Origin of the sequence: Nonomuraea sp. B10E15, from assembly GCF_039871615.1 — a bacterium.
In the GTDB taxonomy this organism is placed as follows: Bacteria; Actinomycetota; Actinomycetes; order Streptosporangiales; family Streptosporangiaceae; genus Nonomuraea.
In genome coordinates, this window is sequence record NZ_JBDPMB010000009.1 from 56854 (window position 1) to 113224 (window position 56371).

General features: G+C 70.5%; 55 protein-coding genes, 1 tRNA gene and 1 pseudogene (2 of these 57 running past the window's edge). 32 read left to right on the forward strand and 25 right to left on the reverse strand.

What is annotated here, in order from left to right; translation table 11 throughout:
• The 5 genes in view from ABGB14_RS24850 to ABGB14_RS24870 are tightly spaced (at most 32 nt apart) and all read right to left on the reverse strand, a layout consistent with a single transcriptional unit that may run on beyond the window.
• Nucleotides 1-364: the beginning of a polysaccharide biosynthesis C-terminal domain-containing protein gene (locus tag ABGB14_RS24850; RefSeq protein ID WP_347646227.1), read on the reverse strand. 899 nt of this gene lie to the left of the window's left edge; only the first 364 of its 1263 coding nucleotides appear in the window; its start codon is at nt 362-364; its stop codon lies off the left edge, out of view.
• 32 nt (nt 365-396) lie between these two features.
• Entirely contained in the window at nt 397-1221 is an 825-nt protein-coding gene (locus ABGB14_RS24855) for a sulfotransferase domain-containing protein (RefSeq protein WP_347646457.1), read from the reverse strand.
• 26 nt (nt 1222-1247) lie between these two features.
• The gene (locus ABGB14_RS24860; RefSeq protein ID WP_347646228.1) at nt 1248-2144 is read right to left on the reverse strand and encodes a hypothetical protein; all 897 of its coding nucleotides are present in this window, start codon (nt 2142-2144) and stop codon (nt 1248-1250) included.
• Nucleotides 2141-3454 carry a hypothetical protein gene (locus tag ABGB14_RS24865; protein WP_347646229.1) on the reverse strand — a complete coding sequence of 438 codons (1314 nt, stop codon included), beginning with the start codon at nt 3452-3454 and terminating at the stop codon, nt 2141-2143. The genes ABGB14_RS24860 and ABGB14_RS24865 overlap by 4 nt, the downstream gene beginning before the upstream one ends.
• On the reverse strand, nt 3451-4770 hold the full coding sequence (locus tag ABGB14_RS24870) for a Wzz/FepE/Etk N-terminal domain-containing protein (RefSeq protein ID WP_347646230.1): 1320 nt from the start codon (nt 4768-4770) through the stop codon (nt 3451-3453). The genes ABGB14_RS24865 and ABGB14_RS24870 overlap by 4 nt, the downstream gene beginning before the upstream one ends.
• A 353-nt stretch (nt 4771-5123) precedes the next feature.
• Between ABGB14_RS24870 and ABGB14_RS24875 the strand changes: the two genes are divergently transcribed.
• Nucleotides 5124-6155, forward strand: coding sequence for a hypothetical protein (locus ABGB14_RS24875; RefSeq protein WP_347646231.1), 1032 nt, complete (start codon nt 5124-5126; stop codon nt 6153-6155).
• On the opposite strand, the gene ABGB14_RS24880 is transcribed toward ABGB14_RS24875, so the two are convergent.
• From ABGB14_RS24880 to ABGB14_RS24890, 3 genes are all read right to left on the reverse strand, one after another.
• The gene (locus tag ABGB14_RS24880) at nt 6152-7030 is read right to left on the reverse strand and encodes a sulfite exporter TauE/SafE family protein (protein WP_347646232.1); all 879 of its coding nucleotides are present in this window, start codon (nt 7028-7030) and stop codon (nt 6152-6154) included. The genes ABGB14_RS24875 and ABGB14_RS24880 overlap by 4 nt on opposite strands.
• Nucleotides 7031-7063: 33 nt before the next feature.
• Entirely contained in the window at nt 7064-8278 is a 1215-nt protein-coding gene (cysC, locus tag ABGB14_RS24885; RefSeq protein ID WP_347646233.1) for an adenylyl-sulfate kinase, read from the reverse strand.
• Nucleotides 8279-8348: 70 nt separating this feature from the next.
• Nucleotides 8349-9068, reverse strand: coding sequence for a class I SAM-dependent methyltransferase (locus ABGB14_RS24890; protein WP_347646234.1), 720 nt, complete (start codon nt 9066-9068; stop codon nt 8349-8351).
• A 62-nt stretch (nt 9069-9130) separates the two neighbouring features.
• Between ABGB14_RS24890 and ABGB14_RS24895 the strand changes: the two genes are divergently transcribed.
• The 19 genes from ABGB14_RS24895 (at nt 9131) to ABGB14_RS24985 (ending at nt 26307) form a co-directional block, all read left to right on the forward strand.
• Nucleotides 9131-9508, forward strand: coding sequence for a signal peptidase I (locus ABGB14_RS24895; RefSeq protein WP_347646235.1), 378 nt, complete (start codon nt 9131-9133; stop codon nt 9506-9508).
• Nucleotides 9509-9601: 93 nt separating this feature from the next.
• Nucleotides 9602-13099 (forward strand): transcription-repair coupling factor, encoded by a 3498-nt coding sequence (gene mfd / locus ABGB14_RS24900; RefSeq protein WP_347646236.1) that lies wholly within the window; start codon nt 9602-9604, stop codon nt 13097-13099.
• A 29-nt stretch (nt 13100-13128) separates the two neighbouring features.
• A complete protein-coding gene (locus ABGB14_RS24905; RefSeq protein WP_347646237.1) occupies nt 13129-13752 on the forward strand; it encodes a hypothetical protein in 624 nt (207 codons plus the stop codon).
• Nucleotides 13753-13755: 3 nt separating this feature from the next.
• A complete protein-coding gene (locus ABGB14_RS24910) occupies nt 13756-14685 on the forward strand; it encodes a MazG family protein (RefSeq protein WP_347646238.1) in 930 nt (309 codons plus the stop codon).
• Nucleotides 14686-14742: 57 nt separating this feature from the next.
• On the forward strand, nt 14743-16020 hold the full coding sequence (eno, locus tag ABGB14_RS24915) for a phosphopyruvate hydratase (protein WP_347646239.1): 1278 nt from the start codon (nt 14743-14745) through the stop codon (nt 16018-16020).
• Between the two features lie 93 nt (nt 16021-16113).
• On the forward strand, nt 16114-16530 hold the full coding sequence (locus ABGB14_RS24920) for a septum formation initiator family protein (RefSeq protein ID WP_347624118.1): 417 nt from the start codon (nt 16114-16116) through the stop codon (nt 16528-16530).
• Complete coding sequence (locus ABGB14_RS24925; protein WP_347646240.1) at nt 16520-17008, forward strand: DUF501 domain-containing protein; 489 nt, start codon at nt 16520-16522, stop codon at nt 17006-17008. The genes ABGB14_RS24920 and ABGB14_RS24925 overlap by 11 nt, the downstream gene beginning before the upstream one ends.
• The gene (locus ABGB14_RS24930) at nt 16999-17943 is read left to right on the forward strand and encodes a Ppx/GppA phosphatase family protein (protein ID WP_347646241.1); all 945 of its coding nucleotides are present in this window, start codon (nt 16999-17001) and stop codon (nt 17941-17943) included. The genes ABGB14_RS24925 and ABGB14_RS24930 overlap by 10 nt, the downstream gene beginning before the upstream one ends.
• Before the next feature lie 174 nt (nt 17944-18117).
• The gene (locus ABGB14_RS24935) at nt 18118-19314 is read left to right on the forward strand and encodes a hypothetical protein (RefSeq protein WP_347646242.1); all 1197 of its coding nucleotides are present in this window, start codon (nt 18118-18120) and stop codon (nt 19312-19314) included.
• Between the two features lie 88 nt (nt 19315-19402).
• A complete protein-coding gene (locus tag ABGB14_RS24940; protein ID WP_347624114.1) occupies nt 19403-19729 on the forward strand; it encodes a PadR family transcriptional regulator in 327 nt (108 codons plus the stop codon).
• The gene (locus ABGB14_RS24945) at nt 19726-20637 is read left to right on the forward strand and encodes a hypothetical protein (RefSeq protein ID WP_347646243.1); all 912 of its coding nucleotides are present in this window, start codon (nt 19726-19728) and stop codon (nt 20635-20637) included. Before ABGB14_RS24940 ends, ABGB14_RS24945 begins: the two co-directional genes overlap by 4 nt.
• Before the next feature lie 18 nt (nt 20638-20655).
• A complete protein-coding gene (locus ABGB14_RS24950; RefSeq protein ID WP_347646244.1) occupies nt 20656-21450 on the forward strand; it encodes a uracil-DNA glycosylase in 795 nt (264 codons plus the stop codon).
• A 94-nt stretch (nt 21451-21544) separates the two neighbouring features.
• The gene (locus ABGB14_RS24955; RefSeq protein WP_347646245.1) at nt 21545-22861 is read left to right on the forward strand and encodes an NAD(P)/FAD-dependent oxidoreductase; all 1317 of its coding nucleotides are present in this window, start codon (nt 21545-21547) and stop codon (nt 22859-22861) included.
• 80 nt (nt 22862-22941) lie between these two features.
• Nucleotides 22942-23454 (forward strand): ACT domain-containing protein, encoded by a 513-nt coding sequence (locus ABGB14_RS24960; RefSeq protein ID WP_132597469.1) that lies wholly within the window; start codon nt 22942-22944, stop codon nt 23452-23454.
• Nucleotides 23455-23483: 29 nt separating this feature from the next.
• Nucleotides 23484-23978, forward strand: coding sequence for a peptide deformylase (locus ABGB14_RS24965; protein ID WP_347646246.1), 495 nt, complete (start codon nt 23484-23486; stop codon nt 23976-23978).
• Between the two features lie 49 nt (nt 23979-24027).
• A tRNA-Leu gene (locus ABGB14_RS24970) sits at nt 24028-24100 on the forward strand.
• Nucleotides 24101-24644: 544 nt separating this feature from the next.
• A complete protein-coding gene (locus ABGB14_RS24975; protein WP_347646247.1) occupies nt 24645-25436 on the forward strand; it encodes a Bax inhibitor-1/YccA family protein in 792 nt (263 codons plus the stop codon).
• Nucleotides 25437-25612: 176 nt separating this feature from the next.
• Nucleotides 25613-25846: a DUF4287 domain-containing protein gene (locus tag ABGB14_RS24980; RefSeq protein ID WP_347624108.1), complete on the forward strand. Its 234-nt coding sequence runs from the start codon at nt 25613-25615 to the stop codon at nt 25844-25846.
• A 53-nt stretch (nt 25847-25899) separates the two neighbouring features.
• Complete coding sequence (locus tag ABGB14_RS24985; protein WP_347646248.1) at nt 25900-26307, forward strand: PPOX class F420-dependent oxidoreductase; 408 nt, start codon at nt 25900-25902, stop codon at nt 26305-26307.
• Between the two features lie 167 nt (nt 26308-26474).
• Here the strand turns inward: ABGB14_RS24985 and ABGB14_RS24990 are convergent, their stop codons facing one another.
• The 3 genes from ABGB14_RS24990 to ABGB14_RS25000 form a co-directional block, all read right to left on the reverse strand.
• On the reverse strand, nt 26475-27692 hold the full coding sequence (locus tag ABGB14_RS24990) for an acetyl-CoA C-acetyltransferase (RefSeq protein ID WP_347646249.1): 1218 nt from the start codon (nt 27690-27692) through the stop codon (nt 26475-26477).
• A gap of 71 nt (nt 27693-27763) precedes the next feature.
• On the reverse strand, nt 27764-29095 hold the full coding sequence (locus tag ABGB14_RS24995) for a PQQ-binding-like beta-propeller repeat protein (RefSeq protein WP_347646250.1): 1332 nt from the start codon (nt 29093-29095) through the stop codon (nt 27764-27766).
• Nucleotides 29096-29166: 71 nt separating this feature from the next.
• Nucleotides 29167-30150 carry an SGNH/GDSL hydrolase family protein gene (locus ABGB14_RS25000; RefSeq protein ID WP_347646251.1) on the reverse strand — a complete coding sequence of 328 codons (984 nt, stop codon included), beginning with the start codon at nt 30148-30150 and terminating at the stop codon, nt 29167-29169.
• Nucleotides 30151-30278: 128 nt separating this feature from the next.
• Between ABGB14_RS25000 and ABGB14_RS25005 the strand changes: the two genes are divergently transcribed.
• Nucleotides 30279-31649, forward strand: a complete 1371-nt coding sequence (locus ABGB14_RS25005; protein WP_347646252.1) for a cystathionine beta-synthase — start codon at nt 30279-30281, stop codon at nt 31647-31649.
• 155 nt (nt 31650-31804) lie between these two features.
• On the opposite strand, the gene ABGB14_RS25010 is transcribed toward ABGB14_RS25005, so the two are convergent.
• Nucleotides 31805-32947, reverse strand: coding sequence for a histidine kinase (locus tag ABGB14_RS25010; protein ID WP_347646253.1), 1143 nt, complete (start codon nt 32945-32947; stop codon nt 31805-31807).
• Between the two features lie 135 nt (nt 32948-33082).
• On the opposite strand from ABGB14_RS25010, the gene ABGB14_RS25015 reads away from it, so the two are divergent.
• Both ABGB14_RS25015 and ABGB14_RS25020 read left to right on the forward strand, forming a co-directional pair.
• Nucleotides 33083-33277, forward strand: a complete 195-nt coding sequence (locus ABGB14_RS25015) for a hypothetical protein (RefSeq protein ID WP_347624100.1) — start codon at nt 33083-33085, stop codon at nt 33275-33277.
• Between the two features lie 127 nt (nt 33278-33404).
• The gene (locus ABGB14_RS25020) at nt 33405-34544 is read left to right on the forward strand and encodes a cystathionine gamma-synthase (protein WP_347646254.1); all 1140 of its coding nucleotides are present in this window, start codon (nt 33405-33407) and stop codon (nt 34542-34544) included.
• Between the two features lie 81 nt (nt 34545-34625).
• Here the strand turns inward: ABGB14_RS25020 and ABGB14_RS25025 are convergent, their stop codons facing one another.
• Complete coding sequence (locus ABGB14_RS25025) at nt 34626-35414, reverse strand: oxidoreductase (RefSeq protein WP_347646255.1); 789 nt, start codon at nt 35412-35414, stop codon at nt 34626-34628.
• 110 nt (nt 35415-35524) lie between these two features.
• Here ABGB14_RS25025 and ABGB14_RS25030 point away from each other — a divergent pair, with 110 nt between their 5' ends.
• A complete protein-coding gene (locus tag ABGB14_RS25030; protein ID WP_347646256.1) occupies nt 35525-36124 on the forward strand; it encodes a helix-turn-helix domain-containing protein in 600 nt (199 codons plus the stop codon).
• Nucleotides 36125-36290: 166 nt separating this feature from the next.
• Here ABGB14_RS25030 and ABGB14_RS25035 read toward each other — a convergent pair whose 3' ends face one another.
• Nucleotides 36291-36722 (reverse strand): hypothetical protein, encoded by a 432-nt coding sequence (locus ABGB14_RS25035; protein ID WP_347646257.1) that lies wholly within the window; start codon nt 36720-36722, stop codon nt 36291-36293.
• A gap of 10 nt (nt 36723-36732) precedes the next feature.
• On the reverse strand, nt 36733-36855 hold the full coding sequence (locus ABGB14_RS25040; protein ID WP_347646258.1) for a hypothetical protein: 123 nt from the start codon (nt 36853-36855) through the stop codon (nt 36733-36735).
• Nucleotides 36856-36994: 139 nt separating this feature from the next.
• Between ABGB14_RS25040 and ABGB14_RS25045 the strand changes: the two genes are divergently transcribed.
• On the forward strand, nt 36995-37417 hold the full coding sequence (locus ABGB14_RS25045) for a DUF6292 family protein (RefSeq protein ID WP_347646259.1): 423 nt from the start codon (nt 36995-36997) through the stop codon (nt 37415-37417).
• 68 nt (nt 37418-37485) lie between these two features.
• Here ABGB14_RS25045 and ABGB14_RS25050 read toward each other — a convergent pair whose 3' ends face one another.
• The 4 genes from ABGB14_RS25050 to ABGB14_RS25065 form a co-directional block, all read right to left on the reverse strand.
• The gene (locus ABGB14_RS25050; RefSeq protein WP_347646260.1) at nt 37486-37956 is read right to left on the reverse strand and encodes a GNAT family protein; all 471 of its coding nucleotides are present in this window, start codon (nt 37954-37956) and stop codon (nt 37486-37488) included.
• A 32-nt stretch (nt 37957-37988) separates the two neighbouring features.
• Entirely contained in the window at nt 37989-39983 is a 1995-nt protein-coding gene (locus ABGB14_RS25055; protein WP_347646261.1) for a hypothetical protein, read from the reverse strand.
• A 30-nt stretch (nt 39984-40013) separates the two neighbouring features.
• Nucleotides 40014-40760, reverse strand: coding sequence for a hypothetical protein (locus tag ABGB14_RS25060; RefSeq protein ID WP_347646262.1), 747 nt, complete (start codon nt 40758-40760; stop codon nt 40014-40016).
• 62 nt (nt 40761-40822) lie between these two features.
• Nucleotides 40823-42214, reverse strand: coding sequence for a sigma 54-interacting transcriptional regulator (locus tag ABGB14_RS25065; RefSeq protein ID WP_347646263.1), 1392 nt, complete (start codon nt 42212-42214; stop codon nt 40823-40825).
• 172 nt (nt 42215-42386) lie between these two features.
• On the opposite strand from ABGB14_RS25065, the gene ABGB14_RS25070 reads away from it, so the two are divergent.
• Nucleotides 42387-43562, forward strand: a complete 1176-nt coding sequence (locus ABGB14_RS25070) for an FIST N-terminal domain-containing protein (protein WP_347646458.1) — start codon at nt 42387-42389, stop codon at nt 43560-43562.
• 19 nt (nt 43563-43581) lie between these two features.
• Complete coding sequence (locus tag ABGB14_RS25075; protein WP_347646264.1) at nt 43582-44589, forward strand: ROK family protein; 1008 nt, start codon at nt 43582-43584, stop codon at nt 44587-44589.
• Between the two features lie 95 nt (nt 44590-44684).
• On the opposite strand, the gene ABGB14_RS25080 is transcribed toward ABGB14_RS25075, so the two are convergent.
• From ABGB14_RS25080 to hppD, 5 genes are all read right to left on the reverse strand, one after another.
• Complete coding sequence (locus ABGB14_RS25080) at nt 44685-45332, reverse strand: twin-arginine translocation signal domain-containing protein (protein WP_347646265.1); 648 nt, start codon at nt 45330-45332, stop codon at nt 44685-44687.
• Nucleotides 45333-45400: 68 nt separating this feature from the next.
• On the reverse strand, nt 45401-45946 hold the full coding sequence (locus ABGB14_RS25085) for a sigma-70 family RNA polymerase sigma factor (RefSeq protein WP_347646266.1): 546 nt from the start codon (nt 45944-45946) through the stop codon (nt 45401-45403).
• Nucleotides 45947-46025: 79 nt separating this feature from the next.
• Nucleotides 46026-47417: a M1 family metallopeptidase gene (locus ABGB14_RS25090; RefSeq protein WP_347646267.1), complete on the reverse strand. Its 1392-nt coding sequence runs from the start codon at nt 47415-47417 to the stop codon at nt 46026-46028.
• Between the two features lie 46 nt (nt 47418-47463).
• Nucleotides 47464-47907, reverse strand: a complete 444-nt coding sequence (locus tag ABGB14_RS25095) for an RDD family protein (RefSeq protein ID WP_347646268.1) — start codon at nt 47905-47907, stop codon at nt 47464-47466.
• Between the two features lie 34 nt (nt 47908-47941).
• Nucleotides 47942-49051, reverse strand: a complete 1110-nt coding sequence (hppD, locus tag ABGB14_RS25100; RefSeq protein ID WP_347646269.1) for a 4-hydroxyphenylpyruvate dioxygenase — start codon at nt 49049-49051, stop codon at nt 47942-47944.
• 103 nt (nt 49052-49154) lie between these two features.
• Here hppD and ABGB14_RS25105 point away from each other — a divergent pair, with 103 nt between their 5' ends.
• From ABGB14_RS25105 to ABGB14_RS25125, 5 genes and pseudogenes are all read left to right on the forward strand, one after another.
• Nucleotides 49155-49634, forward strand: coding sequence for an Lrp/AsnC family transcriptional regulator (locus tag ABGB14_RS25105; protein ID WP_347646270.1), 480 nt, complete (start codon nt 49155-49157; stop codon nt 49632-49634).
• Between the two features lie 216 nt (nt 49635-49850).
• Nucleotides 49851-51929: a transglycosylase domain-containing protein gene (locus ABGB14_RS25110; RefSeq protein WP_347646271.1), complete on the forward strand. Its 2079-nt coding sequence runs from the start codon at nt 49851-49853 to the stop codon at nt 51927-51929.
• Nucleotides 51930-51989: 60 nt separating this feature from the next.
• A pseudogene (locus ABGB14_RS25115) lies at nt 51990-53546 on the forward strand (IS1182 family transposase).
• Between the two features lie 233 nt (nt 53547-53779).
• Nucleotides 53780-54301, forward strand: a complete 522-nt coding sequence (locus tag ABGB14_RS25120) for a SigE family RNA polymerase sigma factor (RefSeq protein WP_347646272.1) — start codon at nt 53780-53782, stop codon at nt 54299-54301.
• Nucleotides 54298-55443: a hypothetical protein gene (locus ABGB14_RS25125; RefSeq protein WP_347646273.1), complete on the forward strand. Its 1146-nt coding sequence runs from the start codon at nt 54298-54300 to the stop codon at nt 55441-55443. The genes ABGB14_RS25120 and ABGB14_RS25125 overlap by 4 nt, the downstream gene beginning before the upstream one ends.
• 201 nt (nt 55444-55644) lie before the next feature.
• Here the strand turns inward: ABGB14_RS25125 and ABGB14_RS25130 are convergent, their stop codons facing one another.
• Nucleotides 55645-56371, reverse strand: the 3' portion of a protein-coding gene (locus tag ABGB14_RS25130) for a thioredoxin domain-containing protein (protein WP_347646274.1). It continues 1262 nt past the right edge of the window; 727 of the gene's 1989 nt are visible here — the last part of the coding sequence; its start codon lies beyond the right edge, outside the window; it ends in the stop codon at nt 55645-55647.

Below are 56371 nucleotides of genomic sequence, written 5' to 3' on the forward strand. Positions count from 1 at the left end.
CCGCCACGATGAGCGGGATCGCCGCGGCGAGCAACCCGAGATGCGGATACAGCAGCGCGCCCGCGGCGCAGGCCGCCACCACGCTGGGGAGGAGCGCCGCCCGGATATATCCCGAAATACCGCGATACTCGAAGGTTCGAGCGCGGGCGATGAAGTAGATCAGCCCGTTCCCGGCGTCCAGCTTGGCGATCCCGGCCGCCATCAGGGCCAGCGCGGTCACCGTGAAGAACGCCCCCGCCTCCGCCGCCGTGAACGACCTCGTCACCACCACGACCAGGGCAAACTGCGTGAGCGCGCTGAAGACGGCCCCCGCGACCCCGGCGACCCCCCGCCGCCTCACCGAGCCGATTACCGGGCCGACCATTGGGCCGACCATTGGGCCGACCATTGGGCCGGTCACTGGCGCCACGACGGCTCACCGCCCAGCCACCGCGCCAGCCGGGCGTCGTGCGGGGCGAAGTGCTCCCGCAGCGCCCGCGCCAGATCGGGCGGCACCCGGCGCGGCAACGCCCGGCCGTTGTGCCGCTCGAACTCCGGACAGCCCAGCCGGGGCACCTCCAGGAAGTCCAGTACCCGGTCATAGACGGCCCTCGGCCGGGCGAAGAACAGGTGGCTGTCGAGCACCAGGATGCGCTCGCGCCCGAACAACGGCTCCAGCCGGTCGAGCTGGTCGGCGTAGCGGCCCCGGGCGAGGTAGGCCTGGTGGCGATGGGCGTGGTGGAGCGCGAAGGGTTCGTTCCGCAGCAGCTCCTCCGCTCCGGCCAGGCGCCGTTCCTCCAGCTCGACCGCGCGCTCGAAGTGCGACTCCGTCTCGAACCCCCTGGCCAGCTCGTGGGCGTGCGCGGAGCAGGCCCGCTCCACCGGGTCGCGCACCAGCACGATGAGCTTCACGCCGGGCAGGTCGGCCGCGATGCGCTCCCCGGCCAGCGGATGGAACAGGTAGTAGGGCGACGACTCGAACGCCAGCGCCCGCGCGCCGTACCGGCGGCCGAGCAGCGCCGCGCCGGCCCGCAGCGGGAAATGCCCCTGATACCAGGACATTCCCCGCTCATAGCCGACGTCGAAGTAGTGCACGCCCTTGTGCAACACCGGCTTGAGCAGCAGCGGGTGTTGTTCCAGGGCGCGGTACAGCGAGGTGGTGCCGCACCGCTGTGCCCCCGCGATCAGGAACGACGGCAACATCCGGGCGCCCGACGTGAACCTGCCCGTGTTCCTGGACATCGACAACACCGGCGCCTTGAAGGCCTTCACGTGAGCAGCTCCTCGTGGTCGACGACCGGGCAGAGCCAGGTCTCGGGAGGCCCGAGCGGGGCGTGGCCGTCGGCCGCGTGCCTGTCGGCCAGCGCGATCAGGTAACGCAGGGCGGTCTGCCTCGCCACCGACGCCGACACCCCCAGGGGCGCGAGCACGCGTACGGACTGTGCCAGGCAGGCCCGCGCCGCGACCGGCGGGCTCATCCTGCGCAGGGCCCGCTGGAAGAAGTGGTGCACGGCGTCCAGCCCGTAGGGCACGCCGACTTCGTAGCGCTCCCAGTCCCATACGAGCAGCCGCCCGTCGGGGGAGGGGCACATGTTCCAGGGCGCGAGGTCACCGTGCCAGGCCGGCGACGACCCTCCGGTGGCCGCGATCTCCTTGACCGCGGCGAGCCGCAGCGGCTCGCTCACCCGGCCGTGCCGGACCGGCAGCGGCGCGAGCGCCAGCACCGTGAGCCCCTTCCAGCCGCCGTGGTGCAGCACCCTGGGCGCGACCACCGTGTCCAGCGACATCCCGGCCAGCCGGTGCAGGGCGGCCGCCTCGGCGGCGACCAGTTCGCGGGCGCGCGGGCTGTCGCCGATCTTCACGAACGCCAGCCGCCGCGCTCCCGAGCGCACCTCGAGAACGGGCTTGCGGTTGGCCCGCCGCGCGGGACGTACGTGCAGGACCGTCTCGACCGGCCGGGCGAAGACCTCGCTCAGGTGCGCCGCGATGGAGCCCTCGACCGGCACCACGACCCGCGACCCCACATGCCACCAGCGGCGCGGCGCGAGCCGGCGCGGCAGGGCCGTGTGCGGCAGCACGGTGTAAGGGCGGGGGGAGCCCGGCCCGGGATACAGCAGCCGCACGGTCTCCGCGAGATAGCCGAGGCGGACGGCGGCGTCGGTCATCGGAAACCTCCATGGATACTCCGGCCCTCATGCCGGGGAGCGGGTGACGCGTTCCTCCACAGGATGGCGAACGAGATGAGGTACAGGCTGAGCGGCGTGAACAGGCCGTCGTAGACGAACATGTAGAGCAGCACGAGCCCCATGACGAGCACCCCGGCCAGCCCGGCGGGGCTGCGGTCACGCCAGTGCCGCCGGATGGCGCCCGCGAAGAACGCCACGTAGAGCGCCGCCCCGGTGAACCCCTGCGTCATGATCAGCAGCCAGAGCTGCCCGTCGCTGCCCAGCGGCGGGTGCCCGCAGCCCGTGCACCACTGGGTCTTGCCCGTGGTGATCGTGCGGTGGTTGCCGGTCGCGTTGCGCGTGTTGCCGTAGCCGATGACCGGCGAGTGGGAGGCGGCGGCGAGCGTCGCGCTCACGGTGAAGGCCCTGATGTCGTTGGAGTGCGGCTTGTCCAGCCGCTGCGCGAACAGCGGGGCGAGCGGGCTGAGCGCGAACGCCAGCGCCGCCACGGCCACGCCCCCGCAGAGCGCGACGCGCGTGCGCCCGCCCACCCGGACGATCAGGTAGAGCACGGCCAGGCCGAGACCGATCCACAGGCCGCGGTTGAGGGAGTACACGATGGGGACGGCGGCCAGAGCGATCAGCACCACGGCGAGAGCCCTGCGCCGCCGCCCGCCGTACACCCACCAGCCGACCACGAACCAGACGAGCAGCACCGACACGTTGCTGCCCCACGCATTGGCCCATTCGAAGGGCGCCTCGGGCCTGGGCATGGCGTAGCCGAGCACCTTCTGCGTCTGGCCGGCGGTGGGGTGGATGAGGTTCTGGACGAACGGGTTCTCGCCGATCCAGCCGGGCAGCAGCAGCTCCACCGGCGAGGTGAAGTGGAACGACGGGAACAGCACGCCGAGCAGCCCGCCCGCGACCGTGGTGACGAAGAGCGCGCCCATCATCCGCACCAGGCGCAGTTGCGGCAGCTCGCGCTCGGTCAGGTTGCCGAGGTAGAGCACCACGATGAGGATCGCCGTGTAGAGCGCCAGCCGCATGCCGTAGCCGATGATCCTGCCGGGCCCGAGCTCGCCGTAGGTGCCGGGCGGCATCTCCGCCAGCATCAGACCGCTCACCAGATAGCCGGCCAGCAGCAGCAGCCACAGCCCGAACCCGCGCGGCACCCTGATCGGCCTGCGCCGCCAGAGGATCACCACCATGGGCGCCGCCAGGACGATCACCGCCAGGCCGCCGAACCCGAGCGCCCACCAGATCGGATAGCCGACCAGCAGCGCGGCGATGGGCCACGCGGGGCCTTTCACGCTGGCTTGCCCCTCCGCCTGGTCCGGTGCAGCGCCTGCATGCGCGTGCCCTCAGCCGGCACGCTCACTTGGAGTTCGCCGGTGGCGACGAGTTTGCCGAGCGAGGTGTGCGGGCGCGCCTCGATGTAGGGGACGAACGACGGCACCGCGTCGGTGGCGGCGACCGCGCCGATGACGGGAACGTCGTGCCGGGCGAGGCGGCGTACGGTGGCCGCGACTTCGGTGGAGGTGACCCGGCGGAGCCCGACGAGCAGCAGGGCCGCGTCCGCCCTGGACAGGTCGCGCACGTCGGAGCCGTCGAGCACCGTCAGCGGCGCGCCGACCGCGAGCGGCTCGGCGGGCGAGGAGACGTAGAGGTGCGCGGGCAGCGCCTTGACCAGGAGCCGGTTGCCGGGGCATGCGGCGACCACGGCGCCGGCCAGGTCGTGGGGCAGCTCGTGCTCGCCCGGTCTCGACAGGTCGGCGAGAACGGGCAGGCCGGTCAGGCGCTCGATGTCGGCGGCCGTGCGCAGGCGCGTGTCGAGCCGGTCGCGGGCGTGGGCGGCGGCCGTGCCGGTGAGCAGCCCGGCCATGAGCCCGGTGCCGAGGTGGAGCGGCAGGACGGGGCCGCTGGGCTCGGTGGGCGGCTCGGCCTTGCTGATGATCGCGCCGGGGGTCACCGCGACGGTCCGCAGCTCGTCGTATTTCAGCGCGAGGTTGGCGGCCTGCCGGTTGAGGACGTTCTGGCGCTGGGCGGCGATCGCGTGCTCGGCGCTGCCGCGGGGCAGCGTGTGCAGCCGCTTGATCGTCAGCTCGATGGCGGAGTTGACGTGCTTGAGCTTGGCGAGGACGGTGCGCTGCTGCTCGGCCATCGCGGTCAGCGCGTTGTGGCGGCGGTGGGCGAGGTAGGCCTCGGCGTAGGCGTGGGACTGGGCCGCCGCGGCGGCGGGCTCGGCGGCGGTCACCGCGATCCACAACACCGCGGAGTTGGGCGGCACCGAGACCTCGACCTCCTCGAGCTCGGCGCCCCGCAGCGCCATGGCGGCCCGCGTGGCGACCACGGTGGACCGGGCGACCTGGGCCTCGGTGTCGAGGTTGAGCGCCTCGCGCTGGCGGTTGGTCACCTGGTTGCCCGGCTCCTGCGTGCCGACGGGCATGACGAGCACCTGCGTGGTCGCGGTGTAGGAGGCCGGCGTCAACCACAGCAGCGCGAGCCCCGCGGCGCCGCCGGCGACGACGCAGCCGACGAGGACGGCCCAGCGCCGGCGCAGCGGCGCGAGATGCTCACCCAGCTGGGCGCCGGTGCGGGGGACCTGAGGGTCCGGCGGCAGGCTCATGAGGGGTCTCCTGGATCATGTGCGCGTCGTCATCGATCAGCGACTCCGCGTCACCGGCCGGGTGTGCGCCCACTATAGGGCCGCCCGCCTTTACCTCGGCTGAATACACAAGATTTTCTCCGGTACGGCCACAAAGAAGCCCCTTCATATATCGAAATACATGGATAAGTCGGGCGAATTGTGGCTGCGGTGACGTGGGGAGACTTCCACACTGGCTGAAGTTCGCGGAATGTCATGGCAAGGTTCAGGTTTGACAGGCAGGGTCGTTCGACAAGGGGGGTTGGAAGGCTTTGCGGCAACGGGGCATTTCTCATAGCGCGACGAACACGGCATTCACCGGCATGATCCTGGCCGTGGCCACGACGATGGCCGCCTGCTCCACCGTGGCCGACTCCGACGCCGGGGCGCCGGTCGCGGTCGAGGAGCCGGCGCGTGACGTCGCGGGCCCGCCCGCGTGCACGGCGACCAGCAAGCTCATCCCGTCGTGCGGCGCCTGGTGGGGCATCGCGCCCGAGATCTTCACCGGCGCCCCGGTGGAGGAGGCGCTGCGCGGCGCGGAGTCGCGCATGGACGCCGGCGCAGACGTGCTGCACGTCTACCACCGGGGCAGCGAGTTGTTCCCGACCGACGCCGAGATCCGGCTGGCCCGCGACCCGGCCAGGCCGAGGCTGCTGCTGATCAACTGGAAGCCGTCGTTCGACCACACCTGGGCCGAGATCGCCGACGGGGCGCTCGACGCCAGGATCGACCGGCTGGCCGGCCACCTCCGGCGCACCTTCCCCGAGCGGTTCTTCCTCACCGTGCACCACGAGCCGGAGAACGACGTGGACGCCTCGTCGGGCTCGGGCATGCAGGCCACCGACTACGCGGCGATGTTCCGGCACATCGTGCTGCGGCTGCGGGAGCGGGGCGTGAAGAACGCCGTCATGGTGATGACGTACATGGGGGCGCCCAACTGGGCGGCCAAGCCCTGGTTCGAGGACCTCTATCCGGGTGACGACGTGGTCGACTGGGTGGCCATGGACCCCTATGCCGACCATCGGGTCGACGACTTCGAGGGCCTGGTCAACAAGACCCGCAAGGAATATCCCGACTGGCCGGGCTTCTACCGCTGGATGCAGGCCCGTTTCCCCGGCAAGCCGGTCATGGTGGCCGAGTGGGGGGCGTTCTCGCGGCCGCTCGACCGGTCGTTCAAGCGGGCCTTCTTCGAGTCCGTACGCCGCCAGATCAAGCGTTATCCCCAGATCAAGGCGCTGATCTACTTTGACTCCCCGCAGGCGCCGCGCGGTGACACCAGCTTCGACTCCGACGAGGCGGCCGACCGCGCGTTCACCGCGCTCGCCCGTGACCCCTACTTCCGTGCCACCCCGGTGCCGCGGCCCTAACGCGTGCCGACCTTCTCGCCCCGCGGCTGGGGAGTCTCGGCTCTGGCGCGCAGGCGCCAGCCCGCGACGGTTACCGCGGTGGCGGCGGCGAGGGCGCAGAGGGTGACGAGGTCGTCCACGTCGAGCAGCTTGAGCGCGGAGGCGAGCAGGACGATCGCCAGCATCGCCCGGATGAGGCCGCCGGGTGCGCGCGAGGAGATCCTGGCGCCGAGATAGACGCCCGGGATCGAGCCGATGAGCAGCGACAGCGTGAGGTCCGCCTGGAAGTCGCCGAACAGCAGGTGGCCGAGCGCCGCCGAGACGACCAGCGGCACGGCCTGGACGAGGTCCGTGCCGACGAGCTGGTTGGCCTTGAGCGCCGGATAGAGCACGAGCAGGGCCACGATGATCAGCGATCCCGAGCCGACGGACGAGACGCCGACGACCAGCCCGCCTATCATACCGACCAGTAGGGTCGGAAATGGGCGCACGACGATCTCATGCGCGCTCGACGATCCACCCCGCCCGCCGAGCCACGACTTGACCGCCATACCCGCCACGGCCAGCAACAGCGCCACGCCGAGCGCGTACTTGACCGCGTCGGTGACCGCGAACGCGCGGGCCAGGAACACCCCGCAGAACGCGGCAGGCACCGAGCCCGCGCACAACCAGGCCACCAGGCGCAGGTTGACCGTGCCGGTGCGCAGATGCACCACGCCGCCGACCGGCTTCATCACGGCCGAGGCGACCAGGTCGCTGGAGACGGCGGCCAGGGGAGGGACGTTGAAGAACAACATCATCATGGGCGTCATGAGGGCCCCGCCGCCCATGCCGGTCAGGCCCACCACGATCGCGACGAGGAACGACCCGCCGATCAGCGCCAGATCTGTGCTCATCGGTCGCTCACCAGCTCCTCGCTCATCGGTCGCTCACCGGACCCAGCCGCCGGACCTCAGCGTCTCCAGGACCTGGGAGACGGCCGCCTCGATCGTGATGTGCGTGGTGTCGATCGTCAGGTCGGCGTCGTCCGGCTCTTCGTACGGGTCGGAGATGCCGGTGAACTCGGGGATGAGCCCGGCGCGGGCCTTGGCGTACAGGCCCTTGCGGTCGCGGCGCTCGCACTCCTCCAGCGGCGTGGCGACGTGTACGAGCAGGAAGTCGGCCCCGACGGACTCGACCGTCTCGCGCACCTCCGCACGGGTCGCCGCGTAGGGGGCGATGGGCGCGCAGATGGCCAGACCGCCGTGCCGGGCGGCCTCGGCGGCGACGAAGCCGATGCGGCGGATATTGAGGTCGCGGTCGGCCTTCGAGAAGGTCAGGCCCTTGGACAGCAGGTGGCGCACCACGTCGCCGTCGAGGTAGGTCACGGTGCGGGTGCCGAGCTCCAGCAGCGCGTCGCGCAGGCCGCGGGCGATGGTGGACTTGCCGGAGCCGGACAGCCCGGTGAAGAAGACCACGAGGCCGCGCCGGTGCGGCGGGCCGGGGATGTGCACGGGGTCGGGGCCCGCCAGGTGCTCGGTCGCGCCGTAGGCGGCGGCGACGTGCTCGCGCAGCTCCAGGTCGATCTCCGGCTCGTCGCGTGGCGCCAGGGGGACGGAGACGACGAGCGTGCCCTCGGGTAGCTGGTCTCTCGCGCGCAGCGCGGCGCGTACGACGGCGGGGCCCGCCTCGCCGTACGCGAGGGGAAGCAGCAGGATCACCGCGTCGAGCTCTTTCGCGGTGGCGATGATCTCGGAGAGGTCGTCGAGCGGCCCGCGCATGGTGACGGCGAGCGCGGGCCGCCCGCCGAGCTCGGCCCGCACGTCGGCCGGCGTGCGCCGCAGGCGCGCGAACGGCCCGTGCTCGGGCGTGCCGAGGCCGTGGACGGGCCCGGAGGTCAGCCCGTCGGGCTCGTGGGCGCTCACCGTCAGCCTGGCCAGCGGCAGCCCTTCGGGATCGAGCAGGGTGACCTCGTCGCCGGGTGAGACGTCGGCGGGCAGATGGAGGGTGACGGGAGCGGGCCACGACGTGCCGTCGGCGAGCGTGCCGCGCTCATGCACGGCGTGCAGGTCGTCGTGGCCGAGGAACCCGGTCAGCGGCTCGAACGCGCCGGAGAGCAGCAGCTCGAGATCGGCCAGCTCGCGCGGGTCGGGGGTCCACTCCACGTATTCGTCATCCCAACTAATCCGATTGAATTGGTAGGAAACAATCCTAGCGGGTGGAAACAGTGTGGCACTAGATGAGCCGGGCGAAGTGGTGCTGGGGTTTCCTGATCACCATGGCGATCTCGTCGTGGGAGGCGGGATAGCGGTCGTTGGTCAGCCTGGAGACCGCCGTGATGGCCGCGGCGCCGATGCGGCGGGAGCGCGCGGGGCCGCTGATGGTGCGCACCTCGTCGGTGATCATGAGGCCGCGGCTGAGACAGAACGCGTGCAGGCCGTCGCTCGACGTCAGCGGCTCGTAGACGGTCGGCAGCGGCCCCGGCCATCCCGGCGGGACGAGCGGGCGCCACAGCAGGCCGCGCAGCCACGACGGCGTCATCCGGTCGAGCAGGCCATAGGCGGAGCCGCGGTCGCGCATGCGCAGCAGCACCAGGCCGCCGGGGCGCAGTGACTGCAGCAGGCGGTCGAAGACCAGCTCGGCGTGCCTGACCCGCTCCAGCAGGAACGACACCTGCACCACGTCGTAGGACCTGGGCGGCATGGGCACGCAGCGCAGGTCGCCCAGCGACCACGCGGCCAGGTCTCCCCGCTCCTCGAGGAGCCGCCTGATGACGGGGTGGTCCTCGTCGGCTCCCGTGGCCTTGGTCTCGATGTGCTCCAGCACCAGCGGCCCGTCATGCGCGCAGCCGGCGACCAGCACGTCGAGCCGCTTGTGCGGCTGCATCGCGCAGTGCTCGCGGACCCGCTGACCGAAGAGGTCGCCTCGCTGGGCGACGGTTCGCACCTCAGACATGTCACCTACAGTAATCAACCAATCGTTATGTGTGACGTATTTCCCTGCTAGCGTCCTGGCTCGTGAGCGATGAGGTGCCCGAGCCGGGGATCTACGTGGGCAACGCGGGCGTCGACGGTGCCGGTGACGCCGGCTGGCTCCTCGGCCATTTCAAGCCCCCGGGCGATCCGCGCCACAGCGACGAGGTCGAGATCAAGTGGGGCGTGCACCCGCCGGGCGACCGGCGGGCGGCGTGGGCCGTCGGCGAGACGCGCACCGCCCTGCTCGTCCTGATCAGCGGGCGTTTCGTGGTCGAGTTCCGCGGCCGCGACGTGGTGCTGGCCGAGCCGGGCGACTACGTCGTCTGGGGCAAGGGTGTCGACCATTCGTGGCGGGCCGAGGCGGCGTCGACCGTGCTCACCGTGCGCTGGCCCTCGGTGCCCGGTTACAAGCTCGGGTGAGCCGGCGCGGCGAGTACCCTGGGTGAGGAACCCCCGCGACCTGTCCCGGCCGGGGGTAGTCGTGTTGCCGCAAATGGGCTGTGGGCGTATCTGATGAGTCTTTCCGGACTGCTTGACCTTGTTCGCGCTGACCCGAAACTGACCGCCGCTCTCGAGGAGGGCGGCGACGTCGCGCTGGTCGCGCCGTCCGCGCTGCGCCCGTTCGGCGTGGCCGCGCTCGCGGGCCACGACCAGCGCACCGTGCTCGCGGTCACCGCGACCGGGCGTGAGGCCGAAGACCTGGCCGCGGCGCTGACCAGCCTGATCGATCCCGCGGAGCTCGGCTCGGTGGCGGTGTTCCCGGCATGGGAGACGCTGCCGCACGAGCGGCTCTCGCCGCGCAGCGACACCGTCGGTCAGCGGCTCGCGGTGCTCAGGCGGCTGGCCCACCCGATCAAGGACGACACCGCCGCCGGGCCCCTCAGCGTGATCGTCACCCCGATCAGGGCGCTGCTGCAGCCGATCGTGAAAGGGCTGGGCGACCTGGAGCCCATCAGGCTGCGCGCGGGCGACGACGCCGACCTCGACGACGTCGTCGGCAACCTCGTCAACAACGGCTACCACCGGGTCGACATGGTGGAGAAGCGGGGCGAGGTGGCCGTTCGCGGCGGGCTGCTCGACGTCTTCCCGCCCACCGAGGAACATCCGCTGCGGCTGGAGTTCTGGGGCGACACGGTCGAGGAGATCCGCTGGTTCAAGGTGGCCGACCAGCGCTCGCTGGAGGCGGCCGAGGACGGGTTGTTCGCGCCGCCGTGCCGCGAGCTGCTGCTGAGCGACGAGGTCAGGGCCAGGTCCCGCGCGCTGGCCGAGGAGCACCCGGCGCTGGCCGAGGTGCTCGACCAGCTCGCCGACGGCACGCCGGTGGAGGGCATGGAGGCGTTCGCGCCCGTGCTGGCCGGGGAGATGGACCTCCTGCTCGACCACCTGCCGGCCAGGTCGGCGGTGTTCGTGTGCGACCCCGAGCGCATCAGGAGCAGGGCGGAGGAGCTCGTACGCACCTCGCAGGAGTTCCTGGAAGCCTCGTGGATCAACGCGGCGGCCGGCGGCGAGGCGCCCATCGACCTGGGGGCGGCGGCGTTCCGCTCGCTGGAGGAGATCCGCACGCACGCCGACGTGCTGGGGCAGCCCTGGTGGACGATGGCGCCGTTCGGCGCCGGCGTCGAGCTCGACGCGCACGACTCCGAGGCCTACCGCGGCGACACGGCCAGGGCGCTGGCCGACATCAAGGGCTGGCTGGCCGACGGCAAGGCGGTCGTGCTGCTCAGCGAGGGCCACGGCCCCGCCGAGCGCATGGTGGAACTGCTCAAGGGCGTCGACGTGCCCGCGCGGCTGCGGGAGTTCATCGACCAGCCGCCCGAGCCCAAGGTCGTACACGTCACGACGGGCCTGATCGAGCACGGCTTCATCACGCCGGGCCTGGCCGTGCTCACCCATCTCGACCTGGTCGGGCAGAAGGCGTCCACCAAGGACATGCGGCGGCTGCCGTCGCGGCGCCGCAACATGGTCGACCCGCTGCAGCTCAAGGTCGGCGACCACGTGGTGCACGAGCAGCACGGCGTGGGCCGCTACGTCGAGATGGTGCAGCGCACGGTCCAGGGGGCCACCCGCGAATACCTGGTCATCGAATATGCCAAGGGCGACCGCCTCTACGTGCCCACCGACCAGCTCGACGAGGTCACCCGCTATGTCGGCGGCGAGGCTCCCACGCTCAACCGCATGGGCGGCGCCGACTGGGCCAAGGCCAAGTCGCGGGCGAAGAAGGCGGTCAAGGAGATCGCCGGCGAGCTGATCAGGCTCTATTCCGCCCGCATGGCCTCGCCAGGGTATGCCTTCGGGTCGGACACGCCGTGGCAGCGGGAGATGGAGGACGCCTTCCCCTACGCCGAGACCGGCGACCAGCTGGAGGCCATCGACGAGGTCAAGCGTGACATGGAGCGCGGCGTCCCGATGGACCGGCTGATCTGCGGCGACGTCGGCTACGGCAAGACCGAGATCGCGGTGCGGGCGGCGTTCAAGGCGGTGCAGGACGGCAAGCAGGTGGCGGTGCTGGTGCCGACGACGCTGCTGGTCCAGCAGCACATGTCGACGTTCGCCGAGCGGTTCTCCAGCTTCCCCGTCGCGATCAGGGCCGTCTCGCGCTTCCAGACCGACGGCGAGGTCAAGGGCACCCTCGAAGGGCTCAGGTCCGGCGCCGTCGACGTGGTGATCGGCACGCACCGGCTGCTCAGCCCCGAGGTCAGGTTCAAGGACCTCGGCCTCATCATCATTGACGAGGAGCAGCGGTTCGGCGTCGAGCACAAGGAGGCGATGAAACACCTCCGCACGCAGGTCGACGTGCTGGCCATGTCGGCCACGCCGATCCCGCGCACGCTGGAGATGGGGCTGACCGGCATCCGCGAGATGTCGACGATCCTCACGCCGCCGGAGGAGCGGCACCCGATCCTCACGTTCGTGGGGCCGTACGAAGAGAAGCAGATCGGGGCGGCGATCAGGCGCGAGCTGATGCGCGACGGCCAGATCTTCTTCGTGCACAACCGGGTCGCCTCGATCAACCGGGTCGCCGCGCGGCTGCGCGAGCTGGTGCCCGAGGCGCGCATCGCGGTGGCCCACGGGCAGATGAACGAGCACCAGCTCGAGAAGATCATGGTCGGCTTCTGGGAGCGCGAATACGACCTGCTGGTCTCCACCACGATCGTGGAGTCCGGGCTCGACGTGCCCAACGCCAACACGCTGATCGTCGACCGGGCCGACAACTACGGTCTGTCGCAGCTCCACCAGCTCAGAGGGCGGGTCGGGCGAGGCAGGGAGCGCGGCTACGCCTACTTCCTCTATCCGCCGGAGAAGCCGCTGACCGAGACCGCGCACGAGCGGCTCGCCACGATCTCGCAGCACACCGAGATGGGCGCGGGCATGTACGTCGCGATGAAGGACCTCGAGATCCGCGGCGCCGGCAACGTGCTCGGCGCCGAGCAGTCCGGGTTCATCGCGGGCGTCGGGTTCGACCTCTACGTACGTCTGATGGCCGAGGCCGTGCAGGAGCAGAAGGCCAAGCTGTCGGGCGCCGAGGCGCCGGAGGAGCAGCACGACGTCAAGGTCGAGCTGCCGATCAACGCCCACATCCCGCACGACTACGTCACCTCCGAGCGGCTGCGCCTGGAGGCGTACAAACGGATCGCGGCCATCGCCTCGCCCGCCAACATCGACGAGGTCCGCGACGAGCTCACCGACCGCTACGGCCGGCCGCCGACGGAGGTCGAGAACCTCCTGGAGGTGGCCAGGTTCCGCATCAGGGCGCGCTCGGCCGGGCTGACGGACGTCACGCTGCAGGGCCAGAACATCAAGTTCGGCCCGGTGCGGCTGCAGGAGTCGCAGCAGGTCCGGCTCGACCGGCTCTACAAGAAGGCGATATACAAGCAGGCGGCGGAGACTCTGCTCGTCCCGGTGCCCAAGACCAAGCCGCTGGGAGGGCAGCCGCTGCGCGATCTCGACCTGCTCAAATGGTGTGGCGATCTGGTCGAGGCGATGTTCCTCGAGCCCGCACGGGTAAGCTAGCGGCGATTTACGGTCGGAAAGGGACGTACGTGAAGTCGATACGAGTGGCTGTGGCCGCCGCGGCGGCGGGCATGGCGCTGACCGCCTGCTCCTCGCCCATGCAGGCCGGCGCCGCTGCCGTGGTGGGCAACGAGCGCATCTCCGCCAGCCAGTTGAACGAGGAGACGCGGGCCTACTCCGACGCCCTGCGTAGGGCCAAGCTGCCTGCGCAGCTGGAGGCCGCGCTCGGCGGCAGGAGCCTCGAAGAGGTCTTGGAGCAGGAGACCGGCGCGTCGACCAGCCGGCGCGTGTTGCAGCGCATGGTCGAGGTCAGCGCGTACAGCCAGCTCATGGCGCGCCACAACGTGCAGGTGAGCCAGGCGGAGATCGACAAGATCATCCAGAGTCCGCTCGGGCCCGACGGCACGCAATATCCGTCCGCCGAGCTCCAGCTCCTGATCGGCCAGGGCACCGTCGCGCCCGCGAACGCCCGCGACTACGGCCGGGCGCTGGCCGGCCTGATCAAGCTGCGGGAGAAGTTCGGCGGTCAGGGCGGGGAAGAACGGTTCAAGAAGGAACTGAACACGGTGAAGGTCACCTACAGCCCTCGCTTCGACACGCTCAACCCCAGGTTCGGCAAGGTCACCGAGCAGCAGCCGCAGCAGCAGGGCTAGCCCGTGCCGCTGATCGTCGTCACCACCTCGCCCAGGGTCGCTCCAGGCCTGCTGAGCCACCAGGCCTGGCAGGCGTTGCGCTCGGGTCCGGTGCTGACCGGCAACGCCGCGCATCCCCAGCTCCCCTACCTGGCCGAGGCCGGTGTCGAGGTCGAGGTCGTCGAGCCCGACGCGCGGGAGCTGGCCGCCAGGTCGGTCGCCGAGACGGTCGTGTGGCTGGCCGAGGACGACGAGGCCTTCATGCGGGCGGTGGGCAACGCCGCCATCGGGCTCGACGAGCCGCCGCTCATCGAGGTGGTGCCGGGGTCCTACGACCTGCCGGGGGCGCGGGTGCTCGACCTGGTCGCGGTGATGGACCGGCTGCGCACCGAGTGCCCGTGGGACCGCAAGCAGACGCACGAGTCGCTGGTGCCGTACCTCCTCGAAGAGGCCTACGAGGTGCTGGAGACGATCGAGCAGGGCGACTATCCCGCGCTCCGCGAGGAACTCGGTGACCTGCTGCTGCAGGTGGTCTTCCACGCGCGGGTGGCCGAGGGCTTCGACATGGACGACGTCGCCGAGGGCATCGTCGGCAAGCTCGTACGCCGCCACCCCCACGTGTTCGGCTCGGTGCGGGCGGAGAGCGCCGACGAGGTGAACGACAACTGGGAGACGATCAAGGCGGCGGAGCGGGCGGCCAAGGGCAGCGAGTCGGCGCTCGACGGCGTGCCCATGGGCCAGCCGGCGTTGTCGCTCGCCGCCCAGCTCCTGCGCAGGGCCGAGCGCGCGGGGGCGCCCGGGTCGCTGTCGGCCGCCGTCGGCCAGGGAGTGGCCAGGGAGCTGTTCGACCTCGTGCGCAGGGCCGCGGAGGCAGGGCTCGACGCCGAGGCCGAGCTGCGGGCGGCCGCCCGCACCTACCGAGACCGGGTGCGCACGTGGGAGTCGTCCAGCTGAGCGGGCGTACCGATAGGCTCTGATGGCATATTGCCTTTCGATTTAGGAGCGCATCCCGTGGCTACCATCGAGGTCGTATACGCCCGCGAGATCCTCGACTCCCGGGGCAACCCGACGGTCGAGGTCGAGGTCGTGCTCGACGACGGCAGCAGTGGCCGTGCGGCAGTGCCGAGCGGGGCGTCCACCGGCCAGTTCGAGGCGGTCGAGCTGCGTGACGGCGGCAAGCGTTACGGCGGCAAGGGCGTCGAGAAGGCCGTGCTCGCCGTGACCGACGAGATCTTCGAGGAGATCAACGGGGTCGAGGCCGAGGACCAGCGCATCATCGACCAGATCATGATCGACCTGGACCGCACGCCCAACAAGGCCAAGCTGGGCGCCAACGCCATCCTGGGCGTCTCGCTGGCCGCCGCCAAGGCCGCGGCCGACAGCGCCGACCTGCCGCTCTTCCGCTATGTCGGCGGCCCCAACGCCCACGTGCTGCCCGTCCCGATGATGAACATCCTCAACGGCGGAGCCCACGCCGACACCAACGTCGACATCCAGGAGTTCATGATCGCGCCGATCGGCGCCGGGACGTTCCGCGAGGCGGTGCGCGTGGGCACCGAGGTCTACCACGCGCTCAAGGGCGTGCTCAAGGAGAAGGGCTACGCCACGGGGCTGGGCGACGAGGGCGGTTTCGCGCCCAATCTGCCGTCCAACCGCGACGCGCTCGACCTGATCCTCGTCGCGATCGAGCGGGCCGGCTACGTGCCGGGCGAGGACGTCGCGCTGGCGCTCGACGTGGCCGCCTCCGAGTTCCACAAGGACGGCGTCTACACGATCGACGGCAAGGGCCTGTCGGCGCAGGAGCTCATCGAGTTCTACGCCGACCTGGTCGCCAACTACCCGCTCGTCTCGATCGAGGACCCGCTCGACGAGGAGGACTGGGCGGGCTGGAAGGCCATCACCGACGCGCTCGGCGACAAGGTGCAGCTCGTCGGCGACGACCTGTTCGTCACCAACCCGGAGCGGCTGGAGCGCGGCATCAAGGACGGCACGGCCAACGCCCTGCTGGTCAAGGTCAACCAGATCGGCACGTTGTCGGAGACGCTCGACGCGGTCGACCTGGCCCACCGCAGCGGCTACCGGTGCATGATGAGCCACCGTTCCGGCGAGACGGAGGACACGACGATCGCCGACCTCGCGGTGGCGGTCAACTGCGGCCAGATCAAGACCGGAGCCCCTGCCCGTTCCGACCGGGTCGCGAAATACAACCAGCTGCTGCGCATCGAGGAGCTTCTGGACGACGCCGCCCGTTACGCGGGTCGCGCGGCTTTCCCGCGTTTCCGGCGCTAGTTTCGAGCGAGGGAGCACCGAGGCCCGGGGCGGCGGCTCTCACGGCGACCGAGCCGCCTCCCGAGGTGAGGCGACGAGCAGGGGGTGCAGCACATGGCGAAGAGACCGCAGCTGACCGGGCGGGCGGCCATCCTGGCCGTCGTGGTGTGCGCGATCGCGATGAGCCTGGCCTACCCCGTCCGCGAATACATCAGCCTGCGCCGCAGCATCTCGGAGCTGCGCGAGGAGAAGGCCAGGGTCGAGGCGGAGAAGCAGGCCCTGCTGGCCCGCGACCGGCAGAGCAACGATCCCAACTGGATCAAGAAGACCGCCAAGGAGCGGCTGCACTACTGCGGTCCTGGCGAGAAGTGCTATGTCGTGATGGCGCCCCACCGGGGCAAGGAGCAGGCGGAAGTGAAGCAGCCCGCGGCGGTGCCGCCGTGGTACCAAACGCTCTGGGAGTCCGTCGAGGCCGCGGACAAGGGCACCGGGCGCCGGGCGGTCACCGGGAAGGAGAGTGTTGGACGGTAAAGACGCCGAGGTCGTGCACCGGCAGCTCGGGCGGCCGCCCAGAGGGCTGCGCGAGGTGGCGCACCGCTGCCCGTGCGGCAACCCCGACGTGGTCGAGACCGCGCCGCGGCTGCCTGACGGCTCGCCGTTCCCGACTCTCTACTACCTGACCTGCCCGAAGGCGGCCTCGGCCATCGGCACGCTGGAGGGCTCCGGCCTGATGCGCGAGATGCAGGCGAGGCTGGCCACCGAGCCCGAGCTGGCGCGGGCCTACCAGGCCGCGCACGACGACTACGTCGCCAGGCGCGACCAGGCCGCGCGTGAGCAGGGCCTGGAGCCGTTGCCGCGCGACATGCAGAGCACGGGCGGCATGCCGCTGCGGGTCAAGTGCCTGCACGCGCTCGTCGCACACGAGCTGGCGGTGCCCGGCGGCAACCCGATCGGCAGGGAGGCGCTCGACGCCCTCCCCGAATGGTGGAGTGACGGACCATGCGTGTAGCCGCCGTCGACTGCGGCACCAATTCCGTACGCCTGCTCATCGCCGACACCGGCGACGACGTGCTGGACGACGTCGAGCGGCGGATGGAGATCGTCCGCCTGGGTCAGGGCGTCGACCGCACCGGCAGGCTGGCCCCCGACGCGCTGGAGCGTACGTTCAAGGCGATGCGCGCCTACCGCGAGCTGATCGACAGGCACGGCGCGACCGCGACCCGTGTGGTGGCCACGAGCGCCACCAGAGACGCGGCCAACCGGCAGGAGTTCGTGGCCGGCGTGCGCGAGATCTTCGGGGTGGAGCCGGAGGTCGTGACGGGCGACGTGGAGGCCGAGCTGTCGTTCACGGGCGCGACCAGGGGCCTGGTCACATTGTCGCCCGAGACGGAGGTGCCGCAGGGGCCGCTGCCCCCCTACCTGGTGGTCGACATCGGCGGCGGGTCCACGGAGTTCGTGGTCGGCTCCGAGCACGCCGAGGCGGCGCTGTCGGTGGACATCGGCTGCGTACGCCTCACCGAGCGGCATCTGCGTGCCGGCGACCCGCCCTCGGCGCCCGCTCTGGAGGCCGTGGTGGCCGACATCGAGGCGGCGCTCGACCGGGTCGAGTCGGCGGTGCCGGTGCGGCGGGCGCACACGCTCGTGGGCCTGGCGGGCTCGGTGACGACGGTGGCCGGCATGGCACTCGACCTGCCCGCCTACGACCCTGACCGCATCCACCATGCGCGGATCTCCGCCGAGCAGGTGCACGACGTGACGCGGCGGTTGCTCGCGATGACGCATGGTGATCGTGCCGCCGTTCCGGTCATGCATCCGGGGCGCGTGGATGTCATTGGCGCGGGAGCGCTTATTCTCGACCGGATCGTACGCCGTTTCGCATTTTCGCAGGTCGTTGTTAGCGAGCACGACATCCTTGACGGTATTGCGTGGTCTATAGCCGGATAGCTGAAGAAATCCGGACATTTCCGGTCTATGCATCATGTTGAGGGCGCGATCAGTATTGTGCTTGAGTAAAGGTGCATACGGGGGCTTTGCCATATCGCTGCGCACGGAAGGTGCCGGCGTGGCGACCGTCCCCGAGCGCGCCTCTTCCCTCAAGGAATGGAGCACTCTCACATGATGTCTGTTGGGTTAGCACGTAAGGCGGCGGCGATCGGTGCGTCGACCGCGGTGCTGGCCGCCTTGGCTGCGGGCCTGGTGTCCAGTCCGGCGCAGGCGGCGACCGCGGCCACGGCCTCCGCTGCCAAGGCGAAGGCGGGTTCCAAGGTCACGGTGGCCCGGCCGAAGGCCTCCACCCGTAATTACGAAGGTTCCTGCCCGGCCAAGATCAAGTTCTCGGCCACGGTCAAGGTGCCTGTCAAGGGCAAGACGAAGCTGGCCTACCGGTGGCTGCACGGCGACGGGTCCAAGAGCAAGGTCAAGACGGTCACGCTCAAGGGCAAGGGGACCAAGACGGTCACCGTCCGGCAGTCCATCACCTTCAAGGACGACGTCAAGAAGGGCTGGGAGGCCGTCCAGGTCCTCGGCCCGAAGAAGGTCACCTCGAAGAAGGGCTACTTCTCCGTCTCCTGCGAGAAGGAGGAGAGGCTGAAGGAGGTGCGCACGCACCTCGACCGGACGGTGTCGGCGCGTGCCTGGGTCAACCCCAGCAGGTACGTCGGCTCCTGCGACGGTGACAGGATCGGCGTCGCCGGCGTCATCAAGACCGACCGCCCGACGTGGGTGCGTTACCGCTGGGTCCTCAACGGTGACGTCGTCCACTACGGCAAGGTCAAGGTCCGCGACGCGCGTAAGGTCGGCTTCAGCTTCGCTCCGCGCCACAGCCAGCGCGGCTGGGCGCAGCTGCAGGTGCTCCGTCCGGACGCCACCTCCTCCAACCGCGCCTACTACAAGGTCTGGTGCAAGGACAAGCCTCCGGTGCACGTGCCCGGCTCCCACGCCAAGGTGAGCGCGTCCAGCTCGGTCTCGACCACGGCCGCGTGCTCGCTGAGCGCCTCCGGCACCATCCGCTCGACCGGCGCCGCCCGGGTGAAGTGGAGCTGGACGCTCAACGGTGCGACCGTGTCCAGCGGTGTGGCCGAGTTCGGCCGTCACGGTGGTTCCGAGCGCGTCTCCTTCTCGAAGGGCAAGCTGACGGGCCGGCACGCCCACGGCGGCAACGTGACGCTGTCGGTCACGGGCCCGAACAACAGCGACTCCTCCACGAGTGGCTACGCGCCCTGCGGACCGGACGCTCCGGCTCCGGCCGCTTCGCCGACGTCGGTGCCTTCGCCCCCGGTGGCTTCGCCTCCGGCCAGGGACCTGCCGTCCAAGTGAGCGACTGAACGAAGAACCGGGTGGTGCCTCCTGGCGCCACCCGGTTTCTTGTTGCCGCTACTGCGCTATGCACAGTAGTGTTCATGGCGTGGATAGCAGCCAGCTGCTCAAAGGCGTGCTCGACCTGGCCGTGCTGGCCGTGCTCAAAGAGCGCGACGGCTACGGCTACGACATCGTGCGCAGGCTCAGGGAGGCGGGTCTCCACGAGGTGGGCGACGCCTCGGTCTACGGGACGCTGCGCCGCCTGTTCAAGGCCGGTGCGCTGACCTCATATGTGATGGCGTCCGACGAGGGCCCGCACCGCAAGTACTACGGGCTCAACGAGGTCGGCCTGAGCATGTACGCCGCCTCGGCGAAGACCTGGTCCTCCTTCGCGGAGACCATGGCATCCCTGCTCAAGGAGGGCCAAGAATGACTCCAGAAGAATACGCGCAGGCCGTACGCGATGCTCTGGCCGATCACCCGGAGCGGGAGGAGCTGCTCGACGACCTCGACGACCATCTGGCCGAGATCGCGGCGGAGTCCGGTCTGCCGCTGGAAGACCGGCTGGGGCCGCCCGCCGCCTACGCGGAGGAGCTGGCCGCCGCCTACGGGGAGCGCCCCGAGCGCCGGCGTGGGCGCCGTCGAGGCCCGCGGGAGCAGGCGCTGAGGGCGCATGCCTTCCTCATGGGCTACACGCCTTACAGGAGCCTTGTGGCCTTCCTGCCGGAGCTGCGTCCGGGGTGGTGGGTGCTGCGCGGCTACGTGCTGGCCATGATCCTGGTGTCGATGGCCGGCGACAGCAGGCTCGGTCCGGCGACCGCCGCCGACTGGGCCGTGGCGGTGGCCTGCGTCCTCGCCTCGGTGTGGTTCGGCAGGAGGCGCAGGGGCCGGCTGGTCGTGCTGCTCGCGGTGGCCGCCAACGCGGTGGCCGGGCTGGCGTTGTTCGCCGCGATCGTCGACGCGCCACGCTCGCCCGCTCCGGAGTCGGTCTACATGGCCGAGCCCGCGTGGGTGCGCAACGCGTCGTCCGACGGCGTCTACAACATCAAGCCGTACGCCAAGGACGGCACCCCGCTGACCGACGTCTACCTCTACGACCAGGACGGCAACCCGCTCACCACCGACCCCGAGCAGTACGGCTACACGGTCGACAGGTCGTGCGGCGAGCCGATCCTCAACCGCTACCCGCTGCCGCTGACCAGGCCGGACTACGTGAGCACCGGCTCGCCGTCGCCGTCGCCGTCGCCTTCCTGCGCGCAGCCGGCGCCGAGCGCCACCCCGTCGGCCGCCGATCAGGAGCCGACGCCCACGGCGACGCCGAGTCCCAAGGCGACGCGCTGATCGGGCACCATCGGTGTCATGAGCTTCGTACCTCCCGGCACCGGATGGCCAGGCGATCCGGCGACCCCTGACACTCCCGTCGCGCTCGACCCCGCGGACGTGCGCCGCCTGGCCGCCGCCAGCGACACCCTCGCGGAGCTCACGGCCAGGCAGTCCGTCTGCCGGGCCTGCCCCCGCCTGGTGGAGTGGCGCGAGGAGGTCGCCAGGGTGCGCCGGCGCGCGTTCGCGGACGAGACGTACTGGGGCCGTCCCGTCCCCGGCTGGGGTGACGAGCATCCGCGGATCCTGATCGCGGGGCTCGCGCCGGCCGCCCACGGCGGCAACAGGACCGGCCGGATCTTCACCGGCGACCGCAGCGGCGACTGGCTGTTCGCCTCGTTGTACCGCACCGGCCTGGCCGCGCAGGAGACGAGCACGCACGCGGGCGACGGGCAGCGGCTCATCGGCGCGCGGGTGGTGGCGCCGGTGCGCTGCGCGCCGCCGGCGAACAAGCCGACGCTGGCGGAGAAGAGCGCGTGCTTCCCGTGGATGGCGCGGGAGCTCGCGCTGGTCGCGCGCGACGTGCGGGTGGTGGTGGCGCTCGGCGGCTACGCCTGGCAGGCGGTGTGGCCGGCGCTCAAGGACGCGGGCTACGCGCTGCCGCGCAGCAGGCCGCCGTTCGGGCACGGCGCGGAGGTCGAGATCGCGTACGACGGCGCGCCCGTCACGCTGCTCGGCTGCTACCACCCGAGCCAGCAGAACACGTTCACCGGCCGCGTCACCGCCCAGATGCTGGACGAAGTCTTCGCCCGTGCCAGGTCACTGGCTGTGTGACGCGTCGCACCATGCCAGGAATGGCTTCATCGGACATCCTTGGCGTAGGCTTGTGAATGCTTTCACAAGCACTCCATGAGGGATGTGGCTCAGGATGAACCAGCACATTCTTATCGTCGGCGGAGGATACGTCGGCCTCTACACGGCGCTCCGGCTGCAGCGCAAACTCCACCGTGAGCTGCGCAGCGGCGAGGCGCGCATCACGATCATCGATCCGCAGTCCTACATGACCTACCAGCCGTTCCTGCCCGAGGCGGCGGCCGGCAACCTGTCCCCCCGGCACATGGTCGCGCCGCTGCGGCGCGTGCTGCCGAAGGTGCACATCCTCAACGGCACGGTCACCAAGGTCGACCACGCCGAGCGCACCGCCACCTTCCAGCCCGCCGAGGGCGAGCCGCGCCAGGTGGCCTACGACGTGATCGTCATGGCCGCCGGGTCGATCTCCCGCACGCTGCCCATCCCCGGGCTGACCGACATCGGCATCGGGTTCAAGACCGTGGGCGAGGCCATCGCGCTGCGCAACCGCGTGCTGCACCTGCTCGACGTGGCCGAGTCGGCCGACGACCCCGAGGTGCGGCGCAGGGCGCTCACGTTCGTCGTGGTCGGCGCGGGCTTCGCGGGCGTGGAGGCGCTGGCCGAGCTGGAGGACATGGCCAAGCACTCGACGCGCTACTACCGCAACATCAGGCCGTCGGACCTGCGCTGGGTGCTCGTCGAGGCCACCGACCGGGTGCTGCCCGAGGTCGGCCCCGAGATGGGCAGGTGGACCCTGGAGCAACTGCGCGAGCGCGGCATCGACGTCCGGCTCGAGACCCGCCTGGAGTCGTGCGAGGGCGGCCACGTGGTGCTCTCCGACGGCTCGGAGTTCGACGCCGAGACCCTCGTGTGGACGGCGGGCGTCAAGCCGAGCACGGTGGTCAACGACAGCGACCTGCCGCTCGACGAGCGCGGCCGGATCAAGGCCACGACCATGCTGACCGTCGCGGGCACGGAAGGCGCGTTCGCGGCCGGCGACGCGGCCGGGGTGCCCGACGTGACCAACCCCGGCCAGTACTGCGCGCCGAACGCCCAGCACGCCGTGCGCCAGGCCAAGGTGCTGGCCGACAACATCGTGCGGTACCTGCGCGGGCAGCACCTGGCGGAATATCGCCACAAGTACGTCGGATCGGTCGCGGGGCTGGGCCTGCACCAGGGCGTCGCGAACGTCTATGGCGTCAAGCTTCGCGGATTCCCTGCATGGTTCATGCACCGCACTTACCATCTGTCGCGGGTGCCGACGCTGAACCGCAAGGTCCGCGTCGTCGTCGACTGGACCCTGGCCCTGTTCTTCAAGCGGGAGACGATCTCGCTGGGTGAGATGGAGCACCCGCGAGACGGCTTCAGGGCCGCAGTGGCGACGACTCGCCGCTAGCCCGGGAACGGCAGCGCCCCGGTGAGCCTCGCCGGGGCGTGCGGCGCCCCTTGTCGCATGAGCGGAAGGGGGAACCACGGGTGGGGCTCTCAGCGGTGACCGTGCTCGGAGTGGACCGGCCCGGCGTGATCGCCGCGGTCACCGGTTCGCTCGCCGACTGCGGGGCGAACATCCAGGACTCGACCATGACGCTGCTCGGCGGCCACGTGGCGATGATGTTGCTCGTGTCGGGAGAGGTGGACGCGGCCGAGCTCAGCAAGCGCCTGTGCGCGCCCGACCTCGTGGTGACCGCCTCGGCGATCGAGGCGCGCCGCCACTTCTGCGACGACGGCGGCGGCCTCGGCTACGTGCTGACCGTCCACGGCCCCGACAGGCCCGGCATCATCTCCGCCATCAGCGCCGTGCTCGCGGCCGACGGAGGCAACATCACCGGCATGAGCACCCGGCTCACCGGGCGGCTCTACGTGCTGATCGCCGACGTCGAGCTGCCGAAGGAGGTGGACGTGGCGGCGCTCATGCGCAGGCTCGCCGCGGTCGGCGCCGGACTCGACTCCGAGATAACGTTTCGACCCGTCGAACCGGATCTGTTGTGACCCGGCCGGCGGACGGAAAGCACCGCGAGGTGATCGACGCCCCGCACCCGTTGCTGTCCACCCCCGCCGAGCCGGTGGACCCGACCGCCCCCGAGGTCGTGGCCGCCGCCGCCGATCTGCGGGCCACCCTGCGCCACGAGCCCTCCATGACCGGCCTGGCAGCCCCCCAGATCGGCCTGAGCTGGCGGCTGATCGCCTTTGACGCCGGGCGCCACCCCAGGAGCCGGTCGTGCGCCGGAGAGGTCGTCATGGCCAATCCACGGCTCGCGACGGCCGCCCGCTGGAACCACCTGCGCGAGGGGTGCGTGTCCGTCCCCGGGGTCACCGCCGACGTACGTCGTGCGACGCGCATCACCGTACATGGGCATTTGCCAGGCACGGGCGAGCCGGTCACCATCGAGGCGGATGCCGTGGAAGCCCGTTGCATTCAGCACCAACTGGACCATCTGGACGGTCTACTCTTCTTGGACAGAGTGGTGGGAGCACTATCACTTCACCGCAGTCATCACAGTTGTGACGCCTGATACGAAGTTGTGCTCCTCGGAAGCATGGTCCGTTTCGTATGATTGCGGCGCCCCCGTAGCCCAATGGCAGAGGCAAACCCCTTAAAAGGGTTGACGTGCGGGTTCGAATCCCGCCGGGGGCACCTGCCATCTTTCGCCGCCTTTAGGGCTCTGACCTGGAGGTTTGCTGCGATCGTCGAACGGACCCCTTCGACCGTTTCCCGGCTGATATCGACTTGTTATGGAGTTGTCGCGTTCTGGGTGCTTCATCGCTGGTGGAGGCCCTGTCCTGGGGTGGGTGGCCCCGTCCGCGGACCGGAGTCCGCGTTTGCCTCCCTGGAAAACTATCCGGGCCGCCGCGACCATATTGACAAACGGGCCGCCTTCTGCTTTCCCGGGCTGCCGGAGTTTCTTAGTGTGAATGGTTGACTACGGAATACAACCGCTCGCCCTTTTCCCGTTGGAAAAACTCATCACGCACCGGAAGGGCTCCGTCACGCACCCTCGCGGGAAGGCCCCCGCCGGCCGGGCCGGGATGATCTCGGCGGCTCGTGACCGACCTCGGGAACTTGGCGCCGGAGACGTTCGTTGTCAACGCTGCCGAAGTCCCGAACCAACATCGATCTGACGCGTCAGTTGACCAAGGTGCCGCCAGGCCCCGTAGGCTCGGCGTCACAGGAGGCAGCGATGGAGAGCAAGAACCCCGTATTCAGCAGGTCGCGGCAGCAGGCCGCGGGCTGGGGCGGACCGACCCCGTCCCCCGACCAGTTGCAGAACATGTACGACGCCCCGTCGTACGCACCGCCGGCCAGGCCCGCACACCGGACCATGACCCTCGATGACGTCGTGGTGCGCGGGTTCCTCACGCTCGGGGTGCTCGTCCTGGCCGCGGCCGCGGCCTGGGTCCTCAACGTCCCGCCCATGGTCGCCATCGGCGCGGCCGTCATCGCGCTGATCATCGGTCTGATCGCCTCGTTCACGATGAGCACCAACCCGGCGCTCATCCTGGCCTACGCGGTGTTCGAGGGCATCTTCCTCGGCAAGATCAGCGCCGTGTTCGAGGGCGCCATCAGCGGCATCGTGCTCCAAGCCGTGCTGGGCACGGCATTCGCTTTCGGCGCGGTGCTGACGGTCTATTCGTTGCGCATCGTCCGCGTCACGCCCAAGCTCGTGAAGTTCGGCATCGCCGCCGCCATCGCGGCCATCGGCCTGCTGCTCGTCAACCTGCTCGTCGGCCTGTTCAACGACGGCGGCCTTGGCCTGCGCACCGACAGCCCGATCGGCTGGGCCTTCAGCATCGTCATGATCCTGATCGGCTGCTTCTTCCTGCTCCTCGACTTCGACGCGATCGAGCAGGGCGTCAAGCAGGGCGCCCCGGAGAAGTTCGCCTGGCAGTGCGTGTTCGGGCTGACGCTCAGCCTGGTGTGGATCTACCTCGAGGTGCTGCGGTTCGTCAGCTACTTCAGCAGCAGCGACTGATCGTTCGTCCCCGCGTCATCCGGGAGGGCTCCGCCGTTCAGGCGGGGCCCTCTCTGCGTACCTGTGTGCGACCGAAAATCTACCCGCCGTCACAAAATGATGCCTGACTCAGGGCTTGCCATTCGCACGCTGGTGTTGCAGTGTCAACGAAAGGAACCTTATCCGCGGAGGTGCCCATGTCCTTGAACCACTCACCGGAGACGCAGACGAAGCTGATCGCAAGGGTCCCGACCATAACGGGACGCGAACTCCCAGAGTGGTTCCAAGCCATCGACAACGGCCCGAGCTTCCTCAGATGCGACGAGCGGGCCAACTGGCTCGCCGACGAGCACGGGCTGACCCACGGCTACGCCGCCGCGATCGTCCACGAGCACGAGCGGCACCGCCGTAACCGCATGGGCTTTGTCTAAGCCCTACCATCCTCGCGCCCGTGTGCTGCACACGGGCGCGTCATCATGAGGGGATGGACGTCGACAAGGCACTGGCCTTTCTCCGCACCCATCATCACGCCATCCTCCTCACCAGGCACCGCGACGGGCGCCCGCAGATGTCGCCGGTCGTGGCCGGCGTTCAGGACGGCCACGTCGTCATCAGCACCAGGGAGACGGCGGCCAAGGTGCACAACGCCCGCCGCGATCCCAGCGTCTCGCTGTGCGCCTTCACGGACCGTTTCTACGGCGAGTGGATCCAGGTGGACGGCACGGCCGAGATCATCTCGCTGCCCGAGGCCATGGACCACCTGGTCGCCTACTATCGCGACATCTCGGGCGAGCACCCCGACTGGGACGACTACCGCGCCGCCATGACCCGCGAACGCCGCGTCATCCTCCGCATCGCCCCCACCCACGCCGGCCCGGATCGCCACGGCTAGACCACGGCCCAGAGCCGGCCCAGAGTCGGCCCAGAGTCGGCCACGGCGACCGGGCGACGGGGGCTCGCGTCACGGCGGGCCACCGTCGCCCGGTCAGCGGCCGTTTCCCGGGAGGGGGCCGGCCACGTGCGGCGGTTGGAGAACCGCCGCCTGCCGTACTGGCTGGATCAGGACAGTCGCTCCAGGACCATCGCCATGCCCTGCCCGCCACCCACGCACATGGTCTCGAGCCCGATGCTCTTGTCGTGGTGCTGCAGGCTGTTGATCAGCGTGGACGTGATCCGGGCCCCCGTCATCCCGAACGGATGCCCCACGGCGATGGCCCCGCCGTTGACGTTGAGCCGGTCGAGGTCGATGCCGAGGTCGCGGTACGACGGGATCACCTGCGCGGCGAATGCCTCGTTGATCTCCACCAGGTCGATGTCGTCGATCGCCATCCCCGCCCTGGACAGCGCCTGCTTCGAGGCCTCCACCGGCCCGAGGCCCATGATCTCCGGCGACAGCCCGGTGACCCCGGTGGACACGATCCTGGCCAGCGGCGTGATGCCGAGCTCGGCCGCCTTGACGTCGCTCATCACGACGACGGCGGCGGCCCCGTCGTTGAGCGGGCAGCAGTTGCCCGCCGTGACGGTGCCGTCAGGACGGAACACCGGCGCCAGGGTCGAGACCTTCTCGTAGGTGGTGCCGGGTCGCGGGCCGTCGTCCTTGCCGACCACGGTGCCGTCCGGCAGGGTCACGGGCGTGATGTCCTTCTGCCAGAACCCGTCGGCCAGCGCCTTCTCGGCGAGGTTCTGCGAGCGTACGCCGAACTCGTCCTGGTCCTGACGGGTGACCCCCTTGAGCTGGGCGAGGTTCTCGGCCGTCTGCCCCATCGCGATGTAGATGTCGGGCACCTCGCCGTCCTCGCGCGGGTCGTGCCACTCGCGCCCGCCCTCGGCGAACGCTTTCGTACGGGCCAGCGCGTCGGTGAAGACCGGGCTCTGGGTGTCGGGCAGCGAGTCGGAGTTGCCCTTGGTGAAGCGCGAGACGGTCTCGACCCCGGCGGACACGAACACGTCGCCCTCGCCCGCCTTGATCGCGTGGAAGGCCATCCTGGTGGTCTGCAGGGAGGAGGAGCAGTAGCGCGTCACGGTGGTGCCGGGCACGTTGTCGAGCCCGAGCATCACCGCCACCACCCGGGCCATGTTGAACCCCTGCTCGCCGCCGGGCAGCCCGCACCCGAGCATGATGTCGTCGATGGACGCGGGCTCGAGCTGGGGCACCTTGGCCAGCGCCGCCTGGATCATCTGCACGGTCAGGTCGTCGGGCCGGATCTCCTTGAGCGAGCCCTTGAAGGCTCGTCCGATGGGCGAACGCGCGGTTGCGACGATGACTGCCTCGGGCATGGCTCCTCCTTTGTCGGCGCTAATAGTAGAACTATATTCCAGTTCTACGCGCAAGCCCCGAGTGGCCCCCGTTATCCGTACATTCCTGGAGCCGTGGCGGTGTGGTCGTTCACGGCGTGGATCGTCCCCTTCTCGTCGCGCCACAACCGCCACCCGTCCTGGCTGCCCGTGAACCAGGCCGGTGGCGCGGGCGCGGGCGAGACCCGCTTGCCGGTGCCGAGGTCGTACTGGCAGATGGCGGCCGTCGAGTAGAAGCCCGGCGCCTGCCCGCGCAAGGTCAGCGGCTTGGGGTCGGTGACGCAGAACGACCACCCCCGCTGCTCCTCCACGGGCACCTGCTTGCCGGTGACGAGGTCGAAGGCCGAGCCCTTGGCGTTGTGCTGGAGGAAGCCGAGTTTGTCCATCTCGTCGGGGAAGGCCAGCCACCAGCCGGAGCCGGGCACGTCGGCCGCCGTGATCTGGCCGACCACCCGCCCCGTCTCGGAGTCGAGCCGGGCGAAGCCGCCGTAGGCGCCCTGGCGGTCGACCGGCCGGACGACCGGGGCGTAGCCGGGGTTGCCGCTGGGATAGACGCGCACCACCGAGGGCCGCATCCAGTTGATCGTCCCGTCGCTGATCTCGATCGAGAACAGGCCGAACGTGGAGATCTTCTTGGTCTGCGGGTTGGTGTAGGGGGCGACGTAGCCGACGAGGTTGCCGCCGGTCGAGCCGAACGCCCACCCGCCCGACATGTCGATGCCGGGGCCGAGCGCCTGCTCGATCGGCTGCTGCCACTGGAGCTTGCCGGTCTTGAGCTCGTACGACTCGACCATGGGGTTGGCCGACAGCCTGAGCAGCAGGACCCGGCGCCCGTCCGACCACTCCACCTCGGCGATGCCGGGCAGCTTCCACAGCTGTTTGCCCGTGGCCGGGTCGAGCACCACCATGCGGGCCTTGGCCAGGGCGGTGTGCTCGGACAGGCAGATGTAGGGGCCGCAGCGCTGAGGCCCGAACGTCGAGTGCACCGGCCTGGTCCACTTGCGCACCCCGGAGAAGGCGTCGCGGGCGACGAGGGTCGCGTTCCAGCTGCCCTTCTTGGCGGGGTCGAGCGCGACGACCACGCTCTGGCCCTCGGAGGTCTCCACGACCGCGGGCGTGGAGACGCCCATGCCGGGCAGGCGGCCGGCCATCGTGGCCGGGTAGGCCCACAGGCGCTTGCCGTCGCGCAGGCCGATGGCGACGGTTTCGAGCGCGCCGTCGGACTTCAGCGACGTGGTCGCGACGACCCCGCCGCCCGCCGCCATCCGGCTGACGGCGTTGACGTCGGTGTTGTGCCAGGTCGGGAAGCTCGTCGTGGCCGCGTCGCTGCCGGAGCATGCGGTCGCGGCGAGGATTCCCGCGAGGGCGATAGACGATTTCCACAAGGGCCGGAGCACAGGCAATTCACTCCAAAATGGACGGAGAGTGACGGCTCTGGCTCGGAGGGTGACCGCGGTCAGGCGTCGTTGAGCGGCTCGCCGAGCCGCCGGCGGAACAACGTCACCCACTTGCCGTGCAGGCCCGTCGCCCGCCCGTCGACCCGGGTCGCGGTGACCTCGGTGCCGGGCTCCTCCGCGGCCGTAGCCGCCGCAAGGTAAATCGGTTGCAGTGCTTCGCCACGTGCGGGTGTGGGTTCAGGCCACAGTCCCAACGCAGCGCACACTGACGGTAGCACCGCGTAAGCGGCCTGTGCGTAACCTTGGTCAGATGGATGGAATCGATCCGGTCCGAACATTTCCGTCGGATTTGTCGCGAACTCCGGCCCCAGGACGTCGGCGAACGCCACCGTACGGCCGCCCGTGTCCACCACCGCCACCGTCTGCGCCGCCGCGAGCTGCCTGCTCCACCGTCGCGTCACCCAGCGCAGCGGCTGCGCGATCGGCCGCACCGTGCCGAGGTCGGGGCACGTGCCCACGACCACCTCCGCGCCCGCGTCCCGCAGCCGCCGCACGGCCTTGGTCAGATGGCGTACGGCCACCGCGGGCGGCGTCTGCGTGATGATGTCGTTCGCCCCCACGAAGATCACCGCCACGTCGGGGCCCATGGCCAGGGCGGCGTCGACCTGCTCGCCCAGCTCGGCCGACGGGGTGCCCGACTTGCCGGCCACGAGAAGGCGCACCGGCCGCTCCGCCACCGCGGCCAGGCCGTTCGCCAGCATGACGCCGGGGGTGTGGCTGGGCCCGCTCACCCCGAGCCCCACGGAGGTGGAGTCGCCGAGCATGGCCAGGTTGAGCGGCACGCCGGGGAAGTCGCCGTACGTGCCGTCGGAGACCGGGCCGTCCAGGCCGTGCGGCTGCCCGATGACCCTGCGGGCGAGCAACCCCTCGGCGATCAGCAGTCCGTATGCCGTGGCTCCCAGGGCGGTCAGCCCGCCACCTCCGAGAGCCGCCGCCGTCGCGATCTTCCGCGCCGCGCGCGCCACGCCAGCTGCCCACACCACGTACGTGACCTCCCTGGTCGAACTCGGCGGTAGCGTTTGCTTGAAAACTAGCTGAGGCCCCGCCACCCCCTTGGGACCTCGGCCCCAGGCAAGCTGATCAAGCTTCGGCAAAGAAGGTGAACACCTCGGTGCGCGTTTACGATTCCCTGGTCGACCTGATGGGGAACACTCCGCTCGTCCGGCTGCACAAAGTCACCGCGGGGTTGCCCGCCCAGGTGGTCGCGAAGGTCGAATACTTCAATCCCGGCGGTTCGGTCAAGGACCGCATCGCGGCACGCATGATCGAAGCCGCCGAAGCGTCCGGCGAGCTGCGTCCCGGAGGCGTCATCGTCGAGCCGACGTCCGGCAACACCGGCGTGGGCCTGGCCATCGTGGCGCAGCAGAAGGGTTACCGGTGCCTGTTCGTGGTGCCCGACAAGGTGGCCCAGGACAAGATCTCCGTGCTGCGCGCCTACGGGGCCGAGGTCGTCGTCTGCCCGACCGCCGTCTCGCCCGACCACCCCGACTCCTACTACTCGGTCTCCGACCGGCTGGCCCGCGAGGTGCCCAACGCCTGGAAGCCGAACCAGTACACCAACATCAACAACCCCGACTCCCACTACCACTCGACGGGCCCCGAGATCTGGGAGCAGACCGACGGCCGGGTCACCCACTTCGTGGCCGGCATCGGCACCGGGGGCACGATCAGCGGCACGGGCCGCTACCTCAAGGAGGTCTCCGGCGGCCGGGTGAAGATCATCGGAGCCGACCCCGAGGGGTCGGTCTACTCGGGCGGGTCCGGGCGCCCCTACCTCGTCGAGGGGGTCGGGGAGGACATCTGGCCGGCCACGTACGACACCAAGATCTGTGACGAGATCATCGCGGTCACCGACAAGGAGTCGTTCAACATGACCCGCAGGCTCGCCCGCGAGGAAGGGCTGCTGGTCGGCGGCTCCTGCGGGATGGCCGTGGTGGCGGCGCTGCGGGTGGCGGCCACCGCCGCGCCCGACGACGTGATCGTCGTGCTGCTGCCCGACGGCGGCCGCGGCTACCTGTCCAAGATCTTCAACGACGACTGGATGGCCGACTACGGCTTCCTGACCACCACGTCCGACGAAGGGCTGGTCGGCGACGTGCTGGCGCGTAAGGGGGCGGGGCTGCCTGAGTTCGTGCACGCGCACCCGTACGAGTCGGTCAGCACGGTCATCGCGATCATGCGCGAATACTCGGTGTCGCAGCTTCCCGTGATGAAGGAGGAGCCGCCGGTCATGGCGGCCGAAGTGGTGGGCTCCATCGTCGAACGCGATCTCCTCGAAGCCCTCTATCACGGCAGGATCTCCTCCGACGACACGATCGCCGATCACATGTCAGCGCCGCTACCCACGATCGGCAGCGGTGAACCTGTGGCGCGTGCGGTCGAAGCGCTGGAGAAGGCCGATGCGGCCGTTGTGCTGGAAGACGGCAAGCCCGCCGGCCTGATCACCAGGCACGACCTGCTCGCCTTCCTCGCCAACCACTGACCCCCTTTCCCCAGGCCGCCGCCGGACGGCGGCCTGGGGGAGGGCCGTCAGGGCTACCCGATCGACCCGGTCGCGGTGCTGAAGCCCTCGTCGCCGCGCCCCTCCGCGTCGGCCCGGTCGAACAACGCGCCCTGCGGCACGGCGCTTCGGACTGCTCAGGGCAGCGCGAACTCGGCGATCACTTCCCAGGCCCCCTCGGGCGACGGGCCCGCATAGAGCCTGCCGCCCAGAGCCTCGACCCGCTCGGCCATCCCGACCAGCCCGAACCCGCCGCCGAGGCGGGCGACCCGGGGATCCGAGGCCGCACCGAAGTTGCGCACCCGCAACGTCACGACCTTCGCGTGCCGCCGTAAGTCGGCCTCCACCCAGGCGGCGCGGGATGCGTGCTTGCGCACGTTCGTGAGTGCCTCCTGCAGCACCCGGTGCAGGGTGGTCATCACCTCGGGAGGCAGCGTACGATCGTCGATCCCCTGGCCGATCTCGAACGCCACCTTCGGCCCGTCGGAGGAGAACTTCTCCGTCAGCATGCGCAGGTCGGCCAGCGTGACGCCGGGCTTGCGGGACGGGTCGTCCTCCGCGCGCAGCACCGTCACCATGCGCCGCATCGAGGTCAGCGCCTCCGAACCGGCCGTGGCGATCGCGTCCAGCGCGGGCGTCACCGCCTCGGGGCTGGTCCGGGCGACCGTCCTGGCGGCCTGGGCCTGGACGACGATGCCCGTGATGTAGTGGGCGACCAGGTCGTGCAGCTCCCTGGCCAGCTCCAGGCGTTCGGCCCTGCGTACCGAGTGGACCGCCTCCACGCGGCGCTCCTGCTGGAAGCGGAGGTAGCCGCCGACGCCGGCGGCCATCGACCAGGCCGCGAACAGCAGGAACGAGAACACCAGCCCCGAGCTGTTGTAGTCGCGCCCGATGGACTCCGACATCAGGACGACCAACCCCGCGCACGCCAGGGCCGCGGCCCGCCGCACCGGCTCCACGTGTCGCAGCGCGCCGATGAGCAGGATGAGCAGCGACCCGGTCTCCGCCATGCCGGGCACGCCCGCGAGCCCGGTGCCGCCGATCGCCAGCGAGGCGCAGAACGACGTGGCCAGCATGACGCAGAAGCCGCGCAGGCGGTGGCGGCGCCGCAGCACCACGGCCGCCGTGCCCACCGCGCCGCAGACGGGCACCAGCCACTGGACTCCACCGATGGAGTAGGCGAGCGCCAGGTCGATCAGCCACATCATGCCGAGCCAGCCGAGCATCGCCAGCTCACTCAGCCGGCGGACCCAGTACACGACGCGCTTGGAATCCCCCACGCCCCGAGCCTAAGCCGCAAGTCGGACAGGTCGTATCAGCCGTTCGGCCGAGGAGCCGCGTACGAGACCAGCCCTTGAGCTGAGGCGGAAACCGGGCCCTTCGCCGATGCTGGAGAGGTCGGAAGGGGACAGGAAATGGTGGCCATCGGGTTCGCGCTGCTGGGTATCGGGCTGGTCGTCGGGGTGCTGCTCGCCCTGGCCGACCCCGTGCTGCTCTCCCGCATCAACGGGGAGCACGCGGAGGGCGGCAGCGGCCGCTTCATCAAGGCGGACGTGGTACGGCTCCCGCCCCGGTCAGGCGGGGACCGTCAGGAACCGAGGGCCGCCTGACCATCCGTGGCTCGCGCGGGCATGGTGCGCGAGCCTCGACGGGAGCCCCTGAGGGGCGGCGTCCCGTCGGCGGCCCGTGATCCGGAGGGGAACGGATCGCGGGCCGACTTCCGTTAACGTGGCCTGTATGAGCAACGGTTTTGAGACCCTGGCCATCCACGCAGGTCAGGAGCCCGACCCGCTGACCGGCGCGGTCGTGCCGCCGATCTACGCCACGTCCACCTACAAGCAGGACGGCGTGGGCGGCCTGCGTTCGGGATATGAGTACAGCCGCTCCGCCAACCCCACGAGGACCGCGCTCGAAGAGGCGCTGGCGGCGGTGGAAGGCGGGGCGCGCGGGCTCGCGTTCGCCTCGGGTCTGGCCGCCGAGGACACCCTGCTGCGCGCGGTCTGCAAGCCGCAGGACCATGTGATCATCCCCAACGACGCCTACGGCGGCACCTACCGGCTGTTCGCCAAGGTCAACGAGCGCTGGGACCTCCACTACGACCCGGTCCCGCTGCACGACCTCGACGCGGTGGCCGCCGCCATGACACAGAAGACGAAGATCGTCTGGGTCGAGACGCCCACCAACCCGCTGCTCGGCATCGCCGACATCGCCGCGCTGGCGCAGCTGGCCCATGACAACGGCTCGCTGCTGGTGGTCGACAACACCTTCGCCTCGCCCTACCTGCAGCAGCCGCTGTCGCTCGGCGCCGACGTCGTCGTGCACTCGACCACGAAATACGTCGGCGGCCACTCCGACGTGGTCGGCGGCGCGCTGATCGCGGCCGACAGAGGGCTCGGCGAGGAGCTCGCCTACCACCAGAACGCGATCGGCGCCGTGGCCGGGCCGTTCGACGCCTGGCTGACGCTGCGCGGGCTCAAGACCCTCGGCGTGCGCATGGACCGCCACTGCGACAACGCCGAACGCATCGTCCACCTGCTGCTCGCCCACCCGCGCGTCACCAGCGTGCTCTACCCGGGCCTGCCCGAGCACGCCGGGCACGAGGTGGCGGTGAAACAGATGAAGAGGTTCGGGGGCATGGTGTCGTTCCGCGTCGCCGGAGGCGAGGCGGAGGCCGTGGCGGTGTGCGACAGGGCCAAGCTGTTCACGCTGGGGGAGTCGCTCGGCGGCGTGGAGTCGCTCATCGAGCACCCCGGCAGGATGACCCACGCCTCGGCCGCCGGGTCGCCGCTCGAGGTGCCCGCCGACCTGGTGCGGCTCTCGGTCGGCATCGAGACCGTCGACGACCTGCTGGCCGACCTCACCCAGGCGCTCGGCTAGCCCCACTCACCTGAACCCAGGTGCCCGGCCGGCTCCTGCGCTACCGTCCCTGGGCGCGCGACGTCGAGCCGGCTGGGCGGTTCAGGCCGTCTTGACGACGCCGCCGTCGACGATGTAGTCGGTGCCGGTGACGCTGACGGCGTGGGGTGAGGCCAGCCAGGTGACGAGCGTGGCGATCTCTTCGGGTTCGATGAACCTGCCGGTCGTCACGCCGGTGGCGGCCGGCAGTGCGGCCAGGAACTGCTCCAGCTCCATGCCGTTCAAGCCGGCGAGCAACTCGCCGTACCCGCCCGGCGCCTCCCACATGGGGGTGCGGACGGCGCCGGGGGAGATGGTGTTGATCCGCACGCCCTGAGGGCCGACCTCCTCGGCCAGTGCCTTGCCGAACGCGGTGAGCGCCGCCTTGGCCGTCGAGTACGGCATCGGTCCGGCGCCCGGCATCCTGGCGGACACGGAGGAGATGTTGATCACGTTGCCGCGCCGCCGCAGCAGGCTGGGCAGAGCGGCGCGGGTGGCGCGTACGGCACTGAAGAGGTTCAGGTCGTACGAGTGCTGCCAGAGGTCGTCGCTCATGGCCACGAGCCCGCCGGCGATGTCGGGGGTCGCCTCGCCGCCGCCGACGTTGTTGACCAGCAGGTCGATCTCGCCCAGCTCGGCCAGCGCCTGCGCGATCACTTCGCCGGGCCCGTGAGCGGTGGACAGGTCGGCCGTCACGGCGGCCGCGCCGGTCTCCTTGAGCTCCGAGCTGATCGTGCGTGCCGCCGCGACGACCCGCATGCCCTCGCCCGTCAGCGCTCGCACGATCGCCAGGCCGAGGCCCTTGCTCGCCCCGGTCACGACGGCTGTCTTGCCGGTGAGTTGCATGTCCATGACATCTCCCCTTTACGAATCGCATCAATACTGATGCAAACGAGCCTATGACTTGCATCAGAATGTTGCAAGTATATGGATAACCAGGGCGATGTCGTATCCTTCGGGGCGTGAGTGAGAGGACCAGGGCGTTGCGCTCCGACGCCGAACGCACGGTGCGGACGATCCTGGAGGCCGCGGAGCGGGTGTTCGCCGAGGATCCGGCGGCGAGCATGGAGCAGATCGCCGAGGCCGCGGGCGTGGCGCGCACGACCGTGCACCGGCGCTTCGCCTCCCGTGAGGCGCTGCTGGAGGCGCTGGCCGCGGTGGCGGCCCGCGAGTTCGCCGCGGCCGTGGACGCCGCCCATCCCGAGACCACCCCGCCGCTGGTCGCGCTCTACCAGGTCACGGTCAACGTGCTGCGGGTCAAGCGGCAGTGGCCGTTCGCGCTCGACCTGACCGGACCGGAGGGCGGCGAGCCGGACTGCACGCATGCCGAAGTGGAGCAGAGGTGCGACCATCTCCTCCGAAGGGCCCAGGAAAGCGGGGTGCTGCGTGCCGACGCCGATCTCGCCTGGGCCAAATGGATCTTCTACGCGCTGATCGGGGTGGCGGCGCGGATCCGCGAGTGCGAGCCCGACGTCGCCGCCACCCGCGTGGTCGACACCCTGCTGTGCGGCGTCGGCACCGGCCAGGGCCTGATCAGGACAGGGTCACAGCCAGGCCAGTGACGCGGCGTAGCGGAGACCGGCAAGGCCGGCGATCCGGGCCATCCGGCCGCGCTGTGGCCCGCGGCCACCGCACGATCTTCTGTCGTTCTCACGAACCCCGAATGATCACGCGGTGGCCGTCGCCAGGTAACCCCAACGCCTCAAGATCGCAAAGGTCGCCGGAGTGCTAGCCGGGCACCACCATCAGGAAGAGGATGACCAGCCAGATCACCGACAGCAGCCCGCTGATGGCGGCGATCCGGCCGTTCTGCACCTTCGCGTCGTCTTCCGTGCCCTCACTGGAGAGCGCGCGGACGGCGGTGCGCAGGTCGCGGTCGATGATGACGAGCAGCACGGCGCCCACGATGAACAACGTCATCGACGCCGTCATGTACCACCGGCCGAGCACCCCGCCACCGAGAACGATGCCGAGGATCAGCCCGAACACGAAGACGCCCAGGCTGCCGAGGCTGTAAACCCTCGTCATGCGCTGGATGTTCTGCAACACGGGCACGTTCTTGTTGCGGATGACGCGCGGAGCGGCCATCGTCGCGGCGGTGATCGGGCCGATCGTGAAGATCGCGAAACCGATGTGCAGCCAGAGAAACAGGGACGACATGCGGGAGAGACTAGTCCCCGGCGATCTCCGCCGGGGACTCGACACTCTCTTCGCCGTCCTCCGCGCAGCGCATGATCAACTCGGTCATCACGATGGCGACGACCATGAGCACGATGAGGAGTCCCGCAATCATGGACGCTCCTCCTTCCCCGTCTGGACCGTAAATATCGTCCGTAATGACTAGACGAGCCTGCAACGGAATAAGTTCAGCGCGGGTATGGTTGGTCACCGTTCGCTTTTTCTTACCGTAAGGGCACAAGGGGGTGCCGTCCGTGGCCATCAGGCATGTCGAGCCGTACAGCGACGAGTGGCTGCAGCAGCCGATCAGCTACGTGCAGCGGGTCATCGACGTGCTGGGATCAGAGGTGGCCGGTTGGTGGGAGGGCCCGTGCGACCCGCGTGACGTCACACTGAAGCTGGCCGACGGAAGCGCGCTGGTCTGGGACGAAGAGAGCGGCTGGCGCCTGGGCACCTTCGTCTCCGGCGGGCCGGGCCTGCGCAGCGAGCTGGCCGGGGTGCGCTATCTGGGCCACGGGCTGCTGCCCAGGCCTGAGCGGGTGCCGTCGGCGCTCAGCGACGCCAGGGCAGGCGTGGGGGCCAGCTCGGCCTGGCGTCCGTGCTACCGCTCCCACCGCAACTGCCGCGACGGGTTCGACGTCGCCCTCGACTTCTACTGCCGTCTCGTCGACGCCTGACCTCGTCGGCCACCGTTCGCCCCGGACGACGGGGCGAACTCGTCGGTCGGGGAGGCGCAGGGTGGCCGTCAGAGCGGCGCCGGCGGGGTGTGGAGGACGAGCAGGATGTGCTCGTCGTCGCCGTGTCTGACCGTGCCCGCGCGCTGGAAACCGTGCTTCTCCAGCAGTCGGACCGAGCCGGTGTTGGCGTGGAAGGGGTCGGCGTGGAGCGGGCGGATGCGCTCCTGGCGCAGGAAGAGCTCCATGGCCCGGCTGCCGATGCCCCGGCCCCAGAACGCCCGGCCGAACCAGTAGCCGATGAAGCGCCTGTCATCCTCCCACCAGGCCACGAGGTTGCCCGCCAGGTCGCCGTCGACGGTGACCGCCTGGACGAAGACCTTCGGGTCGCCGAGGACCCGCGTGGTCCAGTGGCGCATGAACGCCTCCCGCTCCCTGGGCGCGAACCTGGACCGCCGCGCGGCCTCGGCATCGTGCTCGTGGGCCAGGAACACCTCAAGGTCGGCCGTCTCCACGTCGCGCAGGCACACGTCTTCGTTCATGGTCTGCGAGTGTGGCAGAGAGCACCGACAGTTCAGCGGGCCCGGCGCAGCCGGAGGAAGTCGCTGACCACGTATTCGCCCAGCCGCTCGGCGCTGGGGGAGAAGACGCGGCCGCCGTTCCTGCGGGCCACCTCGTCCACGAACTCCTTCAGCCGGTCGTCAGCCGCCAGCATGAAGACGTTGAGGGTGGCCCGCCGCCGGGTCATCTTGTCGACCTCGGAGAGCGTGAGCTCCAGGGTCTCGCTCGACGGCGGCCACTCGAAGGCGGACCTGCCGTTGCGCATCAGGTGCGCGGTGGGCTCACCGTCGGTGACCACCAGCACCACGGGCTCGAAGTCGGGGTGACGGTCGAGGTGGCGGCCGGCGATCAGGAGCGCGTGGTGCAGGTTGGTGCCCTGGACCATGTCCCAGTCGAGGCCCGCCAGCTCGTCGGGCTGCAGCACCCTGGCGTAGTTGGAGAAGCCGATGATCTGTACGGCGTCCTGCGGGAACTTGGAGGCCACCAGCGCCTGGAGGGCCAGCGCCGTCTGCTTGGCGGCGGCCCAGGTGCCGCGCAGGGCCATCGAGTAGGACAGGTCGACGAGCAGGCACACGGCCGCGGCGCTGCGCCGCTCGGTCTCGGCCACCTCGAAGTCGTCCACCGACAACCGCACGGCCGCCCGCCCACCGTCCCGTCCGGCCCGCGCGCTCTCCTGGCCGGTACGGATCGCGACGCCGCCGCTGCGGACGCCGTTGACCAGGGTGCGGACCACGTCGATGGGCTGCTCGTCGCCGAAGCGCCACGGCCGTGACGAGCCGGTGAGCTCGCCGGCCGAGCCCGCGTCGTGCTGGTCGTGGTCGCCACGGCGGCCCGCGTCGAGCGAGGAGAAGACGCGGCGCAGGGCCGTCTCGCCGAGCCGGCGCACCGCCTTCGGGGTGAGCTCCAGCTTGCCGCGCCGGCGCAGGAGGTAGCCCTGCTCCTCCAGCTCGCGTTCGATGCGCTTGAGCGCCTCCAGGTCGTCGACCGCGGAGCGGCCCAGCGCACGGCGTACGGCGGCCTCGTCGATGTCGTCGAGCCGCGCGCCCGGGTAGTCCTGGCGCAGGGCGGTCTCCAGCTGGGTGAGGTCGGCGAGTTCTTCCAGGGCGGTGACGGCGTCGCCCATGCCGAGGGGCTCCTCGCCGGTGAGGCGTTCGGGGGCGTTCCAGGCGAGGTCGGGGCGGCGCGCGTGGAGGGCCTCGCCGAGGCGGCGCATCTGCTCGGAGAGCCCGGCCTGGTCGAGGGTCTGGTTGATGAGGCCGGCGAGCTCTTCGCGCTGGCGGGGCGTCATCGAGGCCAGCATGCGCTGCGTGGCGGCGGCGCGGCGGGCCAGGATGTCGACGAGCTCTTCCAGGTCGCGCGGCTTCTCGGGGAACAGGTCGCCATGCCTGGCCATGAAGGCGTCGAAGTCGGCCTGGGTGTGCTCGCCGCGGGCGTCCTTGTCCAGCATGTCGTTCAGGTCCGACATCATCTGGCGGACGCGTTCCATCGCCTCGGGGTCCGGGTTCGCGAGCGCGTCGCGCAGGCCCCTGAACTGGCTGTCGAGGACCTCCCGCCGCAGCAGGTCACGCAGTTCCTCGAACGTCTGGCGCGCGGCGGCAGAACGCCACTCGTACGTGCTCAGCTCCTGGATGGCGGCGGCGGTGTCCTCGGGCAGCGCGTCGAGCCCCGCCTCCCGCAGCCGCGCCTCGTCGGAGGGATCGGGGAACAGCTCGGCCCGCTCCTGGCCGATGGCCTTGTCCAGCAGCGCCCGTGCCTTCTCCAGCGTGCCGTCGAGCCGCCCCCGCTCGCGCAGGTCACGGCGGCGCCTGCGGACCTGCTTGAGCATGTCGTCGAGGCCCCGGCGGTCCTGCGCGCCGGGCAGACCGCGCTTCAGCAGGTCGCGCAGCGCGTGGACGGGCGTCGAGCCCGACAGGATCGCATCGCCCATCTCGTCGAGCGCCGCCCGCACGTCGTAGGGCGGGGCCAGGGGATCGGGGCCATCGTGGTACTCGCCATAGCGAAAGGCCATCACAGGACCACGCTAACCCCACAAGCGCGGTCACGCGTCCCCGAAAACCTCCCATACCTGGTCGAGGGAGTCGGCTCCGGGGGTGTACTCGATCTTCACCAGCACGGGGTGGCGGAGCGACTTGAGCGCCTTCGTCAGGTCGGCCGGGGTGCAGGGCTTCTTGCCCAGGCCGTTCGCGTCCGCGTTGACCGGCCGGCCCGCGAGCCAGCCGCTACCGCACCGGGCGGTGGTGCGGTAGAAGCTCGTGGCGTACGTGTAGCCCAGCTTGATCTTCTTACCGCCGGACGCGAACACGACGGCGGTGTCGTCGATCCGCTGGATCGTGCCGCGCGCGGAGCGCTGGCCGGGCCGGTCGGCGACCACGAACTCGTTGACCCTGGTGACCTTGCCCCCACGGTGCTCGACGCGCACTGGTACGGGGCCGCGCCCGAGGCCGGTGGACAGGTCGCGGGGCGAGCACCTGGTGCGCCCGAGCCCTTTGCGGTCGACGGCCACCCGGCCCTCGGTCTCCTTCAGGTCGCAGGCGACCGTGATCCGCCCGTAGGCGGCCCTGGAGTAGTCGAGCCTGAGCTCCTTGGCGCCCGGGGTCGCCTTGAGGCGGTAGCCCAGGAAACCCTTCTGCTTCACGAACGAGGCGGATCGGGGCACGATGCGCAGGCGGTCCTGGCCGTCGGACCAGGCGTACCCGTAAACGGTCTTGGTGGTGGCGGCCTCGGCTGGCGCGGCGACGCCGCACAGAACGAGAGTGGCTGCGGTGGCGCAGGCAAGCGGGCGCATGGACGGTCTCCCCCGACGTCGTGAGCTGGTATCACGTAAGACGCGGGAGACCGCCCAGATGTTCACGTCCGGTAGACGGTCACTCCGTCAACGTCTTCCTTGGACAGGCGGCGCATGAGGTAGAGGCCTTCGAGCGCGAACTCCAGGGCCGCCGCCGCATGCCCCGGCGACTCCTCGCCCGCGCCCATGCCCAGCCTCGACATGACCTTCGCCAGCCCGGTGACCGGCCCGATCCGGTGCAGCAACTCCCCGGCGGGGACGAGCTCGCCCGACTCGACCTGGTTGCCCTCGGCGAACTTGTCGGTCACCGGCGACAGGTCCATGCCGCCCAGCCGGTTCCTGAACGTCTCCGCGGTCGCCCTGCGCAGCAGGTGGGCCAGGATCTCGGTCTCCCGGCCCTCCTCGCTGACCTCGAACTCCACCTTGCCCCGCAGGCTGTGCACCACGCAGGCCAGGTCGACCACGCGCGCGACGGCCTGCTCCTCGCCCGCGAGGGCCGCCCTGCGCACCGCCGAGGCCGCCGCGGTCTCGGCGGCCGCGATCGAGAACCGCGCGGACACGCCGGAACGGGCGTCGACCGCGGTCGACTCGCGGACAAGCCTGGTGAACCGGGCGATCACCTCGACCAGGTGCTCGGGGATGTCGGCCCCGATGTCGGGCATGGACTCCTGGCGGATCAGCGTCAGCTCGTCCTCGACCGTCAGCGGGTAGTGGGTGCGGATCTCGGCGCCGAACCGGTCTTTCAGCGGCGTGATGATCCGGCCCCTGTTGGTGTAGTCCTCGGGGTTGGCGCTGGCGATGAGCAGGATGTCGAGCGGCAGCCGCAGGTTGTAGCCGCGCACCTGGACGTCGCGCTCCTCCAGCACGTTGAGCAGCGACACCTGGATGCGCTCGGCCAGGTCGGGCAGCTCGTTGACGGAGAACACGCCGCGGTTGGTGCGCGGGACCAGGCCGTAGTGGACCGTCTCGGGATCGCCGAGCGTGCGCCCCTCGGCGATCTTGATCGGGTCGACGTCGCCGATCAGGTCGCCCACGGAGGTGTCGGGTGTGGCGAGCTTCTCGCCGTAGCGCTCGTCCCGGTGTTTCCACGCGACCGGCAGCTCGTCGCCCAGCTCGCGCGCCAGCGCCTGGCAGCGCGTGCAGGCCGGTGCGTACGGGTGGTCGTTGATCTCGCAGCCCTCGACGACCGGCGTCCACTCGTCGAGCAGCCCGGTGACGGTGCGGATGAGCCGGGTCTTGCCCTGGCCGCGCTCGCCCAGCAGGACCAGGTCGTGGCCGGCCAGCAGGGCCCGTTCGAGGTGGGGGAGCACGGAGTCGTCGAAGCCCACGATGCCGGGGAAGCGGGGCTCACCCGCCCGCAGCTTGGCCAGCAGGTTTTCCCGGACCTCGGCTTTGACGGTGCGATGAACGTGGCCGCTCTCTCGCAACGTGCGGAGAATACGTGGCTGATGCACGGGATCGAGACTACGTCCCCCGCGAGGAATGCGGCAGAGTCTTTCGCATCTGGCGGAGATTTCGGATCTTGACTATTGCGTGGCGGTTCGTGCGCGTGCTTGTCCCTTTAGTGGGGAGAATCGGGCCTAGGGAACTTGGACATGTCGAGGGGAGGCGAGACGCGTGGCCTTGATGACGAGCCGCTTCGCCGACGGCCTCGCCGTGGGTTCCGACCTGGTGGAGGCCGCGGAGAGTGCCGTCGGCCGGGCACTGTCGAGGCTCAGCGGCCAAGCCGACCTGGTCTGCTTCTTCATCTGCGGCGACGACCCTGACGACGTCGCCCGCGCCGGCGAGGCCGCGATGAAGCTCGCGCCCGAAGCACACGTGATCGGATGCAGCGCCACGGGAGTGATCGGCGACGGTCAGGGAGTGGAGCTGACGCCCTCCGTGAGCGCCTGGGCCGCGACCCTGGACGGGGCGAGACTGACCACGTTCGCGCTGGAGACGCTGGCCGCCGAGGACAGGTTCGTGGTGGTCGGGCTGCCGGAGCGCAACGGCGACGACCATGTGGCGATCTTGCTGGCCGATCCGTACACGTTCCCGACCGACGCCTTCGTCGAGCGCTCGGCCGACGTGCTGGGCGACCTGCCGCTGATCGGCGGGCTCGCCAACGGGCTGCAGGGCCGGGGTTCCGTACGGTTGTTCGCCGACGGAGAGATCTACTCCGAGGGCGCGATCGGCGTGCTGATCAGCGGGGAGGTGAAGATCAGCACCGTGGTGAGCCAGGGCTGCCGCCCTATCGGCCCCAGCATGGTGGTCACCGCGGCGGAAGAGAACCTGCTGCTCGAACTGGCCGGGCAGCCCGCGCTGGCCCGGCTCGAGGACATCGTCAGCGAGCTGGACGAGGACGACCGCGAGCTGGTCGCCTCCGGGTTGCAGATCGGCGTGGCGATGGACGAATACGCCGAACGCCACGAACGCGGCGACTTCCTCATCAGAGGAGTCATCGGCATCGATCCCGAACGCGAGGCCGTGGCCATCGGCGACATCGTGGAGATCGGCAGGACCGTGCGCTTCCAGGTGCGCGACGCGGCCACCGCCGACGAGGACCTCTATGACCTGCTCGACGCCCACCGCGAGGAGATCGGCAAGGTGGACGGGGCGCTGCTGTTCTCCTGCAACGGCCGGGGCTCGGCCATGTTCGGCACCGCCGACCACGACCCGGTCGCCCTGCGCGACACGCTGGGACCCATCGGCGTGGCGGGTTTCTTCGCGGCCGGCGAGGTCGGTCCCGTCGCGGGCCACAACCACGTGCACGGCTTCACCGCCTCCGTCCTGGTGTTCTCCAACTCAGCGGGCGGGCCATGAACCGTACGGCGGGCCGTCGGTGATCCTCGCGATCGACGTGGGCGGCACCAAGATGGCCGCGGGCCTGGTCGCCCACGACGGCACGGTGGTCGAGGCCCGGCGCTCCGCCACCCCGCAGGACACGGACGCCGGCACCCTGTGGAAGGCCCTCGTGGATCTCATCGAGCCGCTGTCGCAGCGGGTCGAAGGAGTGGGGGTGGGGTGTGGCGGGCCGATGCGCTGGCCCGAGGGCGAGGTCTCGCCGCTGAACATCCCCGCCTGGCGCGGCTTCCCCCTGCGCGCCCGGCTGGCCGCGCGTTTCCCCGGTTTACCGGTACGCCTCCACAACGACGCGATCTGCCTGGCCGTGGCGGAACACTGGAAGGGGGCCGGGCAGGGTGTCGCCGACATGCTGGGCATGGTCGTCTCGACCGGGGTGGGGGGCGGGCTCATCCTGAACGGCAGGCTGGTGAACGGCAGGACGGGCAACGCCGGGCACATCGGGCACGTGGTGGTCGAGCCGGCAGGAGGGCCGCGCTGCGGTTGCGGCGGCCACGGTTGCCTGGAGGCCGTCGCCCGCGGCCCCGCCCTCACCGACTGGGCCCTGGCCCATGGCTGGACCCCCGGAGCCGCCCCGGCGGACGAACCTGCGCGAGGAACAGCCGGCGCAGATGCGCCACCTGCCGCGATGCGGGACGCGGGAGTGGCTTACCGGGAGGATCGGGCCGTCACCGGGAGGGCGCTGGCGGCCGACGCGCTGGCCGGGGACCCGGTCGCGCTGCGGGCCATGAGCCGGGCCGGGCGCGCGATCGGCCTCGCCATCGCCTCCGCGACCCACCTGTGCGACCTGGACCTCGTCACCGTCGGCGGCGGGTTGTCCCAGGCAGGCGAGCCGCTGTTCGGCCCTTTGGAGGAGGCGCTGCGCGAGCACGCCAGGGTGGAGTTCGCCCGCCGGGTCAAGGTCGTGCCCGCCGCTCTCGGCCAGGAGGCCGGGCTGGTGGGAGCCGCCGCGTTGATCCTCGCGACGGACAGCTACTGGAGCACGTGAAGGCCCGGCGGCCCTTCTGCTCGGGAGGGCCGCCGGGCCGGGGAACGGGCCGGCGAATGGTCCAGCGTGAGGGACCGCCGGCCGCGTCAGGTGCGTTATCGGGTCTTGGGGTCGAGGTGGGGCCCCGCGTCCCGGCCCTCCGTCTTGGTCGAGAGGCTCGGCCCGCCGTCCTCGCCCGTGCCCGCGTCGTTCGTGCCCGTGTCGTTCGTGCCCTGCTCGCTCGTGTCGTCCGCGCCGGGGGACGGGATGGACATCGAGGTCGCCTGGCAGGGGGCGACGGAGCCCCTGACCACCTGCAGATGGGTCGCGACCGGCGGCTTGTCGTCGCCGTCCCTGGCCTTGGTGACGGCCAGGACGAGTGTCTCGCCCGCGGGCACCTGCCCCTTCTCTATCGAGAACGAGATGCCGTCGCCCGCCCTGCCGATGCTCACCGCGAGCGGCCCCTTCACGGACCCCGCCCGGCCACGGGACCCTTGGCAGGTCTGCCCGAACGGCAGGTAGTCGACCACGGCCTTCACCCCGGCGCCGGCCAGTTCGGACTGCAGCCCCTCCGGATCGGTCAGCTCGTTGATCTGCACCCGCACTCCGCCGTCGGCGGCCCTGGTCACCGCGTAGGCCGGGCCGCCGGTCATCCCGGTCAGCATCAACACAGCCGTGGTGGCCGCCGCAGCCCCCGCCACCGCGGCGGACAGCCCGATGAAGCGCCGCCGGGAGCTACGCCGAACCGGTGTCACAGTCGTCATCTCTTCCTCCGCCGTCCTTGCCGTGATCTCTTCCTTGAGTGCACTGAGAAGGCGCTCTTCGAAAGTGCTCATGCGTGTCCTTCCAGGTACACGGTCGATGGCGAAGCGACGTTTTCCAGAGCACGTCTGGCCCGATGCAGTCTGACTCGTGCGGTCACCTGCTTGATGCCCAGAGCCTTCGCGGCCTCGGTGACGGTGAGCTGATCGATCACGACGAGCTCCAGCACCGCGCGTTCGCCCTCCGGCAGACCCCGCATGGCCTCCAGAGCGCTGCGCATCCGGCGCTCGGCGTCGATCCGCTCCTCCATCCGGACGAGATCGTCGTCGTCCATCAGCCGGCGGCCCGCGACGCGGCCGGCCGCCCGCGCCTCCCTGGCCGCCTGGCGATGTCGTGCCGACACGACGTTGCGCGCGACGCCGTACAGCCATGCGATCTCGCTGCCCCTGCCGGGCACGTAGGCGTGCGCCGAGTCGAGGGCCGCCAGGAAGATGTCCGCCGTCAGGTCGGCGGCGAGATGAGGATCGCTCACCCGCCGGACCACGAACTTCATGACGGCATCGACGTGGCGGCGATAGAAGGCCTCAAAGGCCGCAGGGTCTTCGTTGAGGCGCACTGGCCTCGCTCCCTTCGTCGTTCGCCCTTACATCCGTACTTGGACGGAGCGACGAGAAGCGTTTCCCCGCGGCCCGCGGTCAGGCGGGGCGGCGGGGTTGGTAGAGCCAGGCGGCGAAGAGGGGCTTGAGGTCCTTGCCCGACATCCGCTCGGCCAGCTCGATGAACTGCTCCGTGGTGACGTGACCGTAGCGGTTGTCGGCGGCCCACGCCTTGAGCAGTCCGAAGAACGTGTCGTCGCCGACGGCCCGCCGCAGGGCGTGCAGCGTCATGCCGCCGCGGGTGTAGACGGACTGGTTGAACAGGTCGTCGGGCTTGGCCCGCCCCGGCGGGTATTTCCACATCGGGTCGCCGGCGGGGCGGTTGTGATGGCCCTCGAAGATCTCGTCGGCGGTCTTCTTGCCCTTGTGCTCGGACCACAGCCACTCGGCGTAGGTGGCGAACCCCTCGTTGAGCCAGAGGTCCTTCCAGCGGCGGATGGTCAGGCTGTTGCCGAACCACTGGTGCGCCAGCTCGTGGGCGATGATGCCCTCGTCGGGTTCGAAGCCGCCGTAGAGCGGCTTGGTCTGGTTCTCCAGCGCGTAGCCGGCGGCGTAGTCGTCGACCACGCCGCCGGTCGAGCCGAACGGGTAGGGGCCGAAGACCGTGGACCAGTAGTCGGTGATCTCGCCGGAGGCCTTGTAGAGCTTGTCGAGCGAGGAGGCGAACCGGGGGTCGGCGGCGGCGAGGTTGGGCACGCCCGCGGGCGTGCTGCCCTTGCGCAGCCTGAAGGTGCCCATCGTGGCCGTCGCCAGGTAGGTCGCCATCGGATGGCGCTCGCTCCACCGGTAGGTGGTCCTGCCGCCGGACGTCGTGGGCTCGCCGGTCAGCTCGCCGTTGGCCAGCGCGGTGACCCCGGCGGGCACGGTGATCGTGAACGCGAACGTGGCCTTGTCGGATGGGTGGTCGTTGCTGGGGAACCAGGTCTTGGAGCCGTTGGGCTCGGAGGCCACGAACGCGCCGTCGGCGGTCGGGATGAACCCGAACGTGCCGAGGTTGGTGGTGCTCGTGGCCGGCTGGGGGCGGCCGGAGTAGCGGACCCGCGCGGTGAACGTGGCGCGGTCGTCGATCGGCTTGGCCGGCCGCACGGTCAGCTCGCCGCCCTGGTGGGTGAACGTGGCGGGGGAGCCGTTGACCGTGACCTGGCGCACGTCGAGCCCGAGCAGGTCGAGGTTGAAGCTCGACAGGCCCTGGGTGGCGCCGGCCTTGATGGTGGCCACGCCGTCCAGCCGCCTGGTCGCCGGGGTGTAGTCGATCGCGAGGTCGTAGTGGCTGACGTCGTAGCCGCCGTTGCCGTCGTCGGGGAAGTCGGTGTCGCCGATGCCGGACGCGCCCGGCCGGTGCCCGGCCGCGGCCGGCGCGTCCGCGGGCGAGCAGGCCAGGAGGCTGGCGAACGTCGCCAGCAGCGCGATCGCGCGCCTGTGTTGTCGCATGGGCGGACGAGCCCCCTTCGCATCGTGACGAGAATCCTACGGTGAGTCAGGCGAGGACGACGACCGTCCTCGCGACCTTGTCGTGGATGGCCTGCTTCCGGGGGTCGAAGAGGATCCAGGCAAGGTCGAGCAGGAGGCCGACGCAGCAGGCCCAGGCGAGTGCGCTCATCACGGCCTGCCTGATCGCGGCCTGTCCCACGCCTATCTTGGCCCCGTTCTCCTGCACGACGCGGATTCCGAAGAGCTTCTTGCCCAGCGTCTGACCATTCCAGAAGGCATGCAGGAGCCAGAAGTAGAGGAAAGCCACGAGTCCGGCCGCGAAGGTGTGCTCCACCGGATAGCGCTCCCAGCCGCCCCTGGCGCCGTCCCAGGCGTATTCCCAGCTCGTCCAGGTGAAGGGGGCGGTGGCGACGTTGACGATGAGCCAGTCGAGAAGTCCGGCGAACAGCCGCCGCCACCGTCCCGCCAGCCCCGGTGGTGGCGATCCCATGAAGTGCTGATGGCCACCACCGGGTCGGGACAAACTAAAGGTTGCCCCTGCGTTCCTGCTCGCGCTCGATGGCCTCGAAGAGCGCCTTGAAGTTGCCCTTGCCGAATCCGAGCGAGCCGTGCCGCTCGATGAGCTCGAAGAAGACCGTGGGCCGGTCCTGCACGGGCTTGGTGAAGATCTGCAGCAGATAGCCGTCCTCGTCGCGGTCGACGAGGATCCCGCGCTTCTTCAGCTCCTCGATCGGCGCCCGCACCTCGCCGATGCGCGCCCGCAGCTCGGGGTCGTCGTAGTAGGAGGCGGGCGTGTCGAGGAACTGCACGCCGCCGGCCCGCATGTGGTCGACCGTCGTGAGGATGTCGTTGGTGGCCAGCGCGATGTGCTGCACGCCCGGGCCGCGGTAGAACTCCAGATATTCGTCGATCTGCGACTTCTTGCGGCTGACGGCCGGCTCGTTCAGCGGGAACTTGACCTTCCGCGTGCCGTCGGCCACGACCTTGGACATGAGCGCCGAGTATTCGGTGGCGATGTCGTCGCCGATGAACTCCGCCATGTTCGTGAAGCCCATGACCTTGCGGTAGAACTCCACCCACTCGTCCATCTTGCCCAGCTCGACGTTGCCGACGCAGTGGTCCACCGCCTGGAACAGCCGCCCGCCCTTGGTCGCGGGCGGCGCCACCAGAGGCTCGGCCGGGGCGTAGCCGGGCAGGTAGGGGCCGCCGTAGTTGGCCCTGTCGACCAGCGTGTGCCGCGTCTCGCCGTAGGTGGCGACGGCCGCGAGCAGCACCTTGCCGTGCTCGTCCTCCAACGTGTACGGCTCCGCCAGCCCTTCGGCCCCGTGCGCGACCGCGTGGGCGTAGGCCGCCTCCACGTCGGGCACCTGGATGGCCAGGTCGATCACCCCGTCGCCGTGCTCGGCGACGTGCCGCGCCATGTCGGTGCCCGGCCTGATCGAGGCCCGGAACTCGAACGTGGCGCTCCCCGAGGTCAGCACGTACGCGGCCACGTCGGGGCTGCCGTTCTCCGGCCCCCGGTAGGCCACCAGCTTCATGCCGAACGCGGTCGAGTAGTAGTGGGCCGCCTGCTTGGCGTTGCCGACGGCGAACACCACGGCGTCCATGCCGTTAACCGGAAAGACATCATTCATAGCTCCAACTCTCGATATTCCTAGACGAGTTGCGCAAGAGTTACCTTGTACGGTGGACAATCTGCCTAGCATCCATGGGAGAAGTCCGGTAAATCTGTACAGCATGACGATCGATGACCTGGACGCCCGACTGATCGCCCTCCTGACGGCCGAGCCCCGGCTGGGCGTGCTCGAATGCTCGCGACGGCTCGGCGTGGCGCGTGGCACGGTCCAGGCCCGGCTGGACCGGCTGGTCGCCCGGGGCGTGGTCACCGGGTTCGGGCCCGACGTTTCCCCGGCCGCGCTCGGATATGACGTGACGGCGTTCGTCAGCATGGAGATCAGGCAGGTCGCGGGGCACGACCCCGTGGCCGACCGGCTCGCCCGCATCCCCGAAGTTCTGGAGGTGCACACGATCACCGGCGACAGCGACCTGCTGTGCCGCGTGGTGGCGCGGACCAACGCGGATCTGCAGCGCGTCATCGATCAGATCGTCGATGTCCACGGCGTGCTCAGGACTAATTCGATCATCGCCCTTGACACCCCGGTTCCCTACCGAGTGTTGCCATTGGTCGCCGATGTTCCGCGGCACGGGGCGCTCTAGCCGTACTATCGCTGGGGGACGAGGCACCGTCATCGACCGTTTAACCTTGGCATTCGCCCTGCTTGCAGGGGGTCGGGCGGCACGTGACTAAGGGGGTCGAGAGTGCGGAGCGGTGGTGGAAACAGGATGCGAAAACGGCGGATTCTCCGACTTCTGGCCATTTCTTTCGGCGCCGCAATCCTCGTACTTGTCGGACTTTTTGCCATCGCGTGGGCGATGACGCCGATTCCCGACAGCACCCAGAAACAGGCCACCGCACAAGGCTCGGTGATCTATTACCGCGACGGCAAGACCGTGCTCGCCCGGCAGGGCGTCGACCGCAAGAAGGTCGAGCTGGCCCAGGTGCCCCGGCACGTACGCGCCGCGGTCATCGCCGCCGAGAACCGCTCGTTCTACGAAGACGCCGGCGTCTCGGTCAAGGGCACCGCCAGGGCCGTCTGGTCGACCATCACCGGGCAGCAGCTCCAGGGCGGCTCGACGATCACCCAGCAGCTCGTGCGCAACTACTACAGCGGGCTCAGCCAGGAACGTTCCGTCACCCGCAAGTTCAAAGAGATCCTCATCGCGATGAAGGTCGACCAGTCCAAGCCGAAGGACTGGGTGCTGGAGCAATATCTCAACACGATCTACTTCGGCCGGGGCGCCAACGGCGTCCAGTCGGCCGCCCAGGCCTACTTCGGCAAGGACGTCGGCGAGCTGAGCGTGGCCGAGGGCGCCTATCTCGCCTCCGTCATCCAGCAGCCCAGCCGCTTCGCCGCGCCCAAGGGCCCCGACCTCGCCGCCGCCAGGGCCCGCTGGAAGTCGGTGATCGACGCGATGGGACAGACCGGCGCGCTCACCCCCCAGCAGGTCGCCGCCCAGCGGTTCCCCGACCTCACCACGCCGAAGAAGCCGTTCGAGCTCAAGGGCCAGGCCCAGTACATGCTGGAGCAGGTCACCGCCGAGCTCAACCGGCGCGGCCACAGCGACGAGGACATCAACTCCGGCGGGCTCAAGATCGTCTCCACGTTCGACAAGAAGCTCATGCAGGCGGCCAAGCGGGCGGTCACGAACGCGCTGCCCGACGCCACGCCGGAGAAGGTCCGCACCGGGCTGGCGGCCGTCGACCCCGCGACGGGCGAGGTCGTCGCCTTCTACGGCGGCCGGCCCTCCCAGTCGGCCTACTACGACAGCGCGTTCTCGGCCAAGGTCATGGCCGGCTCGACGTTCAAGCCGTACACCCTGGCGGCCGCCCTGGACAACGGGTTCGACCTGTCCACCCGGGTCGACGGCAACTCGCCGCTGCAGGTCGCCTCGGCGTCCAAACCGATCCCCAACGACAGCGGGCGCTCGTACGGCCAGATCAACCTGATCAGCGCCACCCAGAACTCCGTCAACACCGCGTTCGTCGACCTCGGCCAGAAGGTGGGCCTGGACAAGGTCGCCGAGGTCGCCGAGGCGGCCGGCATCCCCGCCTCCCAGCTCGACCGGCACAAGACCGCCGCGTCGTTCCCGCTCGGCGTGGCCTCGGTCAGCGCCGTCCAGAACGCCTCAGGGTTCTCCACGTTCGCCAACGAGGGCGTGCACATGGAGGCCCACGTGGTCAGGTCCGTCACCGACGCCGAGGGCCGCGAGGAGGTCGTGAAGCCGGCCTCGACCCGGGTCGTCGGCGAGCAGGCCGCCGCCGACACCACGTACGCGATGCAGCACGTCGTGAAGTACGGCACCGGCGCCGCGGCCAGGCTCTACGACCGTCAGGTGGCCGGCAAGACGGGCACCACGGACAAGTCCAAGTCGGTCTGGTTCAACGGCTTCACCCCGCAGCTCGCGGCGGCGGTCACCATGTTCCGCGACGACAACGCCACCGTCACCATCCCCGGCTACGGCACGCAGTTCGGCGGCCAGCTGCCGGCGCAGATCTGGCGGGCGTTCATGACCGAGGCGATGGAGGGCAAGCCGGTCGAGGAGTTCCCCGAGCCGTCCGACCTCGGCTACGGCTACGACTACTCGGCGCCCACCGACGACGGTGACGTGCCCGAGCAGGAGGACACGCCTCCGGTGAACCCCGACGACGGGGACACGTCCGAGCCGGAGATCACCGCGCCGCCGCTCACCGACGACCCGTCCGCCACGGGGGAGCCCGACGCCGACCGGCAGGAGAGCCGGCCGGACGAGCCGTCCGACGACCCGCCCGCGCTGCTGCCCGAGCAGCCGCTGGGACGGCAGGACGACGCCCCCGCCGACGCGCCCGCCAACGCGCCCGCCAACAGGGGCGCCCGCTCCGACGACCGCGCCGGCCGCTCACCCGCCGGCTAGGAGTGTCCTGAAGATCTTGGCGGTCTGGGCAAGCGGAGTTTCGGGATTCAGACTCAGGTCATGATGGGCCGTCGGAGGGTTCCGGCCGGGCCTGAGGTGTGGGTCGTGTGCCGGGAGATGATTCCGGCTGGGAGCGTGTTCGCGTTCCTGGCCGAACATCGGCGGGTGCTGTTCCCGCCGCAGGCGTTCGCGGACATGTATGCGCCGGTCAACGGGCGTCCGTCGGTTCCGCCGGATCTGCTGGCGTCGGTGGTGGTGCTCCAGGCCTTGCATGGATTATCCGATGAGGAAGCGGTCGCTGCGCTGCGGTTCGATCTGCGGTGGAAGGCCGCCTGCGGGCTGGGACTGTATGACCAGGGGTTCGATCCGTCGCTGCTGACGTATTTCCGGCGTCGGCTGGCTCGCTCGTCGCACCCGGACCGGATCTTCCAGATCGTATGCACTGTCGTGGAGCAGACCGGGGTGCTGGCGGGCCGGACTCGGCGGGCGCTGGATTCGGCGGTGCTGCTGGATGCGGTCGCCACGCAAGACACCGTCACCCAGTTGATCGCCGCGATCCGCCGGGTGGCCCGTCAGGTGCCCGGGGCCGCCGCGCTGGTGGCGGCGTACCGCCATGCCCACGACTACGCCGACCCCAGCAAGCCGAAGATCGCCTGGGACGATGAGGAGGCCAAGACCGCGCTGGTCCAGTGGGCTGGTCACTGACGCGCTCACCCTGCTGGACCACCTGAGTGGCCAGGATCTGGACGAGGCGGCCGAGCACGCGGTCGGCCTGCTGGCGGTGATCGCCGGCCAGGACGTCGAGCCCGCCGACGGTTCGGATGGCACCGATGGACGGTGGCGGATCGCCCGTCGCACCGCACCCGATCGCATCGTCTCCACCGTCGATCCCGAGGCCCGCCACATCCACAAGAGCGGCCGGCAGCGTGACGACGGTTACAAGGCCCACCTGGCCGTCGAGCCGGAGACCGGATGTTCACCGCCATCGCGCTGCGCCCCGGCGCCGGTGCCGCCCATCACGAGGCCGCCGTCGCTCCTGACCTGCTCGCCGCCGAGCGGGGACCGCTGCAGATCCTGGCCGGTGCCGCCTACGCCTCCGCCGAGCTGCGCGCCCGCCTCACCAACGCCGGACACCGGCTGCTGATCAAACCGCCCGCGCTCAAGCCTGCCGTGGCCGGCGGGTTCACCCTGGACGACGTCGTCATCGACACCGGCGCCGGCACGGTCACCTGCCCCGCCGGGCACACCGTCCCGCTCGCCGCCCCGGCAGGCCGCTACCAGCAACGCCGCGCCACCTTCACCGGGTTATGCGCCAGCTGTCCCCTACACGATCGCTGCACCACCGCCACGACCGCCCGCATCGTGACCATCCGACCGCACCCCGAGCTGCAAGCCGCCGCCCGCCACCAAGCCGCCACCGATCCCGCCTGGCAGGAGGACTACCGGCGCTGGCGACCCATGGTGGAGCGCGCCGTGGCCTGGCTGGTCGCCCGCGGCAACCGCCGCCTGCCCTACCGCGGCACCCACGCCAACGACCGCTGGCTCCACCATCGCGCCGCCGCCCTCAACCTCCGCCGCCTCGTCAATCTCGGACTCACCCACACCAGCGGCATCTGACCCTCAATCCCGCCACTCCATGACCAACAGACGAGCCAACGCATGCCGACCCACCCACCAAGATCTTCAGGACACTCCTAGCCCATCAGCCGGCCCGCTGCTGACAGCGCAGGTCGGCGCCGCCGGCGACCTGGCCGGGGTGCTGCGCCGGCGGACCGCTGCCATGACGCCTCATGTGCCGGATTCCAACGCCGTCGCCACGGCCGGCGTTCATAGGGGGTGGAAGGAGAGGCATGGACCGATATGAGAGTTTCCTGGAGTTCGTCCGGGCGCGCCAGCAAGCGCTGATGCGCACCGCGTACTTGCTCACCGGCGACGCCCCACAGGCCGAGGACCTGCTGCAGACCGTGCTCATGCGCACGGCCGGGCACTGGAAACGGCTGTCGGGCGGCAATCCCGAGGCCTACGTGCGCAAGGCCCTGGTCAACGAGCACATCTCGTGGCGCCGCCGGCGACGGGCCGAGACGCTGACCGCCGTGCCTCCCGAAGCCGAGCTCGTGCCCGACCCGAGTGACGGGAGCCTGCGCCGCCTGACGTTGCAGCGTGCGCTGATGCGGCTGACTCCACGCCAGCGGGCCGTGCTCGTGCTGCGCTTCTATGAGGACCGCAGCGTCGAGGAGAGCGCCCACCTGCTCGGTTGCTCGGCGGGCACGGTAAAGAGCCAGACCAGCCACGCGCTCGGCCGCCTGCGCACCCTCGCTCCTGAACTGGCGAACTTGCTTCGCGACGTCGACCCAGAGGAGGCCATTAGATGACCACGTTCCGTGACGAACTGCGCCTGCTGGCCGACCAGGCGCCCGAGGTGGACCTGGCCGAGCGGACTGTGCGCGCGGTGCGCCGGCGCAGAACGGCCCTGCTCGGCTCCGTGGCAGCCGGACTGACCGCCCTGGCGCTCGCCGCGGCGACCCTGCTCGTGCCCTCGGGAGGCGCCACCACGATCACCGGACGGATCGCGGACGCGCTGCCCCCCTCCGGTGTTGACGCGGCCGCGTACGCGTACTACGACTGGTGCGGCAAGCAGTGGGAGCCCTCCAGGAACACCGCGTCGTTCGCCGGCCTGGACTGCACGCAGTGGCGGCTGGTGACCCGCACCGGCCAGCAGTTCCGGGTGCCAGAGGCGGTGAGCGTGTTCACCGAGCAGACCCCCGAGAACTACATGAACACCGCCGCGCCGCTGGTGATCTCCACCGACGGGCGGCGAATCGCGTACTACAGCGACAAGGACCAGCGCTACGCCGTGCGTGACCTGGCCGACGGCCGGATCTGGCTCACCCCCGACGACCTCCCGCGCGCGCTCGTGGCCAAACAGGGCACGGCGGCGCGGCTGTCACCGGAGGGACGGTTCCTCGGCCTCGGCAACACCGTCGTGGATATGGAGACGGGCCAGGCGACCCCGGTCCCGGAGAACTGGTGGGTGGAGAGCATCGGCGGCGGCGGCAGCCCGATACTGGTGCGCGACGCCTTCGACCGGCTGGGGGTGCTGGAAGGCGGGAAGGTCCGCACGATCGTTGAGTCGACGGGGCAGCCGCGGACGTTCAGTCAGCCCTCTCCTGACGGGCGGCTGGTGGCCTACCTCGACGGCGCCATGACCGACGGGCGCAACGATGTGATCCGCCCCTACGACACGGTGGTCACGGTGGATGCGGCGACCGGGCAGGAGGTGAGCAGGGCCCGATTCCGCGAGGCGCCGGAGAAATTCCATCCCATACGGATGGGCGGCTGGAAGAGTGCGTCGGAGGTGACCGTGCCCCTGCCCATTCACGAGGGCTCGTCGAAGAACCCGCCGACGCTGGGCGCTGTCACGTACGGGATCGACACCGGCACCGGGAGGGTCAGGGAGCTGGAGACGTACGCGTACCGGGCCAGGTCAGGCGACCTGTCACTACCGGGTTTCTAGCGCGAGCACGCCCCCTGGCCGCGCTACTCCCCCCGTGCCTATGCCCGAACCCGGTCCCGAGGCGCGCACTGCGCGCCGGCCGCGCGTTCGGTCGCCATGGGAGCGGCCGATCGGCGCCTCCATCCGAAGCCGGGGCTTACTCGCAGTCTTGAAGCTGCAGCCGATCCGGAAGAACCGTCGGGGGACGGCAACGTCTACGGGTCAGCCGGACAGCTCGGCCTGGAGGTCCTCGACCGTGGTGACGGGCATCCGGCAGGTGAAGCCCCGGCACACGTAGGCCGCGGGCGCCCCGCCGACCGGCTGCCGTCCCTCCAGCAGCGCGGGGTACGCCTGCCGGGGCACGAGCGGATCGCCGGAGCCGCGGTCACCGTCACCGGGTCCGAGCGCGACCACCGCGCCCGGCACGTCGGCGAGCAGCGCCGCGCGGTGCAATGCGGCCGTGCGCGGGTCGTCGGGCGGTCCGACGACGGCCACCTCGACGGGCCCGTCGAGCGCCGCGCGCGCCACCGCCAGCCCCCAGCCGGCGAACCGGGCATGCTGGTCCGCCAGCACGGACACGGTGCCCAGCGCGGCGTGGGCGGCCTCCCGGTGCCGGGTGGAGCCGGTCAGCGCCCCGTAGGAGAGCAGCGCGCCCGCGGCGGCGTACTGGCCTGAGGGGGTGGCGTTGTCGGTCGGGTCCTGGGGGCGCTGGAACAGCCGCTCGGCGTCGTCGGCCGTGTCGTAGAAGCCTCCCGCGCCGTCGGCGAAGCCGTCGAGCACGGTGTCGAGCAGCGTGCCGGCCAGCCGGAGCCACCTGGCCTCGCCGGTGACGCCGTACAGCGTGATCAGCCCTTCCGCCAGGTTGGCGTAGTCGTCGAGCACCCCGTCGTTCGTGCCGGCGCGGCCGTCGCGCGAGGTGCGCAGCAGCCTGCCGTCCACCACGTGGGTG

Coding starts and splice junctions, on each gene's coding strand:
- mfd (WP_347646236.1), top strand. CDS start 9,602: ATGAGTCTTTCCGGACTGCTTGACCTTGTTCGCGCTGACCCGAAACTG.
- ABGB14_RS24980 (WP_347624108.1), top strand. CDS start 25,613: ATGTCCTTGAACCACTCACCGGAGACGCAGACGAAGCTGATCGCAAGG.
- ABGB14_RS24955 (WP_347646245.1), top strand. CDS start 21,545: ATGAACCAGCACATTCTTATCGTCGGCGGAGGATACGTCGGCCTCTAC.
- ABGB14_RS25080 (WP_347646265.1), bottom strand. CDS start 45,332: ATGACGACTGTGACACCGGTTCGGCGTAGCTCCCGGCGGCGCTTCATC.
- ABGB14_RS24880 (WP_347646232.1), bottom strand. CDS start 7,030: ATGAGCACAGATCTGGCGCTGATCGGCGGGTCGTTCCTCGTCGCGATC.
- ABGB14_RS25020 (WP_347646254.1), top strand. CDS start 33,405: ATGAGCAACGGTTTTGAGACCCTGGCCATCCACGCAGGTCAGGAGCCC.
- ABGB14_RS25050 (WP_347646260.1), bottom strand. CDS start 37,956: ATGAACGAAGACGTGTGCCTGCGCGACGTGGAGACGGCCGACCTTGAG.
- ABGB14_RS25090 (WP_347646267.1), bottom strand. CDS start 47,417: ATGCGACAACACAGGCGCGCGATCGCGCTGCTGGCGACGTTCGCCAGC.
- ABGB14_RS24950 (WP_347646244.1), top strand. CDS start 20,656: ATGAGCTTCGTACCTCCCGGCACCGGATGGCCAGGCGATCCGGCGACC.
- ABGB14_RS25055 (WP_347646261.1), bottom strand. CDS start 39,983: ATGGCCTTTCGCTATGGCGAGTACCACGATGGCCCCGATCCCCTGGCC.
- ABGB14_RS25035 (WP_347646257.1), bottom strand. CDS start 36,722: ATGTCGTCCCTGTTTCTCTGGCTGCACATCGGTTTCGCGATCTTCACG.
- ABGB14_RS24890 (WP_347646234.1), bottom strand. CDS start 9,068: ATGTCTGAGGTGCGAACCGTCGCCCAGCGAGGCGACCTCTTCGGTCAG.
- ABGB14_RS25105 (WP_347646270.1), top strand. CDS start 49,155: ATGACGATCGATGACCTGGACGCCCGACTGATCGCCCTCCTGACGGCC.
- ABGB14_RS24855 (WP_347646457.1), bottom strand. CDS start 1,221: ATGTCCAGGAACACGGGCAGGTTCACGTCGGGCGCCCGGATGTTGCCG.
- ABGB14_RS25125 (WP_347646273.1), top strand. CDS start 54,298: ATGACCACGTTCCGTGACGAACTGCGCCTGCTGGCCGACCAGGCGCCC.
- ABGB14_RS24920 (WP_347624118.1), top strand. CDS start 16,114: ATGGCGAAGAGACCGCAGCTGACCGGGCGGGCGGCCATCCTGGCCGTC.
- ABGB14_RS25120 (WP_347646272.1), top strand. CDS start 53,780: ATGGACCGATATGAGAGTTTCCTGGAGTTCGTCCGGGCGCGCCAGCAA.
- ABGB14_RS24930 (WP_347646241.1), top strand. CDS start 16,999: ATGCGTGTAGCCGCCGTCGACTGCGGCACCAATTCCGTACGCCTGCTC.
- ABGB14_RS24975 (WP_347646247.1), top strand. CDS start 24,645: ATGGAGAGCAAGAACCCCGTATTCAGCAGGTCGCGGCAGCAGGCCGCG.
- ABGB14_RS25095 (WP_347646268.1), bottom strand. CDS start 47,907: ATGGGATCGCCACCACCGGGGCTGGCGGGACGGTGGCGGCGGCTGTTC.
- ABGB14_RS24860 (WP_347646228.1), bottom strand. CDS start 2,144: ATGACCGACGCCGCCGTCCGCCTCGGCTATCTCGCGGAGACCGTGCGG.
- hppD (WP_347646269.1), bottom strand. CDS start 49,051: ATGAATGATGTCTTTCCGGTTAACGGCATGGACGCCGTGGTGTTCGCC.
- ABGB14_RS25070 (WP_347646458.1), top strand. CDS start 42,387: ATGACGAGCCGCTTCGCCGACGGCCTCGCCGTGGGTTCCGACCTGGTG.
- ABGB14_RS24945 (WP_347646243.1), top strand. CDS start 19,726: ATGACTCCAGAAGAATACGCGCAGGCCGTACGCGATGCTCTGGCCGAT.
- ABGB14_RS25040 (WP_347646258.1), bottom strand. CDS start 36,855: ATGATTGCGGGACTCCTCATCGTGCTCATGGTCGTCGCCATCGTGATG.
- ABGB14_RS25025 (WP_347646255.1), bottom strand. CDS start 35,414: ATGGACATGCAACTCACCGGCAAGACAGCCGTCGTGACCGGGGCGAGC.
- ABGB14_RS25060 (WP_347646262.1), bottom strand. CDS start 40,760: ATGCGCCCGCTTGCCTGCGCCACCGCAGCCACTCTCGTTCTGTGCGGC.
- ABGB14_RS25015 (WP_347624100.1), top strand. CDS start 33,083: ATGGTGGCCATCGGGTTCGCGCTGCTGGGTATCGGGCTGGTCGTCGGG.
- ABGB14_RS24935 (WP_347646242.1), top strand. CDS start 18,118: ATGTCTGTTGGGTTAGCACGTAAGGCGGCGGCGATCGGTGCGTCGACC.
- ABGB14_RS24985 (WP_347646248.1), top strand. CDS start 25,900: ATGGACGTCGACAAGGCACTGGCCTTTCTCCGCACCCATCATCACGCC.
- ABGB14_RS24870 (WP_347646230.1), bottom strand. CDS start 4,770: ATGAGCCTGCCGCCGGACCCTCAGGTCCCCCGCACCGGCGCCCAGCTG.
- ABGB14_RS25110 (WP_347646271.1), top strand. CDS start 49,851: ATGACGCCGATTCCCGACAGCACCCAGAAACAGGCCACCGCACAAGGC.
- ABGB14_RS24990 (WP_347646249.1), bottom strand. CDS start 27,692: ATGCCCGAGGCAGTCATCGTCGCAACCGCGCGTTCGCCCATCGGACGA.